A 49,453-nucleotide genomic window follows, 5' to 3' on the forward strand; every position below is an offset into this window, starting at 1 on the left:
CGGATGCGCCAGCCGTCCGGCACCTGACGTCCGGTCTGCCGCCACTTCCGGCGCTGCGCTTCCGTGGCGCCCAGCCGCGCGGCCGCGGCGTCGACGATTTCCCAGGTCAGCGTCATACGACACCCGTCGACAGGATGGCGATCGTCAGCACGATGCCAGCAACGCATGCACCGGCGATCTGCCAACGGCGCGCGTTACGCCGAGCGGGGTGTAGATCGTGAAGCGTCATGCTGCCTCCCGTGCGCGCATGGGGCAGTCCGGCGCCGTGCAGGACCGGACGCTCGGGTGTTCCGCACGAGCTTCGCAGGTCGGGCAATGAACAACTGCAGCTTCGGTCCGCGAACCAGTCGCCCAATCGATGGCAACGCGGTCCTTCTCGGCCACCAACTTCAGGTGCGCCAGCCGCGAGGCAGTGAGCCCGCGTTCCCGCCAGCTATGGACCGTCGAAACGGGCGCATGTGTCTTCCGCGAGACGACGACGGTGCCGCCGAGCGCGTCGATCAGATTGGATGCGAAGTTGTTCATAGCGCTGGTATTGCGATAATCGGAACATCAACGCAAGCGGCATGTTCCGAAACTCTCAATTGCGATAGTCGGAATACCGGCCTTCATAGCCGTATGAACATCGAAGAAATCCGACGGCGGATGATTGAGCGCGGCTATCGCCAGGCGGATTTGGCGCGCCGACTAGGCTTGGCACCGAACAAGATCACAAAAGCGTTCAAAGGCGAGCGCCGCTTCACGGCGCAGGAGATGGACGAAATCCGCGAATGGCTGGCACCGAAGGAACCGCCAGCCGCGCCGCAGCTGCGCAGCATCCCAATCATTGGACAAGTTGCGGCAGGCTATTGGAGGGAGGCTGTGCAGCAAGCGTCAGGCGGAATGCCGGCGCCTGACCCATCAATCCCGCCCAATGCCTTTGCGATCCGCGTCGCCGGCGATTCGATGGATCTGCTGGTAGAAGACGGCAGTATGATCGTCGTCGATCCTGATGATAAGGAGCTGTTCCCAGGTAGATACTACGTCGTTCTCAACGATGACGGCGAAGCGACGTTCAAGCGTTTCGAGCATGATCCGGCACGGCTCGTACCGTGTTCGACCAACCCCGCATATGAGCCAATTGTGCTCGGCCTCGGCGGCGCCTTCACAATCGTCGGCCGGGTAATTTGGCGCGCAGCCCGAATGTAGTTCGATCGCTTAGCAAGCTACGCGAATTTCGATCTCCCTTCGTTCGACGTCGCCCGGCACGTTTATGAACAGCTTGCCCCATTCGTCGTACGCTCCAAGCCCAAGCTCCAGAAGATCACGAATCACCTGATCGCGGTCGGTGCGCCATGGCGCAACTGGCTTCCCAAATGAGGTTACACGCCACTGACGAATGGTAGGCACGCCCAACTCCCGATTCCTTCCTCGAGAACGGAATAGGAACAAAAACCTAACGTACGCTAGCCCCGTTCCGATAATCGCAATCTTTCGCTTGACGGCATAGTTCCGATTATCGCATCAATGCGGGGTCACCTGATCCGGCGCATCCCGCGCCGCGCAAGAAGGTGGCGAGGAGCCAGCCGTCGTGTCACCCTTGCCCAGCCAGTCGCCGGACCCTGATGTCGTCCAGGCGATTTCCGATTTCCGCTTCGTCGGGCGCCGTGTTCGCAATCATACCGAACGGCTGATCCGCGCCACCAACCCGAAGGAGCGCGCCGGTCTGCAACGGCAGATCGACGACGACATGGCGTCGCTCGAGATCCGTGCGCAGCGCATTGGCGGCGGCATGACCGGCGGCGCGCTGCTGCTGCTGATCAACGATGACGACAATGCCCGTGCCCGGCGCGTCGCTCGGCCGACCCGCGAGAGCGCCCGCGTCCACCTCGACCGGGTGCAGGAGGCGGTTGCGCACGAAGCCGCTGCGAAAATGGAGGTCCGCGCTGCCAACGCCCGGTGGGCCGACGCCATCCGCGCTCGCGAGGACGCCGAGGCGGCGGCTCGCGCCTATGGCGTGCGAGGCGCAGCATGAACCGGGTCCGCTCCCTGCCGATGCCGGTGCTGTTCCTGATCGCCGCCGTCGGTCTGTATTGCATGGTGCTGCTGATCGCGCTCGCGATCGCATGGCTCTACCGGACGATCGGGGCCGCGCTGTGAACGCGCAGTCCTCTCTCTTCGCCGCCGAGTTGCCAGCCGACGACGACGCGGACGTCCGCGCGGCGGTCGCCCACTTCACCCCGGCCGTCGTCCGGATCCGCGAACTATCGGCGTTGCTCTACGGCTTGCCGAACGCCCGCGATCGCGGGGCGGTGGCGGAGGAGATCGATTCCCTCGTCGCCGACATTGCGACCCGGGCCGAACGCCTCCTGCTGACCGTCGACGATATGTTCCGGCTGATCAACGCCGAGCTCGCGACACGCAAGGCCGGCGCCCATGCGCCGCACGGCGATTACCTTCGCCACCTGTGCGACGAGGCAACCGCTGCCGCTGGCGACGTCGCCCAGGTGGCGCGCGAGATCGAACGGCTGACTGGCAACCTTCAGCGCGCCGAGGTGCGAATGCAGCAGGCCGACCGTGCCTGCGCCGGCTTCGTCGCTGGCTGGGCCAAGCGCGGGAGCACGGCGCGATGAGCCTCGCGGGCATCGTCTTCCTGTCGATCGCAGCCGGGCTGGTCGCGTTCGTCTTCATCACCACCGATTGGGGGCGGGTGATCTCGATCCTTCGCAGCGGTCCGGCCGGGACGGCACCGGAGCCGGACCGCTGGCGCCGGGTCCACCTCGACGGCGATCGGCGCCAGCCGTTCGACGAGCGGGGGCGGCGCTGATGTTCGTGGGAAAGGCACCTCGACCGAAGCGCGTCTACAAGGAACGCGGCATCCCGGCCTATCCCGCTGTCGGTCGCCAGCCGGACACGCTCTACGGGATGAGCGCGTGGTACGGTACGATCGTCGACGGTGAGGACCTGACGGTTCAGCAGCGCCGCGAGATCGAGGATCTGCGCCTGACCGATGCGGAGATCATCACTGTCCGCCGGCTCGCCTCTTCGCGTGAATATTACTGGCCGACGCCCGTCGGCCGGCGGAACGACCGCCGCCCGTATTTCCAGTTTCAATGCCCGATCGCCCGTCGTCGCAAGGACGGACGGATCTTCGTCGTCGCACCCGGGGGCGAGGTGAAGCTCGTCCACGCCGACGGCTGGGTCTTCTGATCACCACCCGGCCGCGTTGCGGCCTTACCACGGGAACCCATCACATGACCGAAGACGTATTGGATCGCACCCGCCGCGACCTTACCACTGCGACGATCGATCAGATCCAGTCGGTGGTAAACACACGGGCGAATATCGCCGCTGCCGTACTGCCGAGCCATCAGATTGCTATGATGCTCGTCGACATCGCCGCAGCCACCCTTTCAGGCGCATGCGTTTTCGTGATCCAGAATGCCCACCAGGGTTCGGACGTCGACGATCTGGCTGCGACCATCATCCAGGGAACCGCCGAGACCGTCACCGGCCGGCTTGTCAAAATGAAGGCTGTTGCGGCGGCCTTGCGTCGGGGTGAGCCGGGACCGGTCGTCCACAAGAAGCTGCGCAACGGCACGCTTGAGGGGATCGCCAATCATGGCTGACCTGGTCTCCCGCCGCTTCGCCGCGGTGATCGCGCGCGAGCTCGGCATCCACGTCGACGACGTGAAGCCGCAGGCGCTGATCGCCGCCGACCTGAAGGCCGATTCGATCGACGCCGTCTGCCTGGTTGTCGCGCTCGAGGACGAGTTTGGCGTGCGCCTGCCCGACGGCGTGATCGCTGACCTGAAGGAAGGGTCGGTCCTCGACCTGGTCAATGTCGTCGAGGCCGCGCAGGCGGGCCCCCAGCCGAAGGAGGCGGCCCATGGCTGACGAAATGGACTTCGCGGCCGAGCTTGAGGAGGAGCACCTGGCGCGCAGCATCAGCGCCGCGCGCCAGCCGGTGCCGGCCGGCGAGCCCGGCGAGTGCGAGGAATGCGGCTACGACCGGCCGCGGCTGATCCGGGGGTGGTGCGCGCCGTGCCGCGACGGGCGTAGCCCGCACCAGCAGCGCGCCGCATGAAGGGCGGCATCGCACCCGGTGATCGCGTGCTGTTCACCGGGGAGCTCGGGCCACGCGGCGCGCATGGGGACGTCCAGAAGGTCGGGAGGAAGTTCGCCGGCGTCCGGTTCGACGATCACGGCGCCATGATGACGCCGAACCGGGACCTGCACCCGATCCCGCGCCGACCGAAACCGATGTGGTGAAGGTAGCCAGCCGTGGACACCCTTTCAATCTGGACGATCACCGCCAACCCAAACGACTATCCCGGCCAGCACGTCGCGCGCCGGCACGTCATCATGCCGGCGGAGGAAGCCGGCCCGACCGACGATCTGCGGATCGCCGACAATCTCGACCAGGTCCGCGAGCAGCTGCCCGCTGGTCTGGTCAACCTCGGTCGCGAACCGACCGACGACCCTGTTATCGTGGAGAGCTGGATATGAGCGTCATGGGACGCATCGAGGCGGCTGATCGGCTGCTGCCCCTAGAGGACGTCAAGGCCGTCGTCGGCCTCGGCAAGTCGATGATCTATCGCAAGATGCGGGAAGGCAGCTTCCCCAAGGCATGCAAGGCCGGCGGGTGCTCCACCCGGTGGAGCGAGCGCGAAGTGCAGGACTGGATCGCGCAGCAGCTGGCGCAGCGGAGGGCAGCATGAAGATCACCGACGCGGACCTGATCCGCCACTGCACCGAACGCGCAGCATCCTATGGCACGCTGCGCGCCTCGGCACCCTCTGCAATCGCGCTGGACGCGGCAGCCGCACGCTTGATCGAGCTGACGACGAAGCCGGCAAAGGAGCAGCGTTCCGCCCGGCCGCCGCTGATCGTCTGGTCGCCCGACGGCGATACGCCACCGAAGGTCGAGCACAAGTCGCACGGCTCGGCGCATCGCGCCGCGCACCAGCTCGCCGCGAAGCATCCCGGCCGGACGTTCTATATAATGGAGCGCAGCGGCCGTCCGGTCACCGGTAAGGAAGGGCAGGCCAATGGCTGATCCGAAGCTCGGTGGCGGCGATTTCGACGCGACGCCGGTTATGACCGTCGTCCCCGCTATGGTCGTTCGACCGTTTGGGTTCGTCCTGCCGCCGGAGGCGGGGGAAGCGTCGATTGCGTTCGGCGCGTCACCCGCACCGAATGGTGGCGCCGTCCTATGTGTTTCCGTCGTTCATACCGACGGTGAGATGCTGATCGCAGCTGTCCCCGAAGGTCTCGTCAAAAAGCTGATGGCGGCAATGGTTGACGCTGCCGAGCAGGTGGCCAGCCGTCAGTTCGCTCAGCCGGGATCGATGCAATGAGCGGCGCCTACACATCAGGAACAGGTCCGCGCTGGGACCCACGCTACCGGCGGCTTCGCGCTGGCGAGACGATACTAGCTACCGACGAGTGCCAGCGGGACGATGGGTCGTGGGTGCCGGCCGTTTGCGTCGGCTGGTCGGCGCCTGATCCGAACTATACATCGCATCGAGTTTATCGCCGCCTCTCGGCCGATGCGGCGGTGACGGTGGAGCGCACCCTAGCTGCGGGCCGCATCATCGATATCATGACCGGTGGCAAATTCGATTGGCGCTCGCGGTTGGGGGATAGCGATTTCCTCGAAAGCGCCGACTGGATGACGGCGTTGGCCTACGCAGACGCTGCGCGCGCCCCCGAGCCTGCCGGGATCGACTACGAATCATCGCTATTCGACGTGCTTGAAACGCTTAAGGCGCACTATCCGTCAATTGCGGGCGGGTTCGCACGCGGGACCGGAGGGTTCGATCGCGATTACATTCTCGACGAATTGCGCAAACCTGCTTCCGCGCCTGCCGGCAAGCTGGATCGGGGCCGTACCGCCCGACGGATCAAAGAATTGATGGACGAAGGCGACGGCTTCTGGCGCGCCTGTTCGGGCTGTCAGGAGGGTGTCGACGGGTACGTTTCCGAGCGAGACTATCCCTTTGACCCGGTGTTCCGCTGCCAGCCCGGCGGCGGGTGCAGCGAATGCGGAGGCATCGGCGTCCTTTGGGACGATGGGCGCGGGTACGGCGATATAACCGGCGACGAGAAACCCGCCTCCGCGTCTGCCGAGGATCAAGAGCCAGACCCGTTCGACGACTGCCTTGGCGTCCATGTAGAAGCCAATGCACGCCGTCATGGCCTCGGCTACCCGCGGGGAGCCGAGGTCGATCGTGAGTGCCAGGCCGTATGGCGGAGCGCGATGGCCGACGCAGTAGGCGCCCTGGACGTGCTTAAGGGCAAGTGGCTGCATAGTCGCCGAAAGAACGAGCGCGAAGCAGGCGCTGTTCTGGGCGCAGTCCTCGACGCGTTGTGGTCGGCCCGCGAACCTGCTGCCCGAAGCTATCGAGAGGCGTTCGAGAACGGGAAAGCGTTGATCGATCGCATCCCGGCGATCGTTGACCGGCCGCCTCAATAGGGCAGAGTGCGCGCGACAACCGGAGCACCGACCTATGGATCACACAACCGACGACACCATCCGCCTGAACACGGCGATCGCCCGCGTCGAAGAGTTTGCCGGGACCTATCCCGACGGTGAACTTATCGACGGCGATATGGACTTGACCGTCGACGACCTGCGGCTGGTTATCGAAGCGGCCAAGCGCGGAGCGCAGGTCGTACCGGTCAAGCGGCTCGATCTCTCAGGTCCGCTACCGGACGATCTTACTCGATAGCACGAAGAGCGCGCTCATAGGCGATCGACGCGGCCAGGGCCTCGGGCGGTTGCTTCCACAAGGCGGCCAGGCGCTCGATCTCTTCTTCGGTCGGTTCGGCGCCACGCCATAGGTCGTCCAGCCGAGCGCGACCGATCTTCGCTTTCCGCTCGATCACATGCATGGGCGTTGTCCGCTGGCGCAGCCACGCATACAGCCACCCGTCGCCCTCCCGCATCGCGCGGGCGATCGGATGGGCCTCCGTCCATGGCTCGGGCGGCGTGACGATCGGCCGTTCACCCTTCCGACGCATCGTCCGCCTCCCCGGGGCCGGTCGCAGCGTAGCGCACCGGCCGCCCCAGCTGCGACGCCGGCGGGTCGAGGTCGACGATCAGCAGGTCCGCCCATTCCTGCGCCAGCTCGCGCCGGCGCGGCATATATGCGGCGCGGTTATAAGCCGCCTCGACCTTGTCCTTGGGGACGTGCGCCAGCATCAGGTCGACGACGGCCCGATCGCCATCCTGCCGATCGGGCAGCTCGTTCATGATCGTGCTGAAGGCCGCGCGGAAACCGTGCGGGACGTGCGTCTGATAATAGCCAGCACGGATCAGCAGCGCGCGCAGGGTGTTTTCGGAGATCGGTCGATGCGAGTGCCGCTCTGACGGGAACAGCAGCGCATACCGGCCGCTGACCTGCTCGAGCGCCTTCAGGACCTCTACCGCCTGGCGGGACAGTGGGACCAAGTGATCGCCGCCGGCCTCTTCCTTGCGATCCTTGTCGCCCTTCATGCGGGCGGACGGGATGCGCCATAGCGGAGCCGGACCGTCGAGGTCCTCGAGCTCGTCCCAGCGCGCGCCGGCGATTTCACCCGGGCGGACCGCCGTCAGCGCCAGCAGGCGCAGGGCGAACTTCGTGCCGGCGCGGGTGCGCTTCGCCTCGCATTTCTTCAGCAGCTCGCGGACGCGGCGCACGCGCTCGTCGTTGTCCTGGGTGCCGTCGATGATCGACGGCTGCTTTTTCGCCTTCGGCTTCGTCGCCAGCACCTTGGTCAGTGAAACCGGCGCCGGATCGACTGAGCAGATCCCGGCCGCGATCCCGAAGGTGAAGATGTCGGAGATCCGCTGGCGCAGCCGCAGGGCGGTCTCGATCGCGCCGCGCCGCTCGACGGCATGCAGCAGCTCGAGGATCCGCGCGGTGTCTATATCAACCATCGGCATCTTGCCGATCGCCGGATAGGCATCGCGTCGAAGCGACTTCAGGACGTCGTCGCTATGGACGGCCGACCAGCCGGCGTTCGGCGACGACCAGTTGTGCGCGTCGCGTACTCGGGCCGATCCATGTTGCTCATACCATGCGTCGCGCTTCGCCAGCGACCAGCCGCTCTTCTTCTCGAACCAGCGATCGCCGACGACCTGGAACGTATTGATGGCCGCGGCCGATCGGACGGCGCGCTTCTCCTTCTTCGCCAACGCCGGGTCGCGCCCCTCCATCAGAACGCGCTTGGCCTGGTCGCGCGCCTCGCGCGCCTCGCCCAACGACACGATCGGATAGGCGCCGATCGTCAGCGTCTTCTGCGCCGGTTTGCCCGAGGCGGACCGGCCGAAGGTATAGTTCATCCGCCAGTGCTTTCCGCCGGCGGGTGTGACGTGGAGATAGAGCTGTCCGGAATCGGTCAGCTTGTATGCGGCATCGCGCGGCTTCGCCGCTTTCACCTTGGCATCGTTCAGCGCCATGGCTGTGAGCTCCATACCATGGCGCCGACGTTCCATACCATGTGCCATGCCATGGTATCGGGTGGACGCGAGTGGACGAGTGTGACCATTTGTCCCGCCTCTATGAGGGACAATTCGTCACGTTTCCATACGTTGTGGAAGGATATGGACGCCGTGGCACGGCGTGTTGGCGGAGCGGGAGGGATTCGAACCCTCGATACGGTTTGGCCGTATACTCACTTTCCAGGCGAGCGCCTTCGACCACTCGGCCACCGCTCCGCATTGCCGGAAGGTGGGTTCCCTAGGGCGCGGCGGGGTTTCGTGCAAGCGGGAGTTGCGGGGGCGATAGGGTGCGTGGCAGGATGGGGCACATGCACTTCGTCTCGCTGATCGCGGCGCTGCTTCAGGCCGCTGCTCCCGCCACTCCGCCGACCCCAGCCGATCCGAGCGAGAGCGACTGGCGGGCGATCCCCGACGACGAATTGCTGGTCATGACGCTGGCGGGGGACAGGCGGGTCGTGATCCGGCTGGCGCCGCGCTATGCGCCTGTCCATGTCGACAATCTGCGCAAGCTGGCACGCGCGCATTGGTGGGACGGCAGTTCGGTCTACCGGGTGCAGGACAATTACGTCGCGCAATGGGGCGACGTGACCGAGAAGAAGCCGTTGCCGGCCGGAGTCGTCGCCAATCCGCCAGCCGAATATGTCACGAGACGCTATGACGCAGTCACGCAGATGACGCGGCGCGATCCCTATGCAGCGAAGAGCGGGCACAGCGCCGATGGCTGGCCGGTGGCGAGCGACGGCAAGGGCGCATGGCTGACCCACTGCTATGCGATGGTCGGCGTCGGGCGCGACATGGCGCCGAGCACCGGCAGTGGCGCCGAACTCTACGCGGTAATCGGCCATGGCCCACGCCATCTCGACCGCAACATCGCGCTGGTCGGGCGGGTGGTCGAAGGGATCGAATATCTGTCGTCGCTGCCGCGCGGCACCGGCACGATGGGCTTCTACGCGCCCGATCAGACGCCCACGCCGATCGTGTCGGTACGGCTGGCGAGCGAAATCCCGGCGGCTGAGCGACCGCATTTCCAGGTGCGGGCGGCAGACAATGCCCGATATGCCGCATGGGTGAAGGGCCGCGAGAATCGTGAGCCGCCCTTTTTCGAAGTGCCGGCGGGCGGCGCGGATATATGTAACGCCATGCCGCCAGTCCGGCGCACCCCGACCAAATAGGCGTCAGACGCGCGGGACGAGCAGCGCCGCGCCAAAGCCGATGAAGATACCGCCGGTCGCGCGGTCGAACCAGCGGCGGACGCGCGGGCGGGTCAAATGGCGGGCGACCGACCGGCCGCCGATCGCATAGGCGGCGTACCACAGGCATTCGACCAGCGCGAAGGTCGCGACAAGGATCGCGAACTGCACCGGCTGCGAGCCATCTGGATCGACGAATTGCGGAAGGAAGGCGGTCGCGAACAGCAAGAGTTTGGGATTGCTGATCCCTACCAGAAAGCCGCCGCGGAACAGGTGGCGCGACGGAATGGCGTCGGCGGCGACGTCGATCGGTGCCGATCGCGCAGTGATCGCGCGCAAACCCAGCCACGTCAGATAGGCGGCACCGGCATAGCGCAGTACGTCGAAGAGGCCGGGTACCGCCGTCAGCAGCGCCGCCAATCCCGCCGCCGATGCCGCAAGCACCCCGATCAACGCGGTCAGGCAACCCGCCATCGCCGGCAGGCTGCCGCGCCATCCCAGCGCAACGCTACGCGTCAGGACGTGCAGCATGTTCGGCCCGGGCGTGCCACACAGCACGACCACTGCCGCGACGAACAACAGCCAGCTATGCAGCGCCATGGCGGTGCGGGATCAGCCCCGGACCCAGTCGGCGACGGCGGTGGCGACGTTGTTCGCAGCCTGATTGATCGCCGGACCGACGCTGTTCGCGTCGATCGTGGCGACGGGTGCGCGGGCTTCGAAGCGGCGCTTCTCGAAGGCGGTCGATCCGGCGCGTTGCAAGGTCGCGTCATAGACCACCACCGCTTCGCTGCGACCGGCGTCGATGCCGAATTCGCGCAACTCACCGGTCAACTGGGCACCAGGATCGGCAAAGCCCTGCCGCGTGCTGAGCACGACCATGTTCGCGCGCGTCGTCAACGTATCCGACAGCAGCCGGGCGAAGAGGCGCGCGGGCGGTTCGACCCATTGCGCTTCCTTGACATAGGCGATGCTGGTCGCGCTCGACTGCACCGGCACGCGGGTCACCGCCAGTTCCTGCGGCACGACGGGCACCTGCACGGTGATCGAACGCGCCTGCGCCGAGCTTTGCGTCGCGCCCGCCGCGATCGGGGCGGCGGGGGCCAGCGTCAGCAGCGCGGGCGGCGGTTCGGCACCGAAGCGGATGCACCCGGCGAGCGGCAGGAGCAGCAGAACCGACAGCTTCTTCATGGGGCGCATCCTCGTCTTCCGCGTCACTTCTTGGGGTCGTAGTCGGGCAGCTTCGAGCGGCCGACCAATGCGGTCGCGCCGCCCTGATCGACCTTTTCCGCGACCGAGGCGAGCGCACCGGTCATCGCGCGCAGGTCGCCGACCAACTGGTTGACCTGGGGGATGGTTTGCTTGCTGAACGCCTGCAGCCCCGGCTTCGCATCGCCGATCGCTTCGTTCAGCGTATCGGCGCTCTTCTGCGCGCTGGCGATGGTGCGGTTGAGTTGCTGGATCGTCGGCTGGATATCATTGGCCAGCACGCCGTTGGTCGTCGCGGCCAGTTCGCCGATCTGCTGCGACGCGATGCCGGCACGCTGGATCGCAACCCGCGTCTCGGCCAGTGTCGCGGCAATTTCGGGGCCGCGATCGGCCAGCGCGTCGGTCAGCCGGTTGGTGCTGTCGAGGATCGCGGCGATCGAATTCTGGTTGCGGTCGGACAGGACGTCGGCCAGCCGCTCGGTCAGCGTCGTGACGCGTTCGAGCAATTGCGGTGCTGAGCTGAGCAGTGCAGCGACGCCGCCCGCCTTGGGCGGGATGACCGGCACGCCCATCGGGCACGACTGTTCGGCGTTGGTTTCCGGGCAGGTGATCGGCGGCGCACCCTTGACCGCGCCGTCGAGCGTGATCGTCGAAACGCCGGTGAAGCTGCCGACGATCGTCGCGGTGGTGCCGAGCAGGACCGGGGTCTCGTCCTTTACCTTGATACGGACGCGGACGAATTGCGGGTCCTTCGGCCACAACGCGATATCCTCGACCTGCCCCGACGGCACACCTGAAAAGGATACCGGCGACCCCTTGGCCAGGCCATCGACGGCCTGTTTGAAGAAGACGTCATATTCCTTTTCACGGCCGCCGCCGACGCGGGCCAGCCACACGGTGAACAGCGCCAGCATGACCAGCAGGATCAGCACCACCGCGCCGACAAGGACATGGTTCGACCGGGTTTCCATCAGCGCCTCTGGGCTTGCAGCGAGGCCGGTTCTACGCCGGCGTCGCGGTCGTGGTCACGGGCGGCGATGCGTTCCTGCGCATCGGTCGCGGCGCGGCCACGGGGTCCGTTGAAATATTCCTGGATCCATGGATGGTCCAGCGCGAGCAGTTCGTCGATCGTGCCGACGGCGATGACCTTCTTGTCGGCCAGCACCGCCACGCGGTCGCAAATGGCGTACAGCGTGTCGAGGTCGTGGGTGATGATGAAGACGGTCAGCCCCAGCGTCTTCTGCAGCGAGGCGGTCAGGTCGTCGAACGCCGCCGCACCGATCGGGTCGAGCCCGGCGGTGGGTTCGTCGAGGAACAGCAGCTGCGGGTCGAGCGCGAGTGCGCGGGCGAGGCCGGCACGCTTCTTCATGCCGCCCGACAGTTCGGAGGGATATTTCGGCCCGGCATTGGCAGGCAGGCCGGTCATCACGACCTTGTACCCTGCAATCTCGTCGAGCAGTGCGGGCTTGAGCTTCGGGTAGAATTCCTTCAGCGGCACCTGCACGTTTTCGGCCACGGTAAGCGTCGAGAACAGCGCGCCACCCTGGAACAGCACGCCCCATTTCTTGCGGATCTCGGTCGCCTCGGTTTCCTCGCGGCCGATCGTGTTCTCGCCGAAGACCTCGATCGTGCCGACGGCAGGCGTCTGGAGGCCGATGATCGAGCGCATCAGCACCGACTTGCCGGTGCCCGAGCCGCCGACCACGCCGAGAATCTCGCCCCGCCGCACGTCGAGGTCGAGATTGTCGTGAATGACCTGATCGCCGAACTGGTTCTTCAGGCCGCGCACGCGGATGATGGCGTCGTTGTCGCTCATATCCAGCCGATCCATGCGAAGAAGATGGCGAAGAAGGCATCGAGCACGATCACGAGGAAAATCGCCTGCACCACGGCTGCGGTGGTGCGACCGCCGACCTGTTCGGCGTCGCTTTCGACCTGCATGCCGTGGAAACAGCCCGATATGCCGATGATCGCGCCAAAGACCGGGGCCTTGATGAGTCCGATATAGAGGTCGGTGATCGGCACGACTTCGCGGATGCGTGTGACGAAGGTGATCGGCGGGATGCCGAGCTGTGCCCAACTGAGCAGGCCGCCCCCGATGATCGCGATGATCGAGGCATAGAAGCCGAGCAGCAGCATCATCACGATCGCGGCGATCACGCGCGGCAGGACCAGCGCCTCCATCGGCGATACACCGATGGTGCGCATCGCGTCGATCTCCTCGGTCAGCTTCATCGTGCCGAGCTGCGCGGCGAAGGCCGAACCGGAGCGCCCCGCGACCATGATCGCGGTCATCAGCACGCCCAGTTCGCGGAAGGTCAGACGCCCGATCAGGTTGATCGTGAACACCTCCGCACCGAACTGCCGCAGCTGCACCGCGCCCTGCTGCGCGATGACCATGCCGATCAGGAAACTCATCAGCCCGATGATGCCGAGCGCCGAAACGCCGACGACCTCGAAGCGCTGGACCGTCGCGTTGAAGCGGAAGCGCTTGGGATGGCGCAGCACGTTCAGGAAGGCGAGGACGGTCGCGCCCATGAAGCCGAGCAGGCCGAGCAACTGCCGGGCGCTGCCGCTGACCGCGTCGCCGATTTCCTCGAGTACGCGCAGCGGTGGGCTGAGCGCCTTTTCCTTGCGGACGACGGGATCGTCGGCGGCCGCGACCTGATCGAACAGATGCCGGCTGTCGTCGTTCAGCCCTTCGATCGCAACGTCGCGGTCGCGGGCGAAGCGATGGACCAGCCATGCGCCGACCGTATCGATGCGATCGACCTGCGACAGGTCGATGCGACTCACCCGGCCGTCGAACGCGCCCAGCCGTTCGGGCAGGTCGCCGACATGGGCGAGCGACAAATTCCCGGTAAAGCGCAGCACGTCGCCGCCATCGGCCCGGTCGTGCGAAAAATCGGCGGAAGCGCTCATCGCCACCATCCATCGGCGATTTGCCGCGTCGCGGCAAGGTGGTACGCGCCTTTTGCATGCGCCACCGCGATCTCGCCATCTATGACATGGACAAGACCATCACCCGCGTCGCGACGTGGACGCCGTTCCTCCGCCACGCGCTGAAGGAACGGGGGCGGGGGGCTTTGTGGCTGCTGCCGATCGCGGGGATCGCCGTCACCGGCTATGTCCTCCGCTTCTATGGCCGCGACCGGTTGAAGGAGATGACCCACCGGCTGGTACTGGGCCGTGCGGTGCCGGGCGAGCGGCTCGCCGATACGGCGCGCGCCTTTGCCCGGGCGACGGTCGCCACCGGGTTGCTCGACGGCGCCCGCGCGCGGATCGAGGCCGACCGGGCCGAGGGGCGGATGCTGGTGCTCGCCACCGCATCCTATCGATTCTATGCACAGGAGATCGCCGCGCTGCTCGGTTTCGATGCGGTCATCGCGACCAATTGCGCCGAAGAGGGCGGCGGCAATGTGCTGGCGCGGATCGATGGCGAGAATTGCTATGGCGCGGCCAAGTTGCGCGCGATCGAGGCATGGGCCGCCGAACAGGGGATCGCGCGCGGCGACGTCGCGGTGCGATTCTATAGCGACCATGTTTCCGACGCGCCGGTGTTCGATTGGGCCGACGAACCGTTTCCGGTCAACGCCCATGCCCCATTGAAGGCGCTGGCACGCAAGAAGGGCTGGCCGGTGCTCGACTGGCGCGACTGACGCGGGGGCGGGCTGGGTCAAGATGACGGCGGAGGTCCTGAAAGACGGTTCGCCGGGATAAACGTTACGCGCGGCGAACGGTTCAACGCCGATTGCGTACGGACTATCTTTTCGAGCTGCCAAGCCGCTTGGCGTTGGCGGTTGCCTTGGCATGGATCGGGGTCAGCGCCCGCCCTCCCGCGCCGATCATGCCCGCGGTCAGCCGCATCGCCCGGTCCTGTCCGGCGGCGATCCGGCGGGCGGACGGCATCCGCCCGGCGGTGCTGAGCGACCATGCGTCCTGCAACGCCTGCATCCACAGCCCCTGCATCGCCGCCATGTCCTTCGCCAGCGAGTCGCCCGCCTTCGAGAAGGCTTGGGTTTTTTCGGTGACCATGCCGGTCAGTTCGACATGATCGGCGGTCCATGGATTGCGCATCCCGGCATCGATCATCGGCATGCGCCGGTCGATGACGACGGCAGAAGCGGCCATCGTCTCCCACAGGCGCAGCCCGGTCTGCGCGGCATCGGTCCACATCTGCCACCACAGGGTAACTGGCGTCGTCATCGGTATTTCCTTCGAACGGTCCGCCGCGGATCGATTGCAGCGGCGCCGCTGTACGCGATGGGCGATCTTTGCGCCATGTCACTCATCGTGCCTTGACCCGCATCCTGCCGCATTGCAGCAAGTGTGCCCATGACGACTCTGCCCCCGATCACGAACAATCCCGACATCCGCTTTCTTGGCCGGCTGCTCGGTGACGTCATCCGCACCTATGGCGGGGAGGCGCTGTTCAAGCGGATCGAGCATATTCGATCGACCTCGGTCGACCGGCATCGCGGGGTGGCGGGGGCCGATACGATCGACCTTGGGCTCGACAGCCTCAGCCTCGACGACACCATCGCCTTCGTCCGCGGGTTCATGATGTTCTCGATGCTCGCCAATCTGGCCGAGGACCGGCAGGGCATCGCCGCCGAACCGGGCGCCGACGTCGCCACCGCGATCGAGAAGCTCAAGGGCGAAGGGATCGGCCGCGACGCGGTGCTGGCGCTGCTCGACCATGCGCTGATCGCGCCGGTGCTGACCGCGCACCCGACCGAGGTGCGCCGCAAGTCGATGATCGACCACAAGAACCGCATTGCCGACCTGATGCTGCTCAAGGATCAGGGCGCCGAGGAAACGCCCGAAGGCGATCGCGTCGACGAGGCGATCCTGCGTCAGATCGCGTTGTTGTGGCAGACCCGCGTCCTGCGTCGCGAGCGGCTGTACGTGGCCGACGAGGTCGAGACGGCTTTGAGCTATCTGCGCGACGTGTTCCTGCCGACGCTGCCTGCGCTCTATGCGCGGTGGGAGCGGGTATTGGGGCAGCGGCCGCCTTCGTTCCTGAAACCCGGTAGCTGGATCGGCGGCGACCGCGACGGCAATCCGTTCGTCGATGCCGACGCGATGCGGCTGGCGCTGGCGAAAGCGGCAGAGGCGGTGCTCGGCTATTATCTCGACCAGCTCCACAGCCTCGGCGCCGAACTCTCGATCTCGACCGAGCATGTCGCGGTCGACGAAGCGATCGCGGCGCTGGCCGAGCGGAGCGGCGACAATGCGCCGAGCCGCGCCGACGAACCGTTCCGTCGGGCGATCAGTGGCATCTATGCGCGTCTTGCCGCCACGCACCAGAAGCTGACCGGCAAGGTGGCACCGCGCCCCGGCAACCTGACCGGCGAACCCTATGCCGATCCGGCGGCGTTCCGTGCCGATCTCGCGACCCTTGCGCGCGGGCTGGTGCAGGAGGGCAATGGCCCGCTGTCGACCGGCGGCGCGCTCGGGCGGCTGATCCGCGCGGTCGAGACCTTCGGCTTCCACCTCGCCACGCTCGATATGCGCCAGAACAGCGTGATCCATGAAAGCGTCGTCGCCGAGCTGCTCAAGGTCGCCGGGGTCGAGGCCGACTATAAGGCACTGGACGAGGATGCCCGGGTCGAACTGCTGCGTCGCGAACTGCAGAGCCCGCGCCCGCTGACCAGCCCCTATGCTGATTATTCGGAGCAGACCGCGTCCGAACTGGCGATCCTGCGCGCCGCCGCCGACGCCCATGCCCGCTACGGCCGCGAATGCATCCGCCACTATATCGTGTCGATGGCACAGTCGGTGTCCGACCTGCTCGAAGTGCATCTGCTGCTCAAGGAATCGGGGCTGTACGTGCCGGGCGAGCCGCCGCAGGCGCATATCATGGCGATCCCGCTGTTCGAGACCGTCGCCGATCTGGAGGCCGCGCCCGCGATCATGACCCGCTGGCTGGCGCTGCCCGAAGTAGCTGCCATTGCGCAGGCGCGCGGCCATCAGGAAGTGATGATCGGCTATTCCGATTCGAACAAGGATGGCGGCTACCTCACCTCGACCTGGCAATTGTCGAAGGGGTCGACGGCGCTGGCGCCGGTGTTCGAAGAGGCCGGCATCGGCATGCAACTGTTCCACGGCCGCGGTGGCGCCGTCGGGCGTGGCGGCGGATCGTCCTTCGCCGCGATCCGCGCGCAGCCGCACGACACGGTGCAGGGTCGCATCCGCATCACCGAACAGGGCGAGGTGATCGCGGCCAAATACGGCACGCGCGACAGTGCGGTGACGAATCTGGAGGCGATGACGTCGGCGACGCTGCTCGCCAGCCTCGAACCCGATTCGCTGAACCCGGCCGATGCGGCGCGCTTCGCGGCGGCGATGGACGCGCTGTCGGATACGGCGTTCAAGACCTATCGTGGTCTCGTCTACGGCACCGACGGCTTCACCACCTTCTTCCGACAGGCGACCCCGATCGCCGAGATCGCGGGCCTCAAGATCGGGTCGCGTCCGGCCAGCCGGAAGAAGTCCGATGCGATCGAGGATTTGCGTGCGATCCCGTGGGTGTTCAGCTGGGCGCAGGCGCGGATCATGCTGCCGGGCTGGTACGGAGTCGGCGCGGCGCTGCAATCCTTCGAGGACAAGGGCTTGCTGCGCGAAATGGCGAGCGCATGGCCGCTGTTCGCCGCGACGCTGGCCAATATGGAGATGGTGCTCGCCAAGTCCGACATGGACGTCGCGGCGCGCTACGCTGGCCTTGTCGAGGACAAGGCGCTGTCTGAGGCGATCTTTGGCCGGATCCGCGATGGCTGGCAGGCGACGCATGACGGGCTGTTGTCGGTCACCCGCCAGACACGGTTGCTGGAGAAGAGCCCGGCGCTCGAAGCATCGATCCGGTTGCGCACGCCCTATATCGAGCCGCTGAACCTGCTGCAGATCGAACTGCTCAAGCGGCACCGCGCAGGCGAGGCCGATGCGCGGATCGGCGAGGGAATCCTGTTGTCGATCAACGCGATCGCGACCGCGCTGCGCAACAGCGGCTAGGCCAAAGTTCACGAAGTTCACACTCGTGCGCGGTTTGTGCGCGGTCGATTTCTGCCAGTCCGTACCTCCGCCGCGTCGTGTCCCCGCGAAGGCGGGGACCCAGGGCCAGGGCGCAGACCCTTATTTTGCTTGGCACTGGACCCCCGCCTGAGCGGGGCGCGGTTGTCGTCGGCGACGTCCCGCCAGCCAAACCATGTCAAAGAGCCTGCCGAGCATGGCATTCGTCCCCGCTGTAGGAAAGCCGGACGTGCAGGCGCCGCTGCGCCTCCCCATATAGCGGGCGAAAGGAGTCGCGATGGCCAGGACCGCTACCCTCTACCGCATGGTGATGCCCGACCATGTCTGCCCGTTCGGGCGGCGGGCGCTCGATCTGTTGCGGCGGCATGGATTTACGGTCGACGACCGGCATCTGACGACGCGCGCCGAGGTCGATGCGTTCAAGGCCGAGCATGGCGTCAAGACCACGCCGCAGACCTTCATCGACGGACAGCGGATCGGCGGGCATGACGATCTGCGCCGCCATTTCGGGCTGAAGGTCCGCGATCCCAAGGCGACGACCTATGCCCCGGTCCTGGCGATCTTTGGCATGGCGGCGGCGATCGCGCTGGCGGCAAGCTATTCGGCGTTCGGCGACGCGCTGACCATGCGGGCGGGCGAATGGTTCGTCGGCATTGCCATGTGTCTGCTGTCGTTACAGAAGCTGCGCGATATCGACGGCTTCGCCAATGGCTTTCTAGGGTACGACCTGCTCGCGCAGCGGGTGGTGCGCTATGCATGGGTCTATCCATGGGCGGAGGGGCTGGCGGGGGTGCTGATGATCGCCGGCGCGTTGCTGTGGATCGCGATTCCGGTCGCGCTGGTGATCGGGACGGTCGGCGCGGTGTCGGTGGTCAAGGCGGTCTATATCGACAAACGCTCGCTCAAATGCGCGTGTGTCGGCGGGAACAGCAACGTGCCGCTGGGCTTCGTGTCGCTGACCGAGAATCTGCTGATGGTGGCGATGGCGCTGTGGATGCTGGTTCGGGTTTAGGTCGAATGATCTGACCCCGACCCGTTCGTCCTGAGTAGCCATTGAGCCTGTCGAAATGGCGTATCGAAGGACCGTTGGTGGCGGGTGCTTCGATACGGGGGTCTTCGACAAGCTCAGCCCCTACTCAGCACGAACGGTTCTGCCTGCTATCATGACGTTATAGGAGAGGGGGGCGCGTCCGGAACCCCCTTCGCGGGAACCTCTCTCCCTATTACTCGAACGTCACCGCGATATTGTCGATCAGCCGCGTCGTGCCGATCCGTGCCGCCGCCAGCAGCCGGGCGGGGCGGCCGCGAATGGGGGCGGTCAGCGTTTCGGCGTCGACCAGCGTGACGTAATCGGGGTCGAAGGCGGCGCGGGTCAGCGTCGCGATCGCCGCCGCCAGCGCGGTCGCCGGATCGTCGCCGCGTTCGATGCCGCGCTTCGCCTCGCCCAGTGCGCGCGGCAAGGCGACGGCACGGGCGCGTTCGGTTTCGTCGAGATAGATGTTGCGCGACGACAGGGCCAATCCGTCATCCTCGCGCTGCGTCGGCACGCCGACGATCTCGGGCGTGAGGTGCAGGTCGGCGGTCATGCGGCGGATGACCGCCAGTTGCTGGAAATCCTTCTCGCCGAACAGCGCGACCGCCGGGCGGACCTGCCCGAACAATTTGGCTACGACGGTCGCGACGCCGTCGAAATGGCCGGGGCGGTGTGCCCCGTCGAGCACCTCGCTGACACCGGCCACGCTGACATTGGTGGCAAAGCCCGCCGGGTACATTTCCTCGACCTCGGGCGCCCAGAGGATGTCGACGCCGGCTTCGGACAGCATCTGCGCATCGGCGGCCTCACGCCTCGGATAGCGCGCCAGATCCTCGTTCGGGCCGAACTGTTTCGGATTAACGAAGATCGATACGACCACCCGGGCCGCGCGGCGGCGCGCGGCATCGACAAGCGCCATGTGCCCGGCATGAAGCGCGCCCATGGTCGGGACCAGCGCAACGCCTTCCCCCGCCTGGGTAAACTGGTCGAGCGCTTCGCGAAGCACCTCCAACCGACGTATAATTTGCACGGCCGATGGCCCTTCGATATGGGTGGGGGAGGCGGCTGTACTGGATCAGGCCGTCCGGGATCAACAAGGTTGGGTTGCGCGCTTGGACGAAGGTTCGGATCGGTTGCACGTCATCGTGTTCGCCAACGAGAAGGGCGGCACCGGCAAGTCGACGACGGCAGTGCATGTCGCCATCGCATTGGCGGCAAAGGGCGCGCGCGTCGCATGCTTCGACCTCGACCATCGCCAGCGGACGCTGGGCCGCTATCTCGACAACCGGGCGGAGACGATCAAGCGCACCGGCCGCAACCTGCCGATGCCGATCTACGACACGCATGACGGCGAGAGCATGACGCGCTTCAACGACGCGCTCGGCCGGCTGGGCGAGAATGCCGAATTCCTCGTCATCGACACGCCGGGCCGCGACGACCGCTTCGCCCGGATCGCGGTGACCAATGCCGATACGCTGGTCACGCCCATGAACGACAGCTTCGTCGATTTCGACCTGATCGGGCAGGTCGATCCCGACACGTTCAAGGTGACGCGGCCCAGCTTCTATTCCGAACTGATCTGGGAAACGCGGAAGCACCGCGCGAAAATCGACGGGTCGACGATCGACTGGGTCGTGCTGCGCAACCGGCTGCAGCATATCGAGGCGCGCAACATGCGCCGCGTGTCGGAGGCGATCAATTCGCTGTCGAAGCGCGTCGGCTTTCGCGTGACGCCGGGCCTGTCCGAACGCGTCGTCTATCGCGAACTGTTCCCATCGGGGCTGACCATGCTCGACCGCAACGAATTCGGCGAGATGGGGCTGTCGCATGTCGCGGCGCGGCAGGAATTGCGCGAGATGATGGGCGGGCTGCAACTGCCCGAACCGCTCGGCGCGCCGACCGCGATCTGACGTTCCCGGCGCGATGCTCAAGTTCGTCCTGATCGTCGCGATGATCTTCGCCTTCTGGCTGTGGCTGCGCGCCAAGCCGAAGAAAGTGGGCGGCGAGGCGGAGGCGCGCGCGATCCTCGGCGTCGGCAAGGATGCGAAGGCGAGCGAAATCCGCGCCGCGCACCGGCGGCTGATGCAGGCGGTCCATCCCGATCGCGGCGGGTCGGCCGATCTGGCGCGGCGGATCAATGCCGCGCGGGATGTGCTGCTCGGGCGGTTGCGGCATTGAGCCGCTGTTCGAAGATAAGAAGATAGTTGTTCGCGCAGAGGCGCAGAGGCGCGGAGAGGTTGCGGTCGGCGCAACGGCACCCGCGCCGGCGGCCTAGTCGTCTGGTCTGAACCGTGCAGAAGGTCTCCCGGTCGCGGGCGGTTCGCGGCAGGCGTAACCTCTCTGCGGCTTTGCGCCTCTGCGCGAACCGCTTCTTTTCCCTACTCTCCGTCGCCGCTTCGACCTAAACCCGTCCGCCTTGTAATGGCGAGGATACCGGCATGGCCCATGATTTCCACCCCAGTTCGCTGCGCGAATACGACATTCGCGGGGTCGTCGGGCGGACGCTGGGCGCCGCCGACGCCGATGCGATCGGGCGCGGCTTCGCGACGCTGGTGCGCCGGGCGGGCGGCACGCGGGTCGTGGTCGGGCGCGACGGGCGGCTGTCGTCGCCCGAGCTGGAGGCGGCGCTGGTCGCCGGGCTGACCGCGAGCGGGGTGGACGTGGTGCGGATCGGACTGGGTCCCACGCCGATGCTCTATCATGCCGAAGCGATGCTCGAGGTCGATGGCGGCATTCAGGTCACCGGCAGCCATAATCCGGCCGATCACAACGGCTTCAAGATGGTGTTGCAGCACCGCCCGTTCTTCGGCGACGATATCCAGCGGCTGGGCGCGATGGCAGCGGCGGGCGACTGGGACGAGGGTGCGGGGACCGTCACCGACCATGACCATGTCGACGCCTATGTCGGGCGGCTGATGGCCGGCTATGCCGGGGGCAGCTATCGCATCGGCTGGGACACCGGCAGTGGTGCTGCGGGCCCGGTGATCGAACGGCTCGTGGCGCTGCTGCCCGGCGAACATCACCTGCTGTTCACCGCGGTCGATGGCCGTTTCCCACATCATCATCCCGACCCGACCGAGGAGGCCAATCTGGTCGACCTGAAGCGGCTGGTCGCCGACAAGAGCCTTGATTTCGGGCTGGCGTTCGACGGCGATGGCGACCGCATCGGCGCGGTCGATGGCCGCGGGCGGACGTTGTGGGGCGATCAGCTGCTGATGCTGCTCGCCGAACCGCAACTGCGCGAGACGCCCGGCGCGACGATCATCGCCGATGTGAAGGCCAGCCAGCTGCTGTTCGACCGCATCGCCGAACTGGGCGGCAAACCGCTGATGTGGAAGACCGGGCACAGCCCGATGAAGACCAAGCTGCTGGAGACCGGCGCGCCGCTCGCCGCCGAAATGTCGGGCCATGTGTTTTTCGGCGGCGACAATTACGGGTTCGACGACGCGCCCTATGCGGCGGTGCGGCTGATCCGCGCAATCCATCTGAGCGGGCGGTCGCTGACCGAATTGCGCGATGCGATGCCCGAAATGGCGACTACGCCCGAATTGCGCTTCACGGTCGACGAGACGCGCAAGTTCGCGGTGGTGGACGAAGTACTGGCGCGGCTGGCGGCGGCGGGGGCGAAAGTGAACACGACCGATGGCGCGCGGGTGACGACGGCCGACGGATGGTGGCTGCTGCGCGCCTCGAACACGCAGGACGTGCTGACTGCGCGGGCGGAGGCGCGGACCGAGGATGGGTTAGCGCGGTTATTGGGTGAGGTCGACGCGCAACTCGCGGCGTCGGGGGTGGTCCGGGGGTAGCCGGTCAGTTCGCGCAAAGGCGCGAAGGGCGCCAAGCGGCTTCGCGTAACGGCACGGTATCGCAATTTCCACGAGCGAAACTGTCTGCCGTTCGCGCCGGCCGTGCCGCGCACGTAACCCCTTGGCGTCCTATGCGCCTTTGCGCGAACCAGCGCTTCCTTCTTCCAAACCGGACCCTCACCGCCCCCCGGGGTGGCATTTTCGGCACCAAAGCGCCATTTGTGCCCCATGGCGCAACCGCAGATCATCCGTGTCGTCGACCTCGAAACCACCGGGCAGGCTCCCCCCGCGCATGGCGTGTGCGAGGTCGGCTGGCAGGACGTGGCGCTGGGCGAGGACGGCCGCTGGGAATTGCTGGGCGAGGGCGGGCAGCATTTCGTCAATCCCGGCCGACCGATCCCGCCGGTGACGCAGGCGGTGCATCATATCCTTGATGAACAGGTCGCCGATGCGCCGTGGTGGCAGGATATCGCGCGCCGTGTGCTCGACCCCTACCCCCGTCGCGTGGCGCTGGCAGCGCATCGTGCTGATTTCGAACAGAAATTCTGTACCGCGCAGCTGACGCACGGGGCCGACTGGATCTGCACGTGGAAGTGCGCGCTGCGGTTGTGGCCGGACAGCCCGGGCTTTTCGAACCAGATGCTGCGTTACTGGCGCAAGCCGCAGGGTATGGAACATGAACGCGGGCTGCCGGCGCATCGGGCGTTTCCCGATGCCTATGTCACCGCCTTCCACCTGCGCGACATGCTGAACGAGGCGTCGATCGCGCAGCTGCTCGAATGGTCGCGCCTGCCGGGACTGTTGCCGCGGGTGCGCTATGGCCCCGATCGCGGACGCGCCTGGACCGAGATCGACGACGACTCGCTCGACGGTTTCCTGACCGACCGCGACGAGGATGTCCGCTTCACCGCCGAGACCGAACTGGCGCGGCGGCAGGGCGGCGGCGAGATCAAGCCGCGCAGCCGCAACGACTGGCTGCTGCTGTGACGCGCACGACGATGCAGGTGGTGCGGGTGCATTGCCCGGTGTCCGGCAATGTGCTGGCGCGGTTGCAGGCGGGCGATGCGGCGGCGCTGGGCGACGACCCGGTGCTGGCCGGGGTGGTCGGCGTGATCCGGGGCAGCGACGTGCTGGGCGCTATCGGGCCGTATCGCGGGGTGTTCGAACTAGGCTTCGGTCTGGAAAGCTTCGTGCCCAGCGCGGAGGCGGTGCCGACCACCGGGCGGGCCGGCGAGGCGGCGGTCGTACCAATGGTGGTGGTGAAGACCTATGCGGCGACGGGTATGGATATCGATGCCGAACTGGTGGCGATCGCGGCGGCGCATCCGTGGGAGATACCGGTGATCGAGGTCGGGACGGTGGAGATGGTCGGGCGGTAGGTTTGCCCTTACCTGTCCTACTTACCCGTTCGGTTCGAGCAGCTTCGAGCGAAGTCGATAAGCGTCCGTCGAGAACGCCCCGCTTGGGGCAACCCCTTCTCGACTTCGGTTCTCGACAGGCTCGAACCTGCGCTCGAAGCAAACGGATGGGGGGCCTTGAACCGAACGGAAGGGGGAGGGGGGGCTATCCCTGCCGCCCGCCCAACAGCGACCGCGCTCCCTCCAGCGACACGCCGAACACCAGATGCGCCAGCGCGCCATAGGCGTGGGTCGCGGCGGACGTGTCCCAGGGTGCCGATCCCAGCCCCGCCGCGGGTACCGCCGCTTCGTCGAGCAGGGCGGAGGTGGCGATGCCGTACAGGCTGCCGAAGCCGCTCGCAGCACCCGGCCGATATTCGGTGAGCACGCCGTACAGCCCGCCCAGCGCCGCGCCGGTGAGATAATGCACCGCCTGTCCCGCGGGGGCGCGATAGGCGTCGGGCACGCGCGTGCCGGTGGCGGCGAGTGCGACCTTGTCGGCGGCCTTCACCGTCGCGGGATCGTCGTCGCCCTGGTCCTGTCCCATCGGCTTGGCGGCGACCGACTGGAACGCGGCCATCGCGGCGGACGCGATCAGGCCGGCGGCGATCCCGGCGAACAGGCCGAGGACGGGGCGGGGGTGCGACATTGGCGGTGCTCCGACAAGGGGGGAGCGAGGCAAACGGTTGAGGGGGCGGGGGTTTCCCTCAAGTCCCCCGTCCGTACGGAACGGCTTGTCCCGGCGCAGGCGGGAATCCAGAGCCGCAAACGGTGCGCTGTTTGGCTCTGGACCCCCGCCTGCGCGGGGGTACGGGTTCTGGGAGGAAGACGGTCCGCGCTTTGACGGAAGGCGCCTACTTCTCCAGCGCCGCCCACGCCGCGACGAACGCCCGCGCGCGCTCGCCGACCGTGTCCGCGTCCATGCCGGGCACGTACAGCGCCGACCCCAGCCCGTATCCCGCCGCCCCCGCCTTGTGCCAGTCCGCCAGCACCGATGGCACGATGCCCCCGACCGGCAGCATCCGCACGTCGCGCGGCAGCACGGCGCGCATCGCCTTCATCACCGCCGGGCTGGCGGCTTCGGCGGGGAAGAGCTTCAGCGCGGCGGCACCGGCTTCCAATGCGGCAAAGGCCTCGGTCGGGGTCGCGATGCCGGGCATCGCCACCAGTCCCCGCTCGGCCGCGGCCGAAATCACGGCGGTGTTTGCGTTGGGCGAGATGATGAGCGTGCCGCCCGCCGCCTCGACCCGTTCGACCTGTTCGACGGTCAGCACGGTGCCCGCGCCTACTGCCGCGTACCCCTCCAGCTTCTTCGACAGGCGGGTGATGCTTTCATAGGGATCGGGCGAGTTGAGCGGCACCTCGACGATGGTGAAGCCGGCATCGACCAGTGCGTCGCCGATCGCTTCCACCTCATGCGGCTGAACCCCGCGCAGGATCGCGACCAGCGGACAACGGGCGAAGGCGGCGTCGAAGGCGGACAAATGGCTCATGCGGACAACTTTCGGATGTGGGTGATACCGGCGATAAAGGCATCCTCGCAGCCGCTGACAATGGCGCGGCCGCCCAGCGTCTCGATCGCGGTGGCATAGAGGGTGGCGAGATCGCCATCGGCGACGAGGTGGACGTCGCGACCATCGCCGATGCGTGCGGCAACGTCGCTGCCGATCAGGACGCCGCTGGCATAGGAAGCGGCTTGCGCCTCGTCGCGAAGGCCCAGCACATGCGAGGCGCGGATGCCGAACAGGCTGGCGGCTAGGTCGCGTTTCGCGCCTTCGCGCACGCCTTCGCAATACGCGTCGCCGGCCGAGACCGGCGCGGTCAGCTGCGGCGCAAGCACGCCGCCGCCCTTCAGCAGCGCGAACAACTCACCGGTCATCGCGGTGGTGAAGGCGGTGACCTTACCCCCGGTCAGCTCGACCCATTTGCAATGCGTGCCGGGCTGACAGAGCAGCGCGTCCGCCGGCACCTGTCCGGCGAGCGCCGCACCGAGCAACTGCACCTCCTCGCCGCGCATCACATCGCCATGATCGCCATCGGTGAAGGACAGGCCGGGCACGATCGCGGTACGGTCGTCGATCCAGGTGAGGTGCGCGGCGATATCGGCGATATCGGCCGGGACCGCGACATAGGGGGCGACGCGCCAGCCGATCGTCGATCCGACCATGCCGGCCATCAGCACCGGCAGGTCGCCCAGCTCCGCCCGGATCGCCGCCAGCTCTTGCGGATAGTCGTCCGCCCCCGTGGCCAATACGCCCTTGGGCGACTTGACGACGGCGGTGATGCGGCCGTCCTCCAGCCGGTAGGCGCGGCGATTGGTGGTGCCCCAGTCGAGGGCGATGAACGGGCTCACCACCATGTCGCGTACAGGGCGATGAGGATCAGGATGACGCCCAGACCGGCGACGTTAAAGCCGGTCGAGGTGCCGAACGATACGCCCTGCATGGTGATGCGGTTGGCGTCACCGCGTCCCTTCACTGCCAGCGACAACACGACCGCGAGGCCGAGGCTGAGCAGGAACACGATCCCCATCCGGTCCATGAACGGGATGCCGGGCGCGAAGCTGCGGAACAGGTATGACAGCACGACCGAGGCGATCGCCGCGCCGATCGCGCCGGCTTCGGTCGCGCGCTTCCAGAATAGGCCGAGCAGGAAGATGACCGTGATCCCCGGCGTGAAGAAGCCCGAAAATTCCTGGATGAACTGGAACGCCTGATCCGCGCCGCCCAGCAGCGGCCGGGCGGCGACGATCGCGATCAGGATGGCGATGGTCGCGGCGATGCGGCCGATGCGGACCAGCTTGCGTTCCTGCCCGGCATCCATCTGCCCGCTCTCGCTGGTGCGCTTGGCATAGAGGTCGAGGGTGAAGATCGTCGCGATCGAATTGATCTTCGACGCGGTCGACGCGATGATCGCGGCGATCAGCGCGGCGAAGACGAGGCCGAGCAACCCCGAGGGCAGCAGCCGCATCATCGTGGGGTACGCTTCGTCGGGCTTGGCGAGGTCGGGCGCGAGCAGCACCGCCGCCATGCCCGGCACGACGATCACCAACGGCATCAGCAGCTTCAGGAACGCCGCGAACACGATGCCCTTCTGCGCTTCGGGCAGCGACTTGGCGGCCAGCGCGCGCTGGATGATATACTGGTTGAAGCCCCAATAGCTGAGGTTCGCGATCCACATGCCGCCGATCAGCACCGACAGGCCCGGCAGATCCTTGTAGAAGGGATTGTCGGGGGTCAGGATCATCTGGAATTTTTCGGGCGCGCGGCGGGTCAGTTCGTGGAAGCCGCCCACGACCCCGGCATCGCCACCGATTTGCGACAGCGTCAGGTACGAGATGGTGAGACCACCGAATACCAGCAGCGTGACCTGCACGATGTCGGTCAGCGCCACGGCCTTTAGCCCGCCGCGCAGCTGGTAGAGCAAGGCGAACAGGCCGAGGCCGATCAGTGCTACCGTCTGGTCGACGCCCGCGACCTGCGTCACCGCGATCGAGCCGAGCCAGATGATGCTGGTCAGGTTCACGAACACGTACAGCGCCAGCCAGAATACCGCCATCAGTGTGCGGATCGACGGGCCGTAGCGTTGTTCGAGGAACTGCGGCATCGTGTAGATTTCGTTGCGCAGGAAGATCGGCAGGAAGAATTTGCCGACGATCAGCAGCGTCAGCGCCGCCATCCACTCGTACGAAGCAATGGCAAGGCCGATCGCATAGCCGGAGCCAGCCATGCCGACGATCTGTTCGGCCGAGATATTGGCCGCGATCAGCGACGCGCCGATCGCCCACCATGGTAGCGACTTGGATGCGAGGAAATAGTCGGAGCTATCCTTCTGATGCCCCCCCTTGTCGCGGCTCACCCATTGCGCGAGGCCGAAAATGCCGATCGCATAGATGACCACGACGATCAGATCGATCGTCGACAGACGCATGATGTCCTCCCCGCCCACTGGCTTTTGGAGGCGGACAATTATACGACGAATGCAACGTGTCCAGTGCCAAGCGGTACGGACGAACCGAAAGGAGACGGGATGGCGGCGCGGATGAGCGGAATGCCCGGCGGCAATTTGACCCGTACGACGCTCGACACGCTCGGTCGCGCGATCGTGACCGGCGAATATGACGAAACGCCGTTCCCGACCGAAGCCGAGATCGGCAAGGCGCATGGCATCAGCCGATCGGTGACCCGTGAGGCGGTGAAGATGCTGACCGCAAAGGGGCTGGTCAGCGCCCGCCCGCGCCAGGGGACGGTGGTCCGCCCGGCGGCGGCATGGAATTTGTTCGACCCTGATGTGCTGCACTGGCTGCTCGACCGCAAATTCTCGGTCGAGCTGTTGCGCCAGTTCAACCAGCTGCGCGTCGCGATCGAACCCGAAGCGGCGGCACTGGCGGCGGTGGCGGCCGATGAAGCGGATCAGGCGCGGATCGCCGATGGCCTGGCGCGGATGGCGGCTGCGGAACGCGGCGAGGACGATCCGCTGGAGGCCGATATCGACTTCCACGTCGCGATCCTGCTCGCTGCGAAGAACCCCTTCTACGCGCAGTTCCGCGAGATGGTGGCGACCGCGCTCAACACCTCGATCCGCTTCACCAACACCATCGTCGGCCGCTCGGCCAGCGTCGAACAGCATGCTGCGGTGGCGGAGGCGATCGCCGCGCGCGATGCCGTGGCGGCGCGGGGCGCGATGCGCGCGCTGATAGGCGACGTGCTCGACCTGATCGACGCGCGGGGGGCGGTTTGATTTTCTCGCCTGCCTGACGAGGAGACCTCTGCGAAAGTTTCTCCACGTACCCCGGCGAAGGCCGGGGCCCAGTTGGGGGACGGGGGTAAGGTACGGAGAAGCCTTCCCAACTGGACCCCGGCCTTCGCCGGGGTACCGGAGTTTCGAGGTTATCGAACGGCTTTCGCAGCGCTATCCTGCCAAGCGACGGGTCGATGGTAGCGCCTCTATCGTCATTCCCGCCTGCGCGGGAATGACAACGGGTTACCGGTCAACCAACCGCGCGCCATGCCACCGCACATGATCGGCCATGAAGGTCGAGATGAAGTAATAGCTATGGTCGTACCCCGGCTGCATCCGCAGCGTGCAATCGATCCCGGCATCCGCGCATGCCGTGGCCAGCAATTCCGGGCGTAGCTGCTCGGCCAGGAAATTGTCGGCATCGCCCTGATCGACGAGAATTTCCTTCACCCGCGCCCCATCCTCGATCAGCGCGACCGCGTCCGCCGCGCGCCATGCCGAGCGATCGTCGCCGAGATAGCCGCCCAGCGCCTTTTCCCCCCATGGCACCTGCGACGGCGCGACGATGGGCGCGAAGGCGGAGATCGAGCGGAAGCGGTCGGGGTTGCGCAAGCCGATGGTCAGCGCGCCATGGCCGCCCATCGAATGGCCGGTGATCGACTGACGACTGCAATCGAGCATCGGGAATTCGGCGGTGACCAGCGCAGGCAGTTCGTCCTCGATATAGGAGCGCATCCGATAATGTTGCGCCCATGGATCCTCGGTCGCATCGACATAGAAGCCTGCGCCTAGCCCGAAATCCCACGCGCCCTCCGGATCGTCGGGCACGCCCTCGCCGCGTGGCGAGGTGTCGGGCGCGATGAAGGCGATGCCCGCCTCGGCGCACGCCGCGCGATATTCGCCCTTGTCGGTGACATTGGCGTGGGTGCAGGTCAGCCCCGACAGATACCACAGCACCGGCGCGCGCTGCCCCGGCTCCAGCGGTGGCACGAACACCGAAAAGGTCATGGTCGTGCCGGTCGCGGTCGATTCGTGGGAATAGACGCCCTGCGTGCCGCCATGGGCGCGCGCGGTCGAAACGGTCTTCATGAGGTTCTCCACCGATGGTGCGCAGGGGCTACAGGATAGGGACGGTTCGCGGCAACATCCGGTTCCCCTCGACAGCATGGAGCGGATCGCCGACAGGGGCGGAATGGCGCGGCTGATCCTGCTCAACAAACCGTACGGCGTGCTGTCGCAATTTACCGATCGCGGGACCGAAGGGGCGCGCGCGACGCTGTCGGACCATGTCGCGGTGCCGGGCGTCTATCCCGCCGGGCGGCTCGACCGCGACAGCGAAGGGTTGCTGTTGCTGACCGACGATGGCGGTCTGCAGGCGCGCATCGCCGATCCGCGATTCAAGCTGGCCAAAACCTATTGGGTGCAGGTCGAGGGCGCGCGCGACGACGCGGCACTCGATCGGCTGCGGCGCGGGGTGACGCTGAACGACGGACCGACCCGCCCGGCCGAGGTCGCCGCGATCGATCCGCCCACATTATGGGAGCGGGTGCCGCCGGTGCGCTTCCGCAAGACCGTGCCCGATCACTGGCTGTCGATCACCATACGCGAAGGCCGCAACCGGCAGGTGCGGCGGATGACCGCAGCGGTCGGCCTGCCGACGCTGCGGCTGGTGCGGTGGCGGGTGGGGGAGTGGACGGTCGAGGGACTGGCACCGGGGGAGTGGCGCGAGGTTGTCGCTTGACCAGTGCGTACAGCCGACCGAACCGTTCGTCCTGAGTGCCATTGAGCTTGTCGAAATGGCGTATCGAAGGACCGTTGGTGGCCAGGTGCTTCGATACGGGTCTTCGACTTCGCTCAGCCCCTACTCAGCACGAACGGCTGGGTCCCAGCCTCAAGCCGCGCTCTGGTCGATCCCCAGTTCGCCCAGCTTGCGATACAGCGTCGAGCGTCCGATCCCCAGCCGGCGGGCGACTTCGGTCATGCGGCCACGATAATGGCCGATGGCGAGGCGGATGACGTCGGCCTCGATCTCCTCCAGCATGCGCAGATTGCCGTCGGGGCGGAACAAGGTCACCCCGCCCGCCATGTCTTGGCGCGGAACCAGCGTCACCGGCTGGGCCACCTCGCCCTGCGCGATCTGGGCGATCTGCGGGAAGTCGCCCCGGGTCAGCGCGTCGCCCTCGCACAGCACCGCCGCACGGAACAGCGCGTTCTGCAACTGGCGGACATTGCCCGGCCAGCCATAGCTGTCGAGCAGCGTGATCGCGTCATCGGTAATGCCCAGCTGCCGCAGCCCCGGCTGCTGCGCGATCCGCGCCAACAGATGACGGGCGAGCGCGGGAATGTCGCCGCGCCGTTCGCGAAGCGGGGGAATCGTCACCTGCACGACGTTGAGCCGGTAATAGAGGTCCTCGCGGAACCGGCCCGCCTCGACCTCGGCCATCAGCGTCTTGTTGGTCGCGGCGATCACGCGGACATCGACCTCGCGCGTCGTGCGCGCGCCGACCGACTGGATCTCGCCCGATTGCAGCACGCGCAACAGCTTGACCTGCGTCTCGAACGGCATCTCGCCGATTTCGTCGAGAAAGATGGTGCCGCCGTCCGCCTCCTGGAACCGGCCGGCCTTGCGTTCGAACGCGCCGGTGAACGCGCCCTTTTCATGGCCGAACAGCTCGCTTTCGACCAGATTGGCGGCGATCGCGCCGCAGTTGACGCGCACCATCGGCTTGCGCGCGCGCGGCGAGGCGGCGTGGATCGCCTCGGCGACGACTTCCTTGCCGACGCCGCTTTCTCCCTCGATCAGCACCGGCACACGGGCGCGCGCCGCCTTTGCCGCGATCGCCAGCGCGGCGCGGAATTGCGGGGCCGATCCGACGATTTCGTCGAACGCCAGCGTCATCGACAGCTTCTCGGTCAGCGGGCGCAATTCGCCGTCGCCGCTCGCTCCCGCCGCCGCCTCCAGCGCGGCGAGCAGCCGTTCGGCGGCCAGCGGCTTGACCAGGAAGTCGCTCGCCCCGGCCCGCATCGCCGCCACCGCGCCGGCAACCGATTCGTTTGCAGTCAACATCAAGATTGCCAACGTCGGCCGCGCAGCCCGCAGATCGGCGATCAGCGTCAGCGCATCGGCGTCGGGCGACCAATGGTCGAGCAGCACCGCATCGAGCGCCAGCCCGTCGGGCGTGTTCAGCATGCCCAGCGCCGCCCGCGCATCGTTCGCGAACACCGTGCGCCAGCCGCGCCGCCCCGCGATCGCACCGACCAGCCGGCGCTGGGCCGGTTCGTCGTCGATCACCATCAGCACTCGCTGTCCGTCTCGCGTCATTGCTGTTCCCACGTCCCTGTCGTCCCGGATCGACACCGTCTTGCGCCGAGGGGCGTAAAATTCGCCTTAAGACGGTAATGAAAACCGTCGGGGGCGGTGCGGGGGTTGTTCTTGGTCCAACCTGCGTTAGAGTTGTCTGAACGACGCTGTATGGAGAGGTTCATCGATGGCGAGCGACGGCCACACCCCGGCCCATGCCGGGACGTACAACAGCTTCATCCGCTGGTTCACCTGGGGCACGGTGATCTGCGCCCTGCTTGCCGCTTTGGTCATCTGGCTGATCGCGGGCTGACATGCGGATCGCGGTTCTCGCCGAACAGGCCGCCGGCGAGCGCCGGGTCGCCGCGACCCCCGAAACCGTCAAGAAGCTGATCGCGCTGGGCGCGACCGTCGTCGTCGAGCAGGGGGCGGGGGCCGGCGCGTCGATCGACGATGCCGCCTATGCCGCTGCGGGCGCAACGCCTTCCGGGCGGGCGGAGGCGATCGCCGGTGCCGATATCCTGCTCGGCGTGGCGCCGCCCGCGCCCGACAGTCTGGCGGGGGCGAAGCGCGGCGCGTGGCTGGTCGCCGGGCTGAACCCCTTTGCCGACCGCGCGCGGATCGACGGCTATGCCGCGCTGGGGCTGGAGGCGTTGGCGATGGAATGGATGCCGCGCATCACCCGCGCCCAGTCGATGGACATATTGTCGTCGCAGGCCAATCTGGCAGGGTACAAGGCGGTGCTCGACGCGGCATCCGAATATGGCCGTGCCTTTCCGATGATGATGACCGCCGCCGGTACGATCAGTGCGGCGCGGGTGTTCGTGATGGGCGTCGGCGTCGCAGGGTTGCAGGCGATCGCGACCGCGCGGCGGCTGGGTGCGCAGGTCAGCGCGACCGACGTCCGCTCGGCGACGAAGGAACAGATCCTGTCGCTTGGCGCCAAGCCGATCTTCGTCGAGAAGGTGGCGGGGATCGAGGGCGAGGGCGCAGGCGGCTATGCCGGCGAGATGAGCGCGGAATATCAGGCGGCACAGGCTGAACTGGTCTCCGGCCATATCGCCAAACAGGACATCGTCATCACCACCGCGCTGATCCCCGGCAAGCCTGCGCCGCGCCTGATCACCGACGCACAGGTCGCCTCGATGCGGCCGGGCAGCGTCATCGTCGATCTCGCGGTCGAACAGGGTGGCAATGTCGAAGGATCGGTCGCGGGCGAGGTCGTCCAGCGTCACGGTGTCAACATCGTCGGCCATCGCAACGTGCCGAGCCGGCTGGCCGCGGACGCATCGGCGCTGTTTGCGCGTAACCTTTACAACTTTCTGTCGGCCTATTGGGACAAGGATGCGGGCCGTCCCGTCTTGCCCCCCGACGACGAAGTGACGCAGGCGATCGTGCTGACCCGCGACGGCCAGATCGTAAGTCCGCGCCTGATCGATTGATTCTACAGGGGAAACGCCATGGGTTTGTTCAGCAGCCACGAAGTTGACCCGGCGGAAATCCGCGAGAAATACGGCCATGCGCTGATCGGTGGCGAAGAAGTGCTCGCCGCGTTCCGCTCGCTGCGCGACACCGCGTTCCTGACCAATTACCGCTTCGTGCTCGTCGATGTGCAGGGGCTTACCGGTTCGAAAATCTCGTTCCGCAGCGTGCCCTATCGCTCGATCCAGAGTTTTTCTGTCGAAAGCGCGGGGACGTTCGATCTCGACAGCGACCTGAAGCTGTGGGTGACCGGCGAGGCGATGCCGCTGTCGCTCAAGGTCAGCCGCAACGCCGACCCGGCGGCGATCCAGCGGTTGCTCGCGGAACTGGTGCTGGCGAAGCGGTGAGCCGGGAGGTGCCCTCAAATCCTCCCCATGCTCCGCATGGGGAGGGGGACCACGCAAAGCGTGGTGGAGGGGTAGCGACGGTCGCGCGAGCGCGGCAGCTAAGGCGAGCGATGAGCTTGCCTGAAGTGTTGTTATGGCAAAAATTGCGACGGGAGCCGCACGGCGTTAAGTTTCGTCGGCAGCATCCGGTGCTTGGTTACGTTCTCGACTTCTACTGCGCCCGCGCCAAGATGGCGGTGGAGATCGATGGTGAAGCGCATGATTGCGGCGATCGGCCCGGGCGTGACGACAGGCGCGATGCGGCACTTGTTGCTCACGGAGTGACGATATTGCGCATGCCTGCTCGCGAAGTGCTGGCGGATGTCGAAGCGGCGGCCGAAGCGATCGTCGCGGCGGCGCTCCCCCTCCACCACCGCCTTCGGCGGCGGTCCCCCTCCCCAAGCGCGCTTGGGGAGGATTTAGACGTCTTTCACCCAACGGAGTAACTGATGGACTTCCTCTCGATCCTGTCGATCTTCGTCCTTGCCTGCTTCGTCGGCTATTATGTCGTGTGGTCGGTGACGCCGGCGCTGCATACGCCGTTGATGGCGGTCACCAACGCGATCTCGTCGGTCATCATCGTCGGCGCGCTGATCGCCGCCGCTGCCGCCGGGGTGCCGGGTGCCAAGTGGCTGGGGCTGCTGGGCGTCGTGCTGGCCAGCATCAATATCTTCGGCGGGTTTGCGGTGACCGAACGCATGCTCGCCATGTACAAGAAGAAGGGATGAGGGGGATGCACGAGGCCGCACCGGTCAATCCATGGGTCGCCCTTGCCTATCTGGTGGCGGGTGTGTGCTTCATCCTCGCGCTGCGGGGGCTATCGTCGCCCGCGACCAGCCGGCGGGGCAATCGGCTGGGCATGATCGGCATGGCGATTGCGGTGCTGACCACGATCTATACGCATATCCCCGTAATCGATCTTAGCCCCGGCGATCCCACCGTTCCGCTGTATGATCGCGCTACGTTTGACTGGGCGACCCTGGGCGAAATCCTCGCCGCCATCGGCATCGGCGCGGTCATCGGGCTGACCACCGCCAAACGCATCGCGATGACCGCTATGCCGCAGCTTGTCGCCGCCTTCCACTCGCTGGTCGGGCTGGCAGCGGTGCTGGTCGGGATCGCCGCCTATCTCAACCCGGCCGCGTTCGGCATTTCGTCGCTGGTCGTGCCGATGATCGGGCAGCCGTTCCAGGTCATCAACCCCGTCAGCAAGGTCGAGATGGGTCTTGGCGTCGCGATCGGCGCGATCACCTTTTCCGGATCGATCATCGCCTTTCTGAAGCTCAACGGCAGCATGTCGGGCAAGCCGATCCTGTTGCCCGGCCGCCATGTCATCAACCTTGCCACGCTGGCCGCGATCCTGCTGCTGGTCGCGCAGTTCGCCCATACGCAGGATGCGTGGCCGTTCTGGGCGGTAGTCGTCCTGTCGTTCGTGATCGGGTTCCTGCTCATCATTCCAATCGGCGGCGCGGACATGCCGGTCGTGGTGTCGATGCTCAACAGCTATTCGGGCTGGGCGGCGGCGGCGATGGGCTTCACGCTCGGCAACACTGCGATGATCATCACCGGCGCGCTGGTCGGGTCGTCGGGTGCGATCCTCAGCTACATCATGTGCCGCGCGATGAACCGCAGCTTCATCAGCGTCATCGCCGGCGGGTTCGGCGCGACCGACAGCGGCGGGGGCGGGGCGGCGGCGATCGACCGGCCGTGGAAGCGCGGCTCGGCCGAGGACGCGGCGTTCCTGATGCAACAGGCCGAACAGGTCATCATCGTCCCCGGCTACGGCATGGCGGTGGCGCAGGCGCAACATGCCCTGCGCGAAATGGGCGACAAGCTGAAGGAACATGGCGTCCGCGTGAAATATGCCATCCACCCGGTCGCGGGGCGGATGCCGGGGCATATGAACGTGCTGCTCGCCGAAGCGAACGTGCCCTATGACGATGTGTTCGAGCTGGAGGACATCAACAGCGAGTTCGCGCAGACCGACGTCGCCTTCGTCATCGGCGCCAACGACGTCACCAACCCCGCGGCGAAGACCGACAAGAGCTCGCCTATCTATGGCATGCCCGTCCTCGACGTCGAAAAGGCGAAAACGGTGCTGTTCCTCAAACGGTCAATGGGCGGCGTCGGCTATGCCGGGGTCGATAACGAAGTTTTCTACCGCGATAACACCATGATGTTGTTGGCCGATGCCAAGAAGATGGTCGAGGAGATCGTCAAGGCGATGGACTGACCCGGTTCGTTGCTTCATCGCAACGGTCGCGGCGTAACGTGCGCGACGGAAGCGAAGGGGCAGGCGAGTGACGGAGTTCGAAGCATTCGAGCAGCAATCGACGGCGGCACGGCGGGCGGTCATCGTCGCCGACGATGCGCTGGCGGTGGCCGATGCGCAGGCGACGGTGCGCCATGCCGGGATCGTGGTCGCGGCGACGATCGGCTTTGCCGGGCTGGCGCAGGCACTGGACGACATCACCCATGCCGACCTGTTGCTGGTCGATGCGACCGGGGTTGCGATCGAGACGCTCGACGGCGCGCTGCCGATCCTTGCCGCAAGGGCCGGGCGTGACCGAGCGCAGCTGGTGATCAGTTTCGGGGTCGAGGCGATCGACATGGTGTCGCTGCACCTGCTGGGCGGTCCGGCGACGCTGTTGTGCGAGGCGCGTCCCGAGGAGCGGATCGCCGCGATCGTGCTGGGCGCGGGCAGCGGTGCGGGGTTCAGCGCTCCCGAACGCGATGCCGAGCGGCTGCGGCGGGTGAATGCCGAGGTCGCGCGTATCGCCGAGGCGCTGGCGAGGCTCGCTCGCGACGGCGACACGGGGGAGGGCGTGCGCGACCGCACCGACGATTTCGCCGCGCCCGATGCCGGCGACGGACCGGTGCCGACGGTCTCGGCGGCGAGCGTGCGCGGCGCGATCCGGGCGCGGCGGTTGCGCGATCAGTTCTTTGCGCCCGACCTGTTCGCCGATCCGGCATGGGACATGCTGCTCGACCTGTTCGCCGCGCGGCTGGAGGGCGGCAACGTCTCGGTCTCCAGCCTGTGCATCGCCTCCGCCGTGCCGCCGACCACCGCGCTGCGCTGGATCACGACGCTGACCGATGCCGGACTGGTCGGAAGGCAGGAGGACCCGGCCGACAAGCGCCGCGCGTTCATCGTGCTGACCGCGCGCGGTATCGTCGGGATGCAGGGCTATGCCGAGGCGGTGGCGCGGGCGGGGCTTGGCTGGGCCTGATCGGAACGCAGATACGCAACGAACTGGTCGGTCGAGCGGCGCAGATCGCCCGCGCTGCCGACCAGTTGCCCGACGCTGATGCGGACCGCTGCCGACAGCGACGATGCGGCACCGGCGGCATTGGCGACGCTGTCGATCTGCTGTCCGGCCTCGGCCGCCGCTGTCGCCACCCGCGTCGCGCCATCGTCGACCGCGCGCGAGGTATTGCTCTGATCGCGGACGGCGGCAGCGATGCCGCTGGCGGCGGCGGCGACCTCCTCGATCGACTGATGCACCGATCGCAGCTTGTCGCCGGTATCGGCAACGCCGCCGCGAATGCCGGCGATCAGCGCACTGATCCGGTCGCTCGCCCGCCGGGTATCAGCCGACAACGCCTTGACCTCGCCGGCGACCACGCCGAAGCCGCGGCCCGCTTCGCCGGCGCGCGCCGCCTCGATCGTCGCGTTCAGCGCCAGCAGGTTCGTCTTCGACGCGATCGCGCGGATATCGCCCAAAAACCCCTCGATCTGGATCGCCTGTTCCTCCAGCATCGCGACGGTCCGCACGCTGCGCGCCGCCTGTCCGCTCGCCGTGCCGGTCAGGTCGTTTTGCTGCTCTGCGGCGGCGGCGATCGTCCAGATCGAGGTCGACAGGTCGCGGATCGACGCAGCGACCGCGACGATTTCGTCGGTGGCGCGATGGGCGCCGGCCGACGCCTCGACCGCTTCCGTCCGGGCGACGCCGGTGACGTCCTCGAGCGATGCCGCCGCTCCTTCCAGCCGGTCGGTCGTGTCGCTGATGGTGCGGACGACGGTCGTCACGGATCGTTCGAATTGCTGCGCCAGTTCGATCAGTTCGCGGTGGCGGTCGTCGGCGATGCGCGCGGCCTGTTCCTCGCGCCGCCGTCGCTGGTCCGCCGCATCGCGTTCGGCGGCGCGCGCCAGCTGCATCGCCGCCTCCGCCCGTCGCTGCCCGTCGGCGGCGGCCCCGGCCAGGTCGCGGGCATGGCGCACGGCGCGATCCTGCGCGTCGAACAGCCGGGACAGCTGGATCGTCACCACCGTAAGCAACCCGGATTGCAACCCGACCGCAACGACATGGAACGCGATACGTCCGATATTGCCGTCGCCGGTAAAGACATAATCCGGGGCTAGCCATTCGAGGAGGACATGATGCAGCGCGGTCAGCACCGTCGCCACCGCGATCGGTCGCCAGTCGGCCAGCACGACCAGCGCCGCCATGCCGACGAAGAAATACATGTGTGCGTCCATCTGCCACGCATGGCCACGCAACAGGAAGACCAGCATCGCCGGGATCGATGCGGCAAGCGTCCCCATCAGCGCGCGCGCGGTTGGGTCATAGCGCCCCTGCAACGCGACCGCCGTCGGCGCGAGGTTCAGCAGGACACCGATCACGAACAGCGGCGATGCGATCCCGCTCCCCATCATCGCATTCCCGATCAGCAGCAGGATCAGCGACACCCAGCCAAGCACCGCCCATGCGCGGATGCCATGGTAGCGCATCCGGTCGAGCGACCCGAACGATTCGGTCGGTTCGCGCAGGACCGACGCCTTGAGCCGTGCCAGCACCGTATCTTCTCCCACGCTACTTGCCACCGACATCGCTCCCGCAGGTCATGCCCGAGGCGGAGAGGATCAGGATCGGCCGCCCCCGACGCTGCGCGGCGATATCCGCGCGGTTGCCCGATACCACCATCGATCCGGGCAACACGCCGGCGCGCAGCAGCGCGGCTCCGCCCGCAAGCGCGGTCCTGGCGACGTCGCTGCGGCTGGACCCGTCGAGCGCGACCAGCAGCATCCGTCCGGAGACCGGCGGCCAGAGACTGAACGCCGCAAAGGTCGCGGTGACAAGTAAAAGCTGCAAAATGAGCAGGTAGTTGGCCTGAGCGAACCGCATACCCGTCCATTATGGCGCAATCGTTAACGCGTTATGTTCACCAAGTCCCGCGATCTGCGGAAACAAGCCCGGTCGAATAGTCGGTACGGAAGCGTTCCGATTTCGGGTGGTCGTTCGGCAGGGTGGGTTGTCGCGCGATCGCCGCTTCGGGCGGTGGTGGGCGCTGACGGGCTCGAACCGCCGACCCTCTCGGTGTAAACGAGATGCTCTACCAACTGAGCTAAGCGCCCGTTCCATCTCGGAACGTCGCAGGAATCCTAACTAATCGTTGTGGTCTTTGCAACCACAATAATCTGTCCGCGACCCCGTTTGGTCCGCGAGTGGTCCGCGCACCACTTGGCGGCATGGTCTGCCACCTCGCAAAAAATAGTGGTCAGCGCCGCCTTGGCTTCGCGCAGATATGCGGGATCGTACTTCGCGTACACCTCTGTCGTTCGGTGCATCGCCGTATGCCCTAGCAAACCGCTGATTTGCTCAGCAGGGACGCCACGCCGCCGTAGCTCGGTCGCAATCGTGTGGCGGATCGTCTTGGGTATGACATTCTCCGGCAGCAGCAGCGCGCGGCGCATAGTCCGCCATGCTGTCTTGCGCGACTTTACAGCGGGCATGTTCTCGCCGCGCCATGCTTCAAGGATCGGTTTGAACGGCTCGATCGCCGGCACGACCGGATTGCGCTTCTTGGTTCTGGCCTTCGTCGCCGGGTGCAGGTCGATCATGTCGCCGCGCCATTGCGCACGCGGGTCGAAAAGCATGGCGACTTCCGGCCGGCACGCAGTCGCGATCATCAATTGCAGCCAGCGCCGATAGTGCCGGTTCGGGTCAGCGTCATCGCCCGGTTGAATGTCAAGCTCGGTTTGCGATGCGAACCCGACCATCGCCCCCAGTTCCGCCAGTGACACTCGCACATCGCGTGCGGGCGAACGCATGGTTGTCGGAACGCTCGGCACCTTTGGGGCATAGGGTATGCGACCGTTCGCCGCGCTATGGTTGAGCGCCGCCCGTACGTCGTCGAGATTACGCTGCACGCTCTCGCCCTTCACGCCGGGGCTGGCCAAGGTCATGTCCTCATTGTCCCACCGGACCGTAAAGCTATGCGGGGCCATCCGCCATTTGCGGAAGCGCACGAACACCATAGGCGTTAGGTCGGCGACCCGTGCCGTAGCTCCGATCTCATCCTGCATCATGAAGCCGACAAACGCGCGTAATGAACCAGCGATGGTGTTGGGCCGGTGCGTGTGTTTGCCGTGCTCACTCCAATAAAGACCGATCTGGGGAGCAACCAGCGCATCTTCTGCCTTCTGCGGCTTGGTCGCCCGAACCGCTTCGACATAGGCGTGAATTGCAACCTTGGCCTTTTCTAGGTCCCTAGTCCGAGTGCTTCGATAAACGGTCGACCGATGTTCGGCGGAATAGTGGCAGATTTGCCAGTAGTCGGACTTTTTGTCCCGCCGCTTGTCGAGCCAGTATTCGCCGACAGGATATCGCTCATCTTCGTTGCGGCGCACTGCGTCAGTTCCTCGTTCTCACCCTTGGTGGCGATATCAAGCGCGCCTTGCTCGGCCCACGCCCGCAGTTCTTCTAGGGAAAAATGCGCCCCGGTTTCGTTGCGCAATGCTCGGCGGTACTTGCCCGCGATCTTCGACATGGCCCCCATTACCGCCGCCCCTCCACAGCCTTCCGTGCCGTCTCGACGCACAGCGTCTGCACGACGAGCTCCCTTGTCCCGTCGATCGGGAATTTGGTGGCGGTCGCGGTCTGGGTGTACCGCATCACATTCACCGCCGCTTGGGCTTGCAGGTCTTGGGTGGGGGTCATGGGCGGGCGCTTTCGAAAGAGCCGGGGAACAGCCGCTCACGCAAGGCGTAGGCGTCCCACAGCGCGTTGTGTTGGACAGCGCCGGGAAGCGTGGTCGGGTAAGCATCAACCCGCACAACATCGAACTGCATCCGCGCAATTGGTGCCATCATGCCGGGGCCGGTAATGACCGCTTGGCACAGATAGCGCACATCGTCCGGCCAGTCGGTGATGATGTACGGAACACCGCCGCTGCTATTGCCAAAAAAGTCCGCAATTTCCTGCGGCGCCGCATCCATGGTGCAGAATGTGATCTCGGTCCGGTCCGGCACGCTGTACATGATCGGCATGACGTTCTCAGCCACCCATGGCTCAATGTCTGCCGGCGGATCAATGACGAGGTACAGGGCGTCGCCATGCTCGCTGACCAACGCCAGCGACAGCAACTCGCCTCCGAAACCATTGAACTCGGTGTCCAGAAAGTATTTCACCGCCCCACCTCCCCCGTCGCCGGCAAGGCGCGAGCACGCCGGATAAGTCCGTCCATCGTCATCCACGCGTCCTCGCAGGGGGTGTCGGGTGCCATTTCGTCAGACAGCGTAAGACTGGCGACCAGCGATACGAACCCGCGCATGGCTGCGGCTTCTGCGTCGGCGAAGGCGATAAGTGCTGCCTTCAATGCGGCCACGGTATAGCCCGGATCCGCGTCTAGCAGTTCGACAACGACTGCTTCGGCCCTTTCTTCCCGCGTCACGACAGCGCCTCCGCTTGGGCGCGCAGGGCGGCGGCGCAGAGGGCTAGGGCGGGGGTGGCGGCGGCTACGGTGAACCGCTGGTCGCAGCCATACTGGACTTCCCCCATGACCGGCGTATCTTCCTTCAGTAGGCCGCTTGCCATCGCCATCTCATTCGGCTGACTGACTAGCCATCCCCAGCCCTTCGGCACGATAGCGACAGCACCATCCATCGACAGGCACGGGTCGCCATCGTCGGTGATGTACGACGCGATTTCGAGCGCCTCCATGACCTGCACACCCAATTCCTCGCGCTCGGCTTCCTGCGAGGTAGAGGCAGCTACAGCCTCAGCCAGCGCCAGCAGCTTGCTCCGATCGGTCATGCGTTCGATCCCTTCAACTCAGGCAGTTCCGCCCGCTGGAAATGGCCTTTCGGACCGCGGACATACGCGTTGGCGAGAAGGGCGCGTGCTTCATCGCGCTCCCGCATCAGATCGTTCAACAGCTTGCCGGCGGTCAGCGCACGGGTCTCCCAATACGCTTTGTCCGTCGTCAGCTTGTCGATCTTGCGATACGCCTCCACCAGCGCGGCGGGCTGCTTCAGGAAGAAAGGCCACCGCATCACGCATCCCCCCGCGTGTCTTCGGCCAGGTCGGTGCGGATCGGATCAGTGCCGTCGAACTGGTCGCCATAGTCGTCATTCGAGCGACCGAACGGTACGTCGTCGGACAGCTTGGCGAAGTCGTCGGCAGCCGCGCACAGGCCCTGAATTTCCTCGATGATCGGCTTGACGACCGCGCGGTGCTGCTTGCCGTCGCCGTTCCACCAATCGGTGAACGCCTTGGTTCCGCCGCGCGCAATCTCGCGGGCAGCGTCCATCGTCTCCTTCTGCTTCTGCGCGTCGCCTTGACCGTAGGCCCATTCCGCCATGGCAAAGCCGGTGGCCTCGCCCATCGGCCGGCGCGGGTCGAACAGCGCGCGGAACTGGTCGGCGACCTTGATCTGGTGCACGGGGCAACCGGGCGCGATCGGGTCAAGGATCACCATTGCCGTCATCTCGAACATCAGGTCGCCGTCGCTCGCCGGATCCCACGGCACGTCCTTGCGACGGGTCTTCGTCGCTCGTGCATTCTCTGCCTTGTCGCCGAACCCCTTCTGCATAACCGGCTTAGCGCGGGTGCAGATGATGATGTTGGTCTTTGCGCGGATAATGCGGTCGATCAGCCGGCGGTATTTCGGCTTGACCTCTGCCCATGCCAGCTGACTGAATTTCGACGGGTCGACCTCATAGCGGCCGTTGGCGCGCTTCTCCGCCGCCTGGACCAGACGGTCGAGGGCCTGCGCGTGTTCGTCCAGCACGCCGCCGACGCCTTCCCATGCGTGGCTGAAGCTGTCGATGATGAGGACTGGCAACCCGGCCGCTTCGGCGGCGTCGATAACCTCAATCCACCGCTGCACCCCGAACCCAACGACCTCGCCTGCCTCGTCCAGCGCCGTGAAGTCGAAGTGCATCATCTCCGGGAACGCCTCCTTGTAGTGAAGCGCCCGCTTGTTCTCGGTGTCGACGTAGCCGATCGGCGCACCGTCCTTGCCGGTGACGCGCTTGGCAATGCCGCGGGCGATGCGCAGCGCGGTATAGGTCTTGCCGGTGCCCGAGCCGCCCGACAGACCCACGGCGATCGTGCGCGGCTCGGTGATCTGGTTGACGGGGATGAACTGGATTTTCATGCGAATTGCTCCTGATAGGTAGCGATAATCTTCTGGATTTTGTCCTCGGCGGCGGCGGCGGCTTCGAGGATCGCAGCCTGGATCACGTCGTCAGGGTGGACGCGGATCACGGCCATCGGCAGCTTCTCGGAGAAGCTACAGAAGTCGATCCACTGGCGTTCGGACACCAGCAAGCCGGTCTGGTGCTGCATCACGAACTCGGCCGGGATGCCGCCGGTTAGCGCGTATTCGACGACCGTCTGGACCTGGTACTTCTGCTTGCGAGACTTCACCTCAATCGCGCCGTCGTCGCCGACCAGCCCGTCCGGGGAATAGCCGAGCGTGAAGCCCCAGCAGTCGTTCGTGATGAACCCGACCTCACGGACTGGCGCGCGGGTTTCTGCATACCGAGCACGCGCCTCGGCTTCCTCCGTCTGGCCCCGGATCATGTCAAAGCTCTGGAACATCGGCTCAACGAATTTCGTCAGCCGCTGCGCCGCCAGCTCGTAGATGTGCATCTTGGCATCGTCGTTATCGGCAACGACATTCCATTCGCGCTGCTTGTACGGCTCGCCATTTTTCTTGACGCGCGTCTCTTCCTTCGGTGGCGGGCTGATGATGCGTCGAACCTCGCTGGCCGTCAGCAACCCGCACCGGGCGTTAAGCCAGTCAAGCGAGCCCTGCTCGAACGCGTCATGATACCGGATCACAACCCGAACTCCCTCGAAAGCGGTGGCAAAATCCAAGCCCGCGGGAAAACGGTGGCAATGACCCCATCGCGCAGGATCAGCTTGGCTTGCGGCGTGCGGACACACGGCGCACCGAAGGCAACAGCGCGATCAATGGCCTTGTCGTGCGCGTGGATTGCCGCGACGACCTGGGCGACCGTGGCGCTAGGTTGGATGCGCTCCTGCCAGCGGGCGATGGCGTGTGCGGTGATAATGGCGGTCATCCCTGCCTCCGCATCTGCACCCAGACCGTGAGGCAGATCGCCGTCATGGTCAGGCCGGTGATGAAAGCGGCAAGCGGGGTGAAGATCGCCCACGCCATGACGGTGCCGAAGATGCCGCAGACCGCGAGGCTGTCGAGCTTCTGTGCGGGGGTGAGGCGCCAGCGATCATCCGCCATCGGCAGCTTGGACAGATCGTCCTCGACCGCGCGGCGGTACTCATGCGGGTTGGCAGTCGCGCGCTTCATCGCCCCTGCTCCTTGGCGAGAGCGACATCGAGGCCAATGCAGTCGTCGGACAGGCGGTCGTTGAAGTCGTCGGCAGCTTCCACCAGCGCGGCAGGTACGTGATGCGCGGTCAGGTACAGCGACGATAGCGTGTCATCGCGGACCATCTCGATCGCGTCCTTGGTCAGCAGCATCGTGTCGGTGAGGATGCTGGCCATGTTGACGCACCACCAACGATGGTTGCCGGTGGCCTTGGCTGCACGCTCGGTCCACGTGTCCCGATCTCGGGCGAGGCGATGGTACTGCGCGATCAGATCGGCGGCATCTTCCACCCACTGATTGGCAGCGGCTACGGCGTCGGTGAATGCCAGCGGGGAGGGGGCGAACGCATTCATGCCCCGGCTCCGGTCGCTTTGGCGATGGCGGCGTCTTCGGCACGGTCCATAGCCACGCGAAATTCGGCGTACTGCTGGGCGTCACTCTTGCCGTATTCGTACAGCGGGTGACCGGTCACATCGTACTCGAACAGGTGCTGCATCAGATGCGCGGCGGTCTGATTCGCGGTCTTATGATCGACGCCGGCGGCATCCATGATTGGAACCGCGACGTTGCAGAAGAACGCCCACGCGTATTCTTCGTCAGCCATGATAACATCGGACAGCAGAACGATCGGGTGCTTATCAGACATATCTCATTCCTCCGTCGTGCGGTCGGTGAGGGGGCGGGCGGCGCGTCGGCGCTCACCAGCAGCGATTGCGGCTTCGATGCGGGGACCGGCCATGTTGCGCCCCAGCCAGACCAGCGCGGTATCGGCGGCGAACATCTGCCGTTGCTCGATCCGCTTGGCGTGTGCCTCGACCTTCGCCAGACACTGCCGCGCTTCCTCGCGGATGCACTGGTCAGCGCCGTGCTCGATCGCGACTGCCAGACCGCGCCGGTAGCGGGCGATCAGGTCAGCAGCCGCGCGCTCGATCCGGTCATTGGCGGCTTCGCATAGGGCGGGGGTGATGCGGGTGTGGATGGTCATGCCGCGATCCTCTCGTCACGCAGGAGGTGATCGCCCCACTGGCTCGCCATAGCTGAGGCAATGCCGCGATAGGTCCGGCTGCGCTCCTTCCAGCGATTGGGGCCGGGTGGCATTTTGTGGATGCGGTCCGATCGACCGGGTACGACGTCGGTCGGCACCAGCTTGGGCAAGCCCTTGAGCCAGAGGCAGGTCGCCTTCGTCTCACCGTGACCGTACTGCCAGGGCTGAATGATCTGGTCGGGCTTGCGAATGTGCGAGCTGATGATGCTGACCGGGTTTTCGAGCGCGATGTGCTCGCAGTTCGCAGCAAGGATCATCCGCACGAAATAGAGGGCAGCATCCTGCCGGCCGTCCGCCTTCTTGGCAGCGAAGTGACGCGCGCCACTGACGGCCAGATCGGTGCAGGGCGGGTGCGCAACGATCAGGTCCCACAGGCCCCAGCGATGGCTGTTCAGAACATGCCGAAGGTCTTCCTGAATATGCCACTCCGGATCGCCCTCGGTCGCCAGAAGATCGCAGGACCATGCATCGAAGCCACGCGCACGGAAGGCATCGCGAACGGTTGCCGAATATTCGCAGGCTACGAGGACACGCACCCCCGCCGCCCCGCCATCCGCCGGGGTCATGCGTGGGCCGACCACATGCCCGCCAATGTCGCCTTCGACATACGGGTAGTTGCTGGTTGCAGGCCCGGTCATGCGGACAACTCCTCGGTCGGCATGGCTTCAATTGCAGCGGCAGCCCGCAATTCAATGAACTGCACCAGCAGACGATATTCCTGCGCGATCCGGCTATCGCCGTGCCGCGTCTCGACAGCCTCGGTGAATGCTTCCAGAGACCCGCTGAAGCATCCGCGATTGACCCAGATGGTGCGATCTTTCGCGACGCACCAAGTCAGCGTGCCCTGCTCGCTGCCGACCTTGCTCAGCCAGCCACAAGCGCCATCGCCGTAGACCCACGCATTGCCGTAGACCCACGCATCGCCGTAGACCCGCGCATTGCCGTAAACCTGCGCATCGCCGTAGACCCACGCATTGCCGTAGACCCACGCATCGCCGTAGACCTGCGCATTGCCGTAGACCCGCGCATTGCCGTAAACCTGCGCATCGCCGTAGACCCACGCATCGCCGTAGACCCACGCATTGCCGTAGACCTGCGAAAGGTTCTTTTCGCCTTCGACATAGCCGCCAAGGTCGCCGATCGCGACTGACAGGCCGATCGCGACCAGCGCGCGAATCCGGAAAAGCGTGCGGCCGTCCCGCGTCTTTACCGTGTCGTCCTGGACCAGCTCGTATTTCTTGGGGTCTGCCACTGTGCTGTCCTCCACCATGCCGCCGAAGCGGCGCCCTGCGTCGGTGCGGGGCTGATAAATAGATAATGCATAACGCATCACGCGTTGGCAAGTGCAAAATGCATCACACGCATCATTTTTCTCATCACTGGCCGATCGTGGTATTCGGCGGCCGGGAGGAATGACGATGCTGACCTATTTGCTTCTCGTGGGGATCGCAGCCGACGAAACGTTGGCGCTACGCTGCACTGGGCCGTTCACCGCTACGGTCGCGACCAGCGCAACAACGGCCAATGCCAGCGATAATTACGGCAATCAGGCGAACGGCAACAGCGTGACGTCGGAGCGGGTCACTGTCGACGCTATGGTCGAGTTCAGGATGAGCAATGGTGCCGCAACGCTTCGGCTGCCACCAATCGCATATGGTAGCAGCAATCTGCGCGGTGCCAGATTCGAAGAGAAGGTCGACAACCTCGTAGTCACGGATAGCCAGATCAGCGGCTCGGCTCGCGTATCGCTACTCGGCAAGACCCGGTTCCGCATCGACCGTATCACAGGCACCATGACGACCAGCGGCGGCTTTCGCGGGGAGTGCACGCCGTTCGATACCGCAAAACGCGCATTTTAGGACCGTAGGAATTTTTCCTACGCCTGCCGCTAACCTACGTAAATCCAGCTTGATTTGTTGGATTTGGCGGAACAGGTTAGGAACATGGAACGGAGTCGAGAACGCCTGACGCTACGAGAGCCGGCATGCGAGGTCGGATGCTCAACCTGTCAAATGTGGTGCGCGATTATCCCCCAGCGGTTGAACTGGTGGCAGCGCGAGATTGAGCGTCTTCATCGCGAACGGTCGATCGGCCCACCTGGGCGCGTCGGGCGCGATCAGATCGAAAGCGCTCTAGCTGCTCATGAAGCGCTGGCGCGACGATACGCGGCAAGTCCGAGAGCCGCGTCTGCATCGTCACTTCCGCTTCAATGACTTCGCGGATCATCTGTTCGATGTCCGTGGCGGTGGGTTCGCCCGACAGGTCCGGTTCGTCCCCCTTGCCAGACAGAAGCCAGTCCAAGGACACGCGGAAGAACTTGGCGTACCGCTCGGCAGCTTTACGGGGGATGCTGCCGGACCCGCGCAACCCATTCTCGTGCTGGATATAGGTCGGATGCTTTAAACCCATAGCGTCCGCCGCTTCGACAGCGGTTTCATACTTCGCGGCGCGAATCTGGCGGAGGCGTTCGTTGGGCGTCGTCATGCACCGCGCATACATCCCCCAATGATGCGAAAGGCACTTGCTTTCTGATGGTGCATAATGCATCATTATGGAATGAGGACGCATTCAGAAATCGTCACCGCTGCCGGACCGGCCCGACTGGCCGAGCTTCGCGGCGTCTCGCTCCACACCGCTCGGTCGTGGGCGCAGCGCAACAGCATCCCGGCAGAACACTGGTTCGACATATCGCGTGAAGGCATCGCCTCCGTCGAAGAACTGGCTGTTGCGGTCGCCACTTCCCCCCGACGCCGGGGAGCGGAGGCATGAGCGACGACAACCTGCGCGACTATGCGCGCCGCTATCTCAATCGCGAGGGCCTGACCGGCTCCACTGATCGTCGAGGAGTTGGCGGGCCTCTTCCAGCCTGGCCATGGCAACGGGCGCTTCGGCTTTTGCGTCGGGTCCGCACATGGTTGCAGTCCAAACGTCGAGGTCAGCGGTGAACGCGGCCCGCAGCCCTTCATACTCGTCGTCGCTGAGCCTGCCGCCATGCCGCAGCAATCCGCACAGCCGCACGAACCCTCTAGCCGTTGTGAGTGCCACGACATGATTTGCGATCGAGTCGCCGGTGCGATTGGCCATGCGCTGATCCTGCGCACCACTGCCGAAGAGTCAACTTCCCCCCGCCGCGACCGCGGGGATGCGCGGTGAGTGGGGAGGTCGCAACCGAATGCGCTACAGCTAACGCGCACGGCGTCTACGTCGATCATGACGATATCCGCTTGGTCGACGGCAAGGGTCGAGTTCCCCTAGCCGAAGTTAGGGTTGCGAAAACCGCCGCCGGATGGCGCGCTACCACGGGCTTCAGCTTCACCACGGGCAATTGGTGGGGGTCATCGAGTCCGATCACTGATCGCGACCCGGTATTCCCCGATCGCGCCAGCGCGGTAGCAAACGTCGCTGCTAAACTCGCCGATCGACTTTCATCGGCGCCGCGACACGCGATCGAACCGTCGATGGAAGGCCAGCGCGCGAAAATCGTCGCTTGGCTGGTCGGCCTTTCACACCGCCAGCCCGAACAATTCGAGATGTTCGCATGAACGTCATCACCCCAAACAGCGAGGTACAGTAGATGCTTATCCTCCAAGCGCTCGCCATCGTCGCGGCGCTGCTCGCCGCTTTCGGCTTCGTCATGTCTGCTTGGCGTCGTTTCCATAGCGGAATGGATACGGTCGCATGAGCCCGCAAATCCACCGGTCCTACCGCACCGTTTCCGCGAGTTCGCTGCTCGAAACGATCGGTGCCACGTTGGGACACATCCGCGATCAGGACAGCGCGACGTGGGCCG

74 protein-coding genes and 2 tRNA genes (2 of these 76 only partly in view) are annotated in these 49,453 nt (G+C 66.0%); 38 read left to right on the plus strand and 38 right to left on the minus strand.

All coding sequences use genetic code 11. The features are described from left to right. A protein-coding gene (locus AAIO73_RS16275) for a hypothetical protein (RefSeq protein ID WP_345879344.1) crosses the window boundary here: on the minus strand, nucleotides 1–116 show its 5' portion. The gene continues 178 nt to the left of window position 1, outside the view; 116 of the gene's 294 nt are visible here — the first part of the coding sequence; its start codon is at nucleotides 114–116; the stop codon falls past the left edge of the window. A 109-nt stretch (nucleotides 117–225) separates the two neighbouring features. Beyond that, nucleotides 226–525 (minus strand): hypothetical protein, encoded by a 300-nt coding sequence (locus AAIO73_RS16280; RefSeq protein ID WP_345879345.1) that lies wholly within the window; start codon nucleotides 523–525, stop codon nucleotides 226–228. A 93-nt stretch (nucleotides 526–618) separates the two neighbouring features. On the opposite strand from AAIO73_RS16280, the gene AAIO73_RS16285 reads away from it, so the two are divergent. The 16 genes from AAIO73_RS16285 to AAIO73_RS16360 all read left to right on the plus strand — a co-directional run bounded on the left by AAIO73_RS16285 (nucleotide 619) and on the right by AAIO73_RS16360 (nucleotide 6,713). Beyond that, nucleotides 619–1,188, plus strand: coding sequence for a LexA family protein (locus tag AAIO73_RS16285; protein WP_345879346.1), 570 nt, complete (start codon nucleotides 619–621; stop codon nucleotides 1,186–1,188). A gap of 382 nt (nucleotides 1,189–1,570) precedes the next feature. After that, nucleotides 1,571–2,014 (plus strand): hypothetical protein, encoded by a 444-nt coding sequence (locus tag AAIO73_RS16290; protein ID WP_345879348.1) that lies wholly within the window; start codon nucleotides 1,571–1,573, stop codon nucleotides 2,012–2,014. Then, on the plus strand, nucleotides 2,011–2,139 hold the full coding sequence (locus AAIO73_RS16295) for a hypothetical protein (RefSeq protein ID WP_345879350.1): 129 nt from the start codon (nucleotides 2,011–2,013) through the stop codon (nucleotides 2,137–2,139). Before AAIO73_RS16290 ends, AAIO73_RS16295 begins: the two co-directional genes overlap by 4 nt. After that, complete coding sequence (locus AAIO73_RS16300) at nucleotides 2,136–2,612, plus strand: hypothetical protein (RefSeq protein WP_345879352.1); 477 nt, start codon at nucleotides 2,136–2,138, stop codon at nucleotides 2,610–2,612. Before AAIO73_RS16295 ends, AAIO73_RS16300 begins: the two co-directional genes overlap by 4 nt. Continuing rightward, on the plus strand, nucleotides 2,609–2,806 hold the full coding sequence (locus tag AAIO73_RS16305; protein ID WP_345879354.1) for a hypothetical protein: 198 nt from the start codon (nucleotides 2,609–2,611) through the stop codon (nucleotides 2,804–2,806). The genes AAIO73_RS16300 and AAIO73_RS16305 overlap by 4 nt, the downstream gene beginning before the upstream one ends. Beyond that, a complete protein-coding gene (locus tag AAIO73_RS16310) occupies nucleotides 2,806–3,189 on the plus strand; it encodes a hypothetical protein (RefSeq protein ID WP_345879355.1) in 384 nt (127 codons plus the stop codon). The genes AAIO73_RS16305 and AAIO73_RS16310 overlap by 1 nt, the downstream gene beginning before the upstream one ends. Before the next feature lie 44 nt (nucleotides 3,190–3,233). Beyond that, nucleotides 3,234–3,608 carry a hypothetical protein gene (locus AAIO73_RS16315; RefSeq protein WP_345879356.1) on the plus strand — a complete coding sequence of 125 codons (375 nt, stop codon included), beginning with the start codon at nucleotides 3,234–3,236 and terminating at the stop codon, nucleotides 3,606–3,608. Then, the gene (locus AAIO73_RS16320) at nucleotides 3,601–3,876 is read left to right on the plus strand and encodes an acyl carrier protein (protein ID WP_345879358.1); all 276 of its coding nucleotides are present in this window, start codon (nucleotides 3,601–3,603) and stop codon (nucleotides 3,874–3,876) included. Before AAIO73_RS16315 ends, AAIO73_RS16320 begins: the two co-directional genes overlap by 8 nt. Then, nucleotides 3,869–4,066, plus strand: a complete 198-nt coding sequence (locus AAIO73_RS16325; RefSeq protein WP_345879360.1) for a TraR/DksA C4-type zinc finger protein — start codon at nucleotides 3,869–3,871, stop codon at nucleotides 4,064–4,066. Before AAIO73_RS16320 ends, AAIO73_RS16325 begins: the two co-directional genes overlap by 8 nt. Then, nucleotides 4,063–4,251: a hypothetical protein gene (locus AAIO73_RS16330; protein ID WP_345879363.1), complete on the plus strand. Its 189-nt coding sequence runs from the start codon at nucleotides 4,063–4,065 to the stop codon at nucleotides 4,249–4,251. Before AAIO73_RS16325 ends, AAIO73_RS16330 begins: the two co-directional genes overlap by 4 nt. A gap of 12 nt (nucleotides 4,252–4,263) precedes the next feature. Beyond that, a complete protein-coding gene (locus AAIO73_RS16335; protein WP_345879364.1) occupies nucleotides 4,264–4,488 on the plus strand; it encodes a hypothetical protein in 225 nt (74 codons plus the stop codon). After that, nucleotides 4,485–4,700 carry a helix-turn-helix transcriptional regulator gene (locus tag AAIO73_RS16340; protein WP_345879365.1) on the plus strand — a complete coding sequence of 72 codons (216 nt, stop codon included), beginning with the start codon at nucleotides 4,485–4,487 and terminating at the stop codon, nucleotides 4,698–4,700. Before AAIO73_RS16335 ends, AAIO73_RS16340 begins: the two co-directional genes overlap by 4 nt. Continuing rightward, nucleotides 4,697–5,038 (plus strand): hypothetical protein, encoded by a 342-nt coding sequence (locus tag AAIO73_RS16345; RefSeq protein WP_345879367.1) that lies wholly within the window; start codon nucleotides 4,697–4,699, stop codon nucleotides 5,036–5,038. The genes AAIO73_RS16340 and AAIO73_RS16345 overlap by 4 nt, the downstream gene beginning before the upstream one ends. Next, nucleotides 5,031–5,339 carry a hypothetical protein gene (locus tag AAIO73_RS16350; protein ID WP_345879370.1) on the plus strand — a complete coding sequence of 103 codons (309 nt, stop codon included), beginning with the start codon at nucleotides 5,031–5,033 and terminating at the stop codon, nucleotides 5,337–5,339. The genes AAIO73_RS16345 and AAIO73_RS16350 overlap by 8 nt, the downstream gene beginning before the upstream one ends. Beyond that, on the plus strand, nucleotides 5,336–6,457 hold the full coding sequence (locus AAIO73_RS16355; protein WP_345879371.1) for a hypothetical protein: 1,122 nt from the start codon (nucleotides 5,336–5,338) through the stop codon (nucleotides 6,455–6,457). The genes AAIO73_RS16350 and AAIO73_RS16355 overlap by 4 nt, the downstream gene beginning before the upstream one ends. A gap of 34 nt (nucleotides 6,458–6,491) precedes the next feature. Continuing rightward, nucleotides 6,492–6,713 carry a hypothetical protein gene (locus AAIO73_RS16360; RefSeq protein WP_345879372.1) on the plus strand — a complete coding sequence of 74 codons (222 nt, stop codon included), beginning with the start codon at nucleotides 6,492–6,494 and terminating at the stop codon, nucleotides 6,711–6,713. Here the strand turns inward: AAIO73_RS16360 and AAIO73_RS16365 are convergent. The 3 genes from AAIO73_RS16365 to AAIO73_RS16375 all read right to left on the minus strand — a co-directional run bounded on the left by AAIO73_RS16365 (nucleotide 6,703) and on the right by AAIO73_RS16375 (nucleotide 8,683). Then, the gene (locus AAIO73_RS16365) at nucleotides 6,703–7,005 is read right to left on the minus strand and encodes a hypothetical protein (RefSeq protein WP_345879373.1); all 303 of its coding nucleotides are present in this window, start codon (nucleotides 7,003–7,005) and stop codon (nucleotides 6,703–6,705) included. The two genes, AAIO73_RS16360 and AAIO73_RS16365, sit on opposite strands and share 11 nt — an antisense overlap. Then, nucleotides 6,989–8,425, minus strand: coding sequence for a tyrosine-type recombinase/integrase (locus AAIO73_RS16370; protein ID WP_345879375.1), 1,437 nt, complete (start codon nucleotides 8,423–8,425; stop codon nucleotides 6,989–6,991). Before AAIO73_RS16370 ends, AAIO73_RS16365 begins: the two co-directional genes overlap by 17 nt. Before the next feature lie 167 nt (nucleotides 8,426–8,592). After that, a tRNA-Ser gene (locus tag AAIO73_RS16375) sits at nucleotides 8,593–8,683 on the minus strand. Nucleotides 8,684–8,775: 92 nt separating this feature from the next. Here AAIO73_RS16375 and AAIO73_RS16380 point away from each other — a divergent pair. Continuing rightward, on the plus strand, nucleotides 8,776–9,639 hold the full coding sequence (locus AAIO73_RS16380) for a peptidylprolyl isomerase (protein ID WP_345879377.1): 864 nt from the start codon (nucleotides 8,776–8,778) through the stop codon (nucleotides 9,637–9,639). 3 nt (nucleotides 9,640–9,642) lie between these two features. Here AAIO73_RS16380 and AAIO73_RS16385 read toward each other — a convergent pair whose 3' ends face one another. Genes AAIO73_RS16385 through AAIO73_RS16405 form a run of 5 tightly spaced genes read right to left on the minus strand, consistent with a single transcriptional unit; the run spans nucleotide 9,643 to nucleotide 13,788 of the window. Beyond that, nucleotides 9,643–10,257: a LysE family translocator gene (locus AAIO73_RS16385; protein ID WP_345879379.1), complete on the minus strand. Its 615-nt coding sequence runs from the start codon at nucleotides 10,255–10,257 to the stop codon at nucleotides 9,643–9,645. A gap of 12 nt (nucleotides 10,258–10,269) precedes the next feature. After that, a complete protein-coding gene (locus tag AAIO73_RS16390; protein ID WP_345879380.1) occupies nucleotides 10,270–10,848 on the minus strand; it encodes an ABC-type transport auxiliary lipoprotein family protein in 579 nt (192 codons plus the stop codon). A 23-nt stretch (nucleotides 10,849–10,871) separates the two neighbouring features. Further along, nucleotides 10,872–11,837: an MlaD family protein gene (locus AAIO73_RS16395; RefSeq protein WP_056453616.1), complete on the minus strand. Its 966-nt coding sequence runs from the start codon at nucleotides 11,835–11,837 to the stop codon at nucleotides 10,872–10,874. Next, complete coding sequence (locus tag AAIO73_RS16400; RefSeq protein ID WP_345879383.1) at nucleotides 11,837–12,682, minus strand: ABC transporter ATP-binding protein; 846 nt, start codon at nucleotides 12,680–12,682, stop codon at nucleotides 11,837–11,839. The genes AAIO73_RS16395 and AAIO73_RS16400 overlap by 1 nt, the downstream gene beginning before the upstream one ends. Then, the gene (locus AAIO73_RS16405) at nucleotides 12,679–13,788 is read right to left on the minus strand and encodes an ABC transporter permease (RefSeq protein WP_345879385.1); all 1,110 of its coding nucleotides are present in this window, start codon (nucleotides 13,786–13,788) and stop codon (nucleotides 12,679–12,681) included. The genes AAIO73_RS16400 and AAIO73_RS16405 overlap by 4 nt, the downstream gene beginning before the upstream one ends. 56 nt (nucleotides 13,789–13,844) lie before the next feature. On the opposite strand from AAIO73_RS16405, the gene AAIO73_RS16410 reads away from it, so the two are divergent. Next, entirely contained in the window at nucleotides 13,845–14,525 is a 681-nt protein-coding gene (locus AAIO73_RS16410) for an HAD family hydrolase (RefSeq protein WP_345879387.1), read from the plus strand. Nucleotides 14,526–14,628: 103 nt separating this feature from the next. Here AAIO73_RS16410 and AAIO73_RS16415 read toward each other — a convergent pair whose 3' ends face one another. Beyond that, nucleotides 14,629–15,072 carry a hypothetical protein gene (locus AAIO73_RS16415; RefSeq protein ID WP_345879389.1) on the minus strand — a complete coding sequence of 148 codons (444 nt, stop codon included), beginning with the start codon at nucleotides 15,070–15,072 and terminating at the stop codon, nucleotides 14,629–14,631. 129 nt (nucleotides 15,073–15,201) lie between these two features. On the opposite strand from AAIO73_RS16415, the gene ppc reads away from it, so the two are divergent. Both ppc and AAIO73_RS16425 read left to right on the plus strand, forming a co-directional pair. Continuing rightward, nucleotides 15,202–17,877 (plus strand): phosphoenolpyruvate carboxylase, encoded by a 2,676-nt coding sequence (gene ppc, locus AAIO73_RS16420; RefSeq protein ID WP_345879390.1) that lies wholly within the window; start codon nucleotides 15,202–15,204, stop codon nucleotides 17,875–17,877. A 295-nt stretch (nucleotides 17,878–18,172) separates the two neighbouring features. Then, nucleotides 18,173–18,907: a MauE/DoxX family redox-associated membrane protein gene (locus tag AAIO73_RS16425; RefSeq protein WP_345879391.1), complete on the plus strand. Its 735-nt coding sequence runs from the start codon at nucleotides 18,173–18,175 to the stop codon at nucleotides 18,905–18,907. A 211-nt stretch (nucleotides 18,908–19,118) separates the two neighbouring features. Here AAIO73_RS16425 and panC read toward each other — a convergent pair whose 3' ends face one another. Continuing rightward, nucleotides 19,119–19,958, minus strand: coding sequence for a pantoate--beta-alanine ligase (gene panC, locus AAIO73_RS16430; RefSeq protein WP_345879392.1), 840 nt, complete (start codon nucleotides 19,956–19,958; stop codon nucleotides 19,119–19,121). Between the two features lie 82 nt (nucleotides 19,959–20,040). On the opposite strand from panC, the gene AAIO73_RS16435 reads away from it, so the two are divergent. From AAIO73_RS16435 to AAIO73_RS16455, 5 genes are all read left to right on the plus strand, one after another. Then, complete coding sequence (locus AAIO73_RS16435) at nucleotides 20,041–20,838, plus strand: division plane positioning ATPase MipZ (protein WP_242119027.1); 798 nt, start codon at nucleotides 20,041–20,043, stop codon at nucleotides 20,836–20,838. Between the two features lie 13 nt (nucleotides 20,839–20,851). Continuing rightward, complete coding sequence (locus tag AAIO73_RS16440) at nucleotides 20,852–21,106, plus strand: J domain-containing protein (RefSeq protein ID WP_345879394.1); 255 nt, start codon at nucleotides 20,852–20,854, stop codon at nucleotides 21,104–21,106. Between the two features lie 260 nt (nucleotides 21,107–21,366). After that, the gene (pgmG, locus tag AAIO73_RS16445; protein ID WP_345879396.1) at nucleotides 21,367–22,734 is read left to right on the plus strand and encodes a phosphoglucomutase/phosphomannomutase PgmG; all 1,368 of its coding nucleotides are present in this window, start codon (nucleotides 21,367–21,369) and stop codon (nucleotides 22,732–22,734) included. 228 nt (nucleotides 22,735–22,962) lie between these two features. Further along, the gene (locus AAIO73_RS16450) at nucleotides 22,963–23,721 is read left to right on the plus strand and encodes an exonuclease domain-containing protein (protein ID WP_242119034.1); all 759 of its coding nucleotides are present in this window, start codon (nucleotides 22,963–22,965) and stop codon (nucleotides 23,719–23,721) included. Continuing rightward, nucleotides 23,718–24,113: a hypothetical protein gene (locus tag AAIO73_RS16455; protein ID WP_345879398.1), complete on the plus strand. Its 396-nt coding sequence runs from the start codon at nucleotides 23,718–23,720 to the stop codon at nucleotides 24,111–24,113. The genes AAIO73_RS16450 and AAIO73_RS16455 overlap by 4 nt, the downstream gene beginning before the upstream one ends. Nucleotides 24,114–24,297: 184 nt before the next feature. Here AAIO73_RS16455 and AAIO73_RS16460 read toward each other — a convergent pair whose 3' ends face one another. The 4 genes from AAIO73_RS16460 to AAIO73_RS16475 form a co-directional block, all read right to left on the minus strand. Beyond that, a complete protein-coding gene (locus tag AAIO73_RS16460) occupies nucleotides 24,298–24,780 on the minus strand; it encodes a DUF1440 domain-containing protein (RefSeq protein WP_345879400.1) in 483 nt (160 codons plus the stop codon). A 205-nt stretch (nucleotides 24,781–24,985) separates the two neighbouring features. Further along, the gene (locus tag AAIO73_RS16465; RefSeq protein ID WP_345879402.1) at nucleotides 24,986–25,624 is read right to left on the minus strand and encodes a 2-dehydro-3-deoxy-6-phosphogalactonate aldolase; all 639 of its coding nucleotides are present in this window, start codon (nucleotides 25,622–25,624) and stop codon (nucleotides 24,986–24,988) included. After that, the gene (locus AAIO73_RS16470; protein WP_345879404.1) at nucleotides 25,621–26,490 is read right to left on the minus strand and encodes a 2-dehydro-3-deoxygalactonokinase; all 870 of its coding nucleotides are present in this window, start codon (nucleotides 26,488–26,490) and stop codon (nucleotides 25,621–25,623) included. Before AAIO73_RS16470 ends, AAIO73_RS16465 begins: the two co-directional genes overlap by 4 nt. Next, complete coding sequence (locus AAIO73_RS16475) at nucleotides 26,481–28,061, minus strand: sodium/sugar symporter (RefSeq protein ID WP_345879405.1); 1,581 nt, start codon at nucleotides 28,059–28,061, stop codon at nucleotides 26,481–26,483. The genes AAIO73_RS16470 and AAIO73_RS16475 overlap by 10 nt, the downstream gene beginning before the upstream one ends. A 99-nt stretch (nucleotides 28,062–28,160) precedes the next feature. Here AAIO73_RS16475 and AAIO73_RS16480 point away from each other — a divergent pair, with 99 nt between their 5' ends. After that, nucleotides 28,161–28,871: a FadR/GntR family transcriptional regulator gene (locus tag AAIO73_RS16480; RefSeq protein WP_345879407.1), complete on the plus strand. Its 711-nt coding sequence runs from the start codon at nucleotides 28,161–28,163 to the stop codon at nucleotides 28,869–28,871. Between the two features lie 243 nt (nucleotides 28,872–29,114). On the opposite strand, the gene fghA is transcribed toward AAIO73_RS16480, so the two are convergent. Beyond that, complete coding sequence (gene fghA, locus AAIO73_RS16485; protein ID WP_345879408.1) at nucleotides 29,115–29,960, minus strand: S-formylglutathione hydrolase; 846 nt, start codon at nucleotides 29,958–29,960, stop codon at nucleotides 29,115–29,117. Nucleotides 29,961–30,063: 103 nt separating this feature from the next. On the opposite strand from fghA, the gene AAIO73_RS16490 reads away from it, so the two are divergent. Next, a complete protein-coding gene (locus tag AAIO73_RS16490) occupies nucleotides 30,064–30,612 on the plus strand; it encodes a pseudouridine synthase (protein ID WP_345879529.1) in 549 nt (182 codons plus the stop codon). A 150-nt stretch (nucleotides 30,613–30,762) separates the two neighbouring features. On the opposite strand, the gene AAIO73_RS16495 is transcribed toward AAIO73_RS16490, so the two are convergent. Continuing rightward, nucleotides 30,763–32,193, minus strand: a complete 1,431-nt coding sequence (locus AAIO73_RS16495; protein ID WP_345879410.1) for a sigma-54-dependent transcriptional regulator — start codon at nucleotides 32,191–32,193, stop codon at nucleotides 30,763–30,765. 166 nt (nucleotides 32,194–32,359) lie between these two features. On the opposite strand from AAIO73_RS16495, the gene AAIO73_RS16500 reads away from it, so the two are divergent. The 7 genes from AAIO73_RS16500 to AAIO73_RS16530 all read left to right on the plus strand — a co-directional run bounded on the left by AAIO73_RS16500 (nucleotide 32,360) and on the right by AAIO73_RS16530 (nucleotide 37,270). Further along, nucleotides 32,360–32,485 (plus strand): aa3-type cytochrome c oxidase subunit IV, encoded by a 126-nt coding sequence (locus AAIO73_RS16500; protein WP_345879412.1) that lies wholly within the window; start codon nucleotides 32,360–32,362, stop codon nucleotides 32,483–32,485. Nucleotide 32,486: 1 nt separating this feature from the next. Beyond that, nucleotides 32,487–33,614: a Re/Si-specific NAD(P)(+) transhydrogenase subunit alpha gene (locus tag AAIO73_RS16505; protein WP_345879414.1), complete on the plus strand. Its 1,128-nt coding sequence runs from the start codon at nucleotides 32,487–32,489 to the stop codon at nucleotides 33,612–33,614. 18 nt (nucleotides 33,615–33,632) lie between these two features. Next, complete coding sequence (locus AAIO73_RS16510; RefSeq protein ID WP_056452913.1) at nucleotides 33,633–34,001, plus strand: PH domain-containing protein; 369 nt, start codon at nucleotides 33,633–33,635, stop codon at nucleotides 33,999–34,001. A gap of 110 nt (nucleotides 34,002–34,111) precedes the next feature. Then, the gene (locus tag AAIO73_RS16515) at nucleotides 34,112–34,486 is read left to right on the plus strand and encodes an endonuclease domain-containing protein (protein ID WP_345879418.1); all 375 of its coding nucleotides are present in this window, start codon (nucleotides 34,112–34,114) and stop codon (nucleotides 34,484–34,486) included. 3 nt (nucleotides 34,487–34,489) lie between these two features. Then, the gene (locus tag AAIO73_RS16520) at nucleotides 34,490–34,768 is read left to right on the plus strand and encodes an NAD(P) transhydrogenase subunit alpha part 2 (RefSeq protein WP_055757824.1); all 279 of its coding nucleotides are present in this window, start codon (nucleotides 34,490–34,492) and stop codon (nucleotides 34,766–34,768) included. A gap of 5 nt (nucleotides 34,769–34,773) precedes the next feature. Further along, a complete protein-coding gene (locus AAIO73_RS16525) occupies nucleotides 34,774–36,273 on the plus strand; it encodes an NAD(P)(+) transhydrogenase (Re/Si-specific) subunit beta (RefSeq protein WP_345879424.1) in 1,500 nt (499 codons plus the stop codon). Between the two features lie 67 nt (nucleotides 36,274–36,340). Then, a complete protein-coding gene (locus AAIO73_RS16530) occupies nucleotides 36,341–37,270 on the plus strand; it encodes a winged helix DNA-binding protein (protein ID WP_345879426.1) in 930 nt (309 codons plus the stop codon). Here the strand turns inward: AAIO73_RS16530 and AAIO73_RS16535 are convergent. The 18 genes from AAIO73_RS16535 to AAIO73_RS16620 all read right to left on the minus strand — a co-directional run bounded on the left by AAIO73_RS16535 (nucleotide 37,228) and on the right by AAIO73_RS16620 (nucleotide 46,993). After that, nucleotides 37,228–38,865, minus strand: a complete 1,638-nt coding sequence (locus AAIO73_RS16535) for a methyl-accepting chemotaxis protein (RefSeq protein ID WP_345879429.1) — start codon at nucleotides 38,863–38,865, stop codon at nucleotides 37,228–37,230. The two genes, AAIO73_RS16530 and AAIO73_RS16535, sit on opposite strands and share 43 nt — an antisense overlap. Beyond that, a complete protein-coding gene (locus AAIO73_RS16540) occupies nucleotides 38,855–39,166 on the minus strand; it encodes a hypothetical protein (protein ID WP_345879431.1) in 312 nt (103 codons plus the stop codon). Before AAIO73_RS16540 ends, AAIO73_RS16535 begins: the two co-directional genes overlap by 11 nt. A 154-nt stretch (nucleotides 39,167–39,320) precedes the next feature. Further along, a tRNA-Val gene (locus tag AAIO73_RS16545) sits at nucleotides 39,321–39,396 on the minus strand. 27 nt (nucleotides 39,397–39,423) lie between these two features. Further along, nucleotides 39,424–40,671, minus strand: a complete 1,248-nt coding sequence (locus AAIO73_RS16550) for a site-specific integrase (protein ID WP_345879433.1) — start codon at nucleotides 40,669–40,671, stop codon at nucleotides 39,424–39,426. 148 nt (nucleotides 40,672–40,819) lie between these two features. Continuing rightward, nucleotides 40,820–40,981 carry a hypothetical protein gene (locus tag AAIO73_RS16555; protein WP_345879435.1) on the minus strand — a complete coding sequence of 54 codons (162 nt, stop codon included), beginning with the start codon at nucleotides 40,979–40,981 and terminating at the stop codon, nucleotides 40,820–40,822. Continuing rightward, nucleotides 40,978–41,451, minus strand: a complete 474-nt coding sequence (locus AAIO73_RS16560; RefSeq protein WP_345879436.1) for a hypothetical protein — start codon at nucleotides 41,449–41,451, stop codon at nucleotides 40,978–40,980. Before AAIO73_RS16560 ends, AAIO73_RS16555 begins: the two co-directional genes overlap by 4 nt. Continuing rightward, complete coding sequence (locus AAIO73_RS16565; protein WP_345879437.1) at nucleotides 41,448–41,714, minus strand: hypothetical protein; 267 nt, start codon at nucleotides 41,712–41,714, stop codon at nucleotides 41,448–41,450. The genes AAIO73_RS16560 and AAIO73_RS16565 overlap by 4 nt, the downstream gene beginning before the upstream one ends. Further along, complete coding sequence (locus tag AAIO73_RS16570; protein ID WP_345879440.1) at nucleotides 41,711–42,076, minus strand: hypothetical protein; 366 nt, start codon at nucleotides 42,074–42,076, stop codon at nucleotides 41,711–41,713. The genes AAIO73_RS16565 and AAIO73_RS16570 overlap by 4 nt, the downstream gene beginning before the upstream one ends. Continuing rightward, the gene (locus AAIO73_RS16575; protein ID WP_345879441.1) at nucleotides 42,073–42,315 is read right to left on the minus strand and encodes a hypothetical protein; all 243 of its coding nucleotides are present in this window, start codon (nucleotides 42,313–42,315) and stop codon (nucleotides 42,073–42,075) included. The genes AAIO73_RS16570 and AAIO73_RS16575 overlap by 4 nt, the downstream gene beginning before the upstream one ends. After that, the gene (locus AAIO73_RS16580) at nucleotides 42,315–43,421 is read right to left on the minus strand and encodes an AAA family ATPase (RefSeq protein WP_345879443.1); all 1,107 of its coding nucleotides are present in this window, start codon (nucleotides 43,419–43,421) and stop codon (nucleotides 42,315–42,317) included. Before AAIO73_RS16580 ends, AAIO73_RS16575 begins: the two co-directional genes overlap by 1 nt. Then, nucleotides 43,418–44,146 carry a YqaJ viral recombinase family protein gene (locus AAIO73_RS16585; protein WP_345879444.1) on the minus strand — a complete coding sequence of 243 codons (729 nt, stop codon included), beginning with the start codon at nucleotides 44,144–44,146 and terminating at the stop codon, nucleotides 43,418–43,420. Before AAIO73_RS16585 ends, AAIO73_RS16580 begins: the two co-directional genes overlap by 4 nt. Continuing rightward, nucleotides 44,107–44,352 (minus strand): hypothetical protein, encoded by a 246-nt coding sequence (locus AAIO73_RS16590; protein ID WP_345879445.1) that lies wholly within the window; start codon nucleotides 44,350–44,352, stop codon nucleotides 44,107–44,109. Before AAIO73_RS16590 ends, AAIO73_RS16585 begins: the two co-directional genes overlap by 40 nt. Next, the gene (locus AAIO73_RS16595) at nucleotides 44,349–44,597 is read right to left on the minus strand and encodes a hypothetical protein (RefSeq protein ID WP_345879447.1); all 249 of its coding nucleotides are present in this window, start codon (nucleotides 44,595–44,597) and stop codon (nucleotides 44,349–44,351) included. Before AAIO73_RS16595 ends, AAIO73_RS16590 begins: the two co-directional genes overlap by 4 nt. Beyond that, nucleotides 44,594–44,971 (minus strand): hypothetical protein, encoded by a 378-nt coding sequence (locus AAIO73_RS16600; protein WP_345879449.1) that lies wholly within the window; start codon nucleotides 44,969–44,971, stop codon nucleotides 44,594–44,596. Before AAIO73_RS16600 ends, AAIO73_RS16595 begins: the two co-directional genes overlap by 4 nt. Next, complete coding sequence (locus tag AAIO73_RS16605) at nucleotides 44,968–45,264, minus strand: hypothetical protein (RefSeq protein ID WP_345879451.1); 297 nt, start codon at nucleotides 45,262–45,264, stop codon at nucleotides 44,968–44,970. The genes AAIO73_RS16600 and AAIO73_RS16605 overlap by 4 nt, the downstream gene beginning before the upstream one ends. A 3-nt stretch (nucleotides 45,265–45,267) precedes the next feature. Then, nucleotides 45,268–45,603, minus strand: a complete 336-nt coding sequence (locus tag AAIO73_RS16610; RefSeq protein WP_345879453.1) for a hypothetical protein — start codon at nucleotides 45,601–45,603, stop codon at nucleotides 45,268–45,270. Next, nucleotides 45,600–46,301 carry a DNA cytosine methyltransferase gene (locus AAIO73_RS16615; RefSeq protein ID WP_345879455.1) on the minus strand — a complete coding sequence of 234 codons (702 nt, stop codon included), beginning with the start codon at nucleotides 46,299–46,301 and terminating at the stop codon, nucleotides 45,600–45,602. The genes AAIO73_RS16610 and AAIO73_RS16615 overlap by 4 nt, the downstream gene beginning before the upstream one ends. After that, nucleotides 46,298–46,993: an LbetaH domain-containing protein gene (locus AAIO73_RS16620; protein WP_345879531.1), complete on the minus strand. Its 696-nt coding sequence runs from the start codon at nucleotides 46,991–46,993 to the stop codon at nucleotides 46,298–46,300. The genes AAIO73_RS16615 and AAIO73_RS16620 overlap by 4 nt, the downstream gene beginning before the upstream one ends. A gap of 88 nt (nucleotides 46,994–47,081) precedes the next feature. Here AAIO73_RS16620 and AAIO73_RS16625 point away from each other — a divergent pair, with 88 nt between their 5' ends. Then, a complete protein-coding gene (locus AAIO73_RS16625) occupies nucleotides 47,082–47,522 on the plus strand; it encodes a hypothetical protein (RefSeq protein ID WP_345879457.1) in 441 nt (146 codons plus the stop codon). A gap of 166 nt (nucleotides 47,523–47,688) precedes the next feature. Here the strand turns inward: AAIO73_RS16625 and AAIO73_RS16630 are convergent, their stop codons facing one another. Next, nucleotides 47,689–48,147, minus strand: a complete 459-nt coding sequence (locus tag AAIO73_RS16630; RefSeq protein WP_345879458.1) for a helix-turn-helix domain-containing protein — start codon at nucleotides 48,145–48,147, stop codon at nucleotides 47,689–47,691. Between the two features lie 72 nt (nucleotides 48,148–48,219). On the opposite strand from AAIO73_RS16630, the gene AAIO73_RS16635 reads away from it, so the two are divergent. After that, the gene (locus AAIO73_RS16635) at nucleotides 48,220–48,432 is read left to right on the plus strand and encodes a hypothetical protein (RefSeq protein ID WP_345879460.1); all 213 of its coding nucleotides are present in this window, start codon (nucleotides 48,220–48,222) and stop codon (nucleotides 48,430–48,432) included. A gap of 36 nt (nucleotides 48,433–48,468) precedes the next feature. Here AAIO73_RS16635 and AAIO73_RS16640 read toward each other — a convergent pair whose 3' ends face one another. Continuing rightward, nucleotides 48,469–48,747 carry a hypothetical protein gene (locus tag AAIO73_RS16640; protein ID WP_345879461.1) on the minus strand — a complete coding sequence of 93 codons (279 nt, stop codon included), beginning with the start codon at nucleotides 48,745–48,747 and terminating at the stop codon, nucleotides 48,469–48,471. A gap of 140 nt (nucleotides 48,748–48,887) precedes the next feature. Between AAIO73_RS16640 and AAIO73_RS16645 the strand changes: the two genes are divergently transcribed. Both AAIO73_RS16645 and AAIO73_RS16650 read left to right on the plus strand, forming a co-directional pair. Further along, nucleotides 48,888–49,205 (plus strand): hypothetical protein, encoded by a 318-nt coding sequence (locus tag AAIO73_RS16645; RefSeq protein WP_345879462.1) that lies wholly within the window; start codon nucleotides 48,888–48,890, stop codon nucleotides 49,203–49,205. A 136-nt stretch (nucleotides 49,206–49,341) separates the two neighbouring features. Further along, nucleotides 49,342–49,453 carry the 5' portion of a hypothetical protein gene (locus tag AAIO73_RS16650; protein WP_345879464.1) on the plus strand. 359 nt of this gene lie beyond the right edge of the window, so the window shows 112 of its 471 coding nt (coding positions 1–112); the start codon lies at nucleotides 49,342–49,344; its stop codon lies off the right edge, out of view.

Origin of the sequence: Sphingomonas epibiotica (assembly GCF_039615155.1) — a bacterium.
Taxonomy (GTDB): Bacteria; Pseudomonadota; Alphaproteobacteria; order Sphingomonadales; family Sphingomonadaceae; genus Sphingomonas.

Bases quoted from the DNA above. Each gene is read 5' to 3' on its own strand.
- AAIO73_RS16280 (WP_345879345.1), bottom strand. From the start codon at position 525: ATGAACAACTTCGCATCCAATCTGATCGACGCGCTCGGCGGCACCGTC.
- AAIO73_RS16285 (WP_345879346.1), top strand. From the start codon at position 619: ATGAACATCGAAGAAATCCGACGGCGGATGATTGAGCGCGGCTATCGC.
- AAIO73_RS16295 (WP_345879350.1), top strand. From the start codon at position 2,011: ATGAACCGGGTCCGCTCCCTGCCGATGCCGGTGCTGTTCCTGATCGCC.
- AAIO73_RS16305 (WP_345879354.1), top strand. From the start codon at position 2,609: ATGAGCCTCGCGGGCATCGTCTTCCTGTCGATCGCAGCCGGGCTGGTC.
- AAIO73_RS16310 (WP_345879355.1), top strand. From the start codon at position 2,806: ATGTTCGTGGGAAAGGCACCTCGACCGAAGCGCGTCTACAAGGAACGC.
- AAIO73_RS16315 (WP_345879356.1), top strand. From the start codon at position 3,234: ATGACCGAAGACGTATTGGATCGCACCCGCCGCGACCTTACCACTGCG.
- AAIO73_RS16320 (WP_345879358.1), top strand. From the start codon at position 3,601: ATGGCTGACCTGGTCTCCCGCCGCTTCGCCGCGGTGATCGCGCGCGAG.
- AAIO73_RS16325 (WP_345879360.1), top strand. From the start codon at position 3,869: ATGGCTGACGAAATGGACTTCGCGGCCGAGCTTGAGGAGGAGCACCTG.
- AAIO73_RS16330 (WP_345879363.1), top strand. From the start codon at position 4,063: ATGAAGGGCGGCATCGCACCCGGTGATCGCGTGCTGTTCACCGGGGAG.
- AAIO73_RS16340 (WP_345879365.1), top strand. From the start codon at position 4,485: ATGAGCGTCATGGGACGCATCGAGGCGGCTGATCGGCTGCTGCCCCTA.
- AAIO73_RS16345 (WP_345879367.1), top strand. From the start codon at position 4,697: ATGAAGATCACCGACGCGGACCTGATCCGCCACTGCACCGAACGCGCA.
- AAIO73_RS16350 (WP_345879370.1), top strand. From the start codon at position 5,031: ATGGCTGATCCGAAGCTCGGTGGCGGCGATTTCGACGCGACGCCGGTT.
- AAIO73_RS16355 (WP_345879371.1), top strand. From the start codon at position 5,336: ATGAGCGGCGCCTACACATCAGGAACAGGTCCGCGCTGGGACCCACGC.
- AAIO73_RS16360 (WP_345879372.1), top strand. From the start codon at position 6,492: ATGGATCACACAACCGACGACACCATCCGCCTGAACACGGCGATCGCC.
- AAIO73_RS16365 (WP_345879373.1), bottom strand. From the start codon at position 7,005: ATGCGTCGGAAGGGTGAACGGCCGATCGTCACGCCGCCCGAGCCATGG.
- AAIO73_RS16370 (WP_345879375.1), bottom strand. From the start codon at position 8,425: ATGGCGCTGAACGATGCCAAGGTGAAAGCGGCGAAGCCGCGCGATGCC.
- AAIO73_RS16380 (WP_345879377.1), top strand. From the start codon at position 8,776: ATGCACTTCGTCTCGCTGATCGCGGCGCTGCTTCAGGCCGCTGCTCCC.
- AAIO73_RS16385 (WP_345879379.1), bottom strand. From the start codon at position 10,257: ATGGCGCTGCATAGCTGGCTGTTGTTCGTCGCGGCAGTGGTCGTGCTG.
- AAIO73_RS16390 (WP_345879380.1), bottom strand. From the start codon at position 10,848: ATGAAGAAGCTGTCGGTTCTGCTGCTCCTGCCGCTCGCCGGGTGCATC.
- AAIO73_RS16395 (WP_056453616.1), bottom strand. From the start codon at position 11,837: ATGGAAACCCGGTCGAACCATGTCCTTGTCGGCGCGGTGGTGCTGATC.
- AAIO73_RS16400 (WP_345879383.1), bottom strand. From the start codon at position 12,682: ATGAGCGACAACGACGCCATCATCCGCGTGCGCGGCCTGAAGAACCAG.
- AAIO73_RS16405 (WP_345879385.1), bottom strand. From the start codon at position 13,788: ATGAGCGCTTCCGCCGATTTTTCGCACGACCGGGCCGATGGCGGCGAC.
- AAIO73_RS16410 (WP_345879387.1), top strand. From the start codon at position 13,845: ATGCGCCACCGCGATCTCGCCATCTATGACATGGACAAGACCATCACC.
- AAIO73_RS16415 (WP_345879389.1), bottom strand. From the start codon at position 15,072: ATGACGACGCCAGTTACCCTGTGGTGGCAGATGTGGACCGATGCCGCG.
- ppc (WP_345879390.1), top strand. From the start codon at position 15,202: ATGACGACTCTGCCCCCGATCACGAACAATCCCGACATCCGCTTTCTT.
- AAIO73_RS16425 (WP_345879391.1), top strand. From the start codon at position 18,173: ATGGCCAGGACCGCTACCCTCTACCGCATGGTGATGCCCGACCATGTC.
- AAIO73_RS16440 (WP_345879394.1), top strand. From the start codon at position 20,852: ATGCTCAAGTTCGTCCTGATCGTCGCGATGATCTTCGCCTTCTGGCTG.
- pgmG (WP_345879396.1), top strand. From the start codon at position 21,367: ATGGCCCATGATTTCCACCCCAGTTCGCTGCGCGAATACGACATTCGC.
- AAIO73_RS16450 (WP_242119034.1), top strand. From the start codon at position 22,963: ATGGCGCAACCGCAGATCATCCGTGTCGTCGACCTCGAAACCACCGGG.
- AAIO73_RS16460 (WP_345879400.1), bottom strand. From the start codon at position 24,780: ATGTCGCACCCCCGCCCCGTCCTCGGCCTGTTCGCCGGGATCGCCGCC.
- AAIO73_RS16465 (WP_345879402.1), bottom strand. From the start codon at position 25,624: ATGAGCCATTTGTCCGCCTTCGACGCCGCCTTCGCCCGTTGTCCGCTG.
- AAIO73_RS16470 (WP_345879404.1), bottom strand. From the start codon at position 26,490: ATGGTGGTGAGCCCGTTCATCGCCCTCGACTGGGGCACCACCAATCGC.
- AAIO73_RS16475 (WP_345879405.1), bottom strand. From the start codon at position 28,061: ATGCGTCTGTCGACGATCGATCTGATCGTCGTGGTCATCTATGCGATC.
- AAIO73_RS16480 (WP_345879407.1), top strand. From the start codon at position 28,161: ATGGCGGCGCGGATGAGCGGAATGCCCGGCGGCAATTTGACCCGTACG.
- fghA (WP_345879408.1), bottom strand. From the start codon at position 29,960: ATGAAGACCGTTTCGACCGCGCGCGCCCATGGCGGCACGCAGGGCGTC.
- AAIO73_RS16490 (WP_345879529.1), top strand. From the start codon at position 30,064: ATGGCGCGGCTGATCCTGCTCAACAAACCGTACGGCGTGCTGTCGCAA.
- AAIO73_RS16495 (WP_345879410.1), bottom strand. From the start codon at position 32,193: ATGACGCGAGACGGACAGCGAGTGCTGATGGTGATCGACGACGAACCG.
- AAIO73_RS16500 (WP_345879412.1), top strand. From the start codon at position 32,360: ATGGCGAGCGACGGCCACACCCCGGCCCATGCCGGGACGTACAACAGC.
- AAIO73_RS16505 (WP_345879414.1), top strand. From the start codon at position 32,487: ATGCGGATCGCGGTTCTCGCCGAACAGGCCGCCGGCGAGCGCCGGGTC.
- AAIO73_RS16510 (WP_056452913.1), top strand. From the start codon at position 33,633: ATGGGTTTGTTCAGCAGCCACGAAGTTGACCCGGCGGAAATCCGCGAG.
- AAIO73_RS16515 (WP_345879418.1), top strand. From the start codon at position 34,112: ATGAGCTTGCCTGAAGTGTTGTTATGGCAAAAATTGCGACGGGAGCCG.
- AAIO73_RS16520 (WP_055757824.1), top strand. From the start codon at position 34,490: ATGGACTTCCTCTCGATCCTGTCGATCTTCGTCCTTGCCTGCTTCGTC.
- AAIO73_RS16525 (WP_345879424.1), top strand. From the start codon at position 34,774: ATGCACGAGGCCGCACCGGTCAATCCATGGGTCGCCCTTGCCTATCTG.
- AAIO73_RS16540 (WP_345879431.1), bottom strand. From the start codon at position 39,166: ATGCGGTTCGCTCAGGCCAACTACCTGCTCATTTTGCAGCTTTTACTT.
- AAIO73_RS16555 (WP_345879435.1), bottom strand. From the start codon at position 40,981: ATGACCCCCACCCAAGACCTGCAAGCCCAAGCGGCGGTGAATGTGATG.
- AAIO73_RS16570 (WP_345879440.1), bottom strand. From the start codon at position 42,076: ATGACCGATCGGAGCAAGCTGCTGGCGCTGGCTGAGGCTGTAGCTGCC.
- AAIO73_RS16575 (WP_345879441.1), bottom strand. From the start codon at position 42,315: ATGCGGTGGCCTTTCTTCCTGAAGCAGCCCGCCGCGCTGGTGGAGGCG.
- AAIO73_RS16580 (WP_345879443.1), bottom strand. From the start codon at position 43,421: ATGAAAATCCAGTTCATCCCCGTCAACCAGATCACCGAGCCGCGCACG.
- AAIO73_RS16590 (WP_345879445.1), bottom strand. From the start codon at position 44,352: ATGACCGCCATTATCACCGCACACGCCATCGCCCGCTGGCAGGAGCGC.
- AAIO73_RS16595 (WP_345879447.1), bottom strand. From the start codon at position 44,597: ATGAAGCGCGCGACTGCCAACCCGCATGAGTACCGCCGCGCGGTCGAG.
- AAIO73_RS16600 (WP_345879449.1), bottom strand. From the start codon at position 44,971: ATGAATGCGTTCGCCCCCTCCCCGCTGGCATTCACCGACGCCGTAGCC.
- AAIO73_RS16605 (WP_345879451.1), bottom strand. From the start codon at position 45,264: ATGTCTGATAAGCACCCGATCGTTCTGCTGTCCGATGTTATCATGGCT.
- AAIO73_RS16610 (WP_345879453.1), bottom strand. From the start codon at position 45,603: ATGACCATCCACACCCGCATCACCCCCGCCCTATGCGAAGCCGCCAAT.
- AAIO73_RS16615 (WP_345879455.1), bottom strand. From the start codon at position 46,301: ATGACCGGGCCTGCAACCAGCAACTACCCGTATGTCGAAGGCGACATT.
- AAIO73_RS16620 (WP_345879531.1), bottom strand. From the start codon at position 46,993: ATGCGTTATGCATTATCTATTTATCAGCCCCGCACCGACGCAGGGCGC.
- AAIO73_RS16625 (WP_345879457.1), top strand. From the start codon at position 47,082: ATGCTGACCTATTTGCTTCTCGTGGGGATCGCAGCCGACGAAACGTTG.
- AAIO73_RS16630 (WP_345879458.1), bottom strand. From the start codon at position 48,147: ATGACGACGCCCAACGAACGCCTCCGCCAGATTCGCGCCGCGAAGTAT.
- AAIO73_RS16635 (WP_345879460.1), top strand. From the start codon at position 48,220: ATGAGGACGCATTCAGAAATCGTCACCGCTGCCGGACCGGCCCGACTG.
- AAIO73_RS16640 (WP_345879461.1), bottom strand. From the start codon at position 48,747: ATGGCCAATCGCACCGGCGACTCGATCGCAAATCATGTCGTGGCACTC.